52 protein-coding genes and 3 pseudogenes (1 of these 55 only partly in view) are annotated in these 56,673 nt (G+C 70.4%); 33 read left to right on the top strand and 22 right to left on the bottom strand.

Annotated elements, in window-relative coordinates:
• Window positions 1-169: 169 nt before the first annotated feature.
• From ACZ562_RS28230 to ACZ562_RS28255, 6 genes are all read left to right on the top strand, one after another.
• A complete protein-coding gene (locus tag ACZ562_RS28230; RefSeq protein WP_471184816.1) occupies window positions 170-1,555 on the top strand; it encodes a sensor histidine kinase in 1,386 nt (461 codons plus the stop codon).
• A 32-nt stretch (window positions 1,556-1,587) separates the two neighbouring features.
• Complete coding sequence (locus ACZ562_RS28235; protein WP_471184612.1) at window positions 1,588-2,514, top strand: response regulator; 927 nt, start codon at window positions 1,588-1,590, stop codon at window positions 2,512-2,514.
• A 108-nt stretch (window positions 2,515-2,622) separates the two neighbouring features.
• On the top strand, window positions 2,623-2,820 hold the full coding sequence (locus ACZ562_RS28240) for a Flp family type IVb pilin (RefSeq protein ID WP_471184615.1): 198 nt from the start codon (window positions 2,623-2,625) through the stop codon (window positions 2,818-2,820).
• Window positions 2,820-3,416 carry a pilus assembly protein TadG-related protein gene (locus ACZ562_RS28245; RefSeq protein ID WP_471184617.1) on the top strand — a complete coding sequence of 199 codons (597 nt, stop codon included), beginning with the start codon at window positions 2,820-2,822 and terminating at the stop codon, window positions 3,414-3,416. Before ACZ562_RS28240 ends, ACZ562_RS28245 begins: the two co-directional genes overlap by 1 nt.
• Before the next feature lie 34 nt (window positions 3,417-3,450).
• On the top strand, window positions 3,451-4,032 hold the full coding sequence (locus ACZ562_RS28250; protein ID WP_471184620.1) for a hypothetical protein: 582 nt from the start codon (window positions 3,451-3,453) through the stop codon (window positions 4,030-4,032).
• Between the two features lie 8 nt (window positions 4,033-4,040).
• On the top strand, window positions 4,041-4,655 hold the full coding sequence (locus ACZ562_RS28255; protein ID WP_471184622.1) for an OmpA family protein: 615 nt from the start codon (window positions 4,041-4,043) through the stop codon (window positions 4,653-4,655).
• A gap of 45 nt (window positions 4,656-4,700) precedes the next feature.
• On the opposite strand, the gene ACZ562_RS28260 is transcribed toward ACZ562_RS28255, so the two are convergent.
• Window positions 4,701-5,066 (bottom strand): DUF192 domain-containing protein, encoded by a 366-nt coding sequence (locus tag ACZ562_RS28260; RefSeq protein ID WP_471184625.1) that lies wholly within the window; start codon window positions 5,064-5,066, stop codon window positions 4,701-4,703.
• Window positions 5,067-5,339: 273 nt separating this feature from the next.
• On the opposite strand from ACZ562_RS28260, the gene ACZ562_RS28265 reads away from it, so the two are divergent.
• The 3 genes from ACZ562_RS28265 to ACZ562_RS28275 all read left to right on the top strand — a co-directional run bounded on the left by ACZ562_RS28265 (window position 5,340) and on the right by ACZ562_RS28275 (window position 8,087).
• Complete coding sequence (locus tag ACZ562_RS28265; RefSeq protein WP_471184626.1) at window positions 5,340-5,999, top strand: hypothetical protein; 660 nt, start codon at window positions 5,340-5,342, stop codon at window positions 5,997-5,999.
• The gene (locus tag ACZ562_RS28270) at window positions 5,987-7,021 is read left to right on the top strand and encodes a hypothetical protein (protein ID WP_471184629.1); all 1,035 of its coding nucleotides are present in this window, start codon (window positions 5,987-5,989) and stop codon (window positions 7,019-7,021) included. The genes ACZ562_RS28265 and ACZ562_RS28270 overlap by 13 nt, the downstream gene beginning before the upstream one ends.
• A 190-nt stretch (window positions 7,022-7,211) precedes the next feature.
• Window positions 7,212-8,087, top strand: coding sequence for an LLM class flavin-dependent oxidoreductase (locus ACZ562_RS28275; RefSeq protein ID WP_471184631.1), 876 nt, complete (start codon window positions 7,212-7,214; stop codon window positions 8,085-8,087).
• Between the two features lie 163 nt (window positions 8,088-8,250).
• Here ACZ562_RS28275 and ACZ562_RS28280 read toward each other — a convergent pair whose 3' ends face one another.
• On the bottom strand, window positions 8,251-9,402 hold the full coding sequence (locus tag ACZ562_RS28280) for a winged helix DNA-binding domain-containing protein (protein WP_471184634.1): 1,152 nt from the start codon (window positions 9,400-9,402) through the stop codon (window positions 8,251-8,253).
• 726 nt (window positions 9,403-10,128) lie between these two features.
• Here ACZ562_RS28280 and ACZ562_RS28285 point away from each other — a divergent pair.
• The 9 genes and pseudogenes from ACZ562_RS28285 to ACZ562_RS28325 all read left to right on the top strand — a co-directional run bounded on the left by ACZ562_RS28285 (window position 10,129) and on the right by ACZ562_RS28325 (window position 17,604).
• The gene (locus ACZ562_RS28285; RefSeq protein ID WP_471184636.1) at window positions 10,129-10,269 is read left to right on the top strand and encodes a hypothetical protein; all 141 of its coding nucleotides are present in this window, start codon (window positions 10,129-10,131) and stop codon (window positions 10,267-10,269) included.
• A 150-nt stretch (window positions 10,270-10,419) separates the two neighbouring features.
• On the top strand, window positions 10,420-11,193 hold the full coding sequence (locus ACZ562_RS28290; protein ID WP_471184639.1) for an isoprenyl transferase: 774 nt from the start codon (window positions 10,420-10,422) through the stop codon (window positions 11,191-11,193).
• Between the two features lie 318 nt (window positions 11,194-11,511).
• Window positions 11,512-12,837: a PhoH family protein gene (locus ACZ562_RS28295; protein ID WP_471184641.1), complete on the top strand. Its 1,326-nt coding sequence runs from the start codon at window positions 11,512-11,514 to the stop codon at window positions 12,835-12,837.
• Window positions 12,838-13,236: 399 nt separating this feature from the next.
• Window positions 13,237-13,953, top strand: a complete 717-nt coding sequence (locus ACZ562_RS28300) for an aggregation-promoting factor C-terminal-like domain-containing protein (protein WP_471184643.1) — start codon at window positions 13,237-13,239, stop codon at window positions 13,951-13,953.
• A 136-nt stretch (window positions 13,954-14,089) separates the two neighbouring features.
• Window positions 14,090-15,409 carry an AI-2E family transporter gene (locus tag ACZ562_RS28305; protein WP_471184646.1) on the top strand — a complete coding sequence of 440 codons (1,320 nt, stop codon included), beginning with the start codon at window positions 14,090-14,092 and terminating at the stop codon, window positions 15,407-15,409.
• A gap of 5 nt (window positions 15,410-15,414) precedes the next feature.
• Window positions 15,415-15,661, top strand: a pseudogene (locus tag ACZ562_RS28310) (hydrogen peroxide-inducible genes activator); the annotation flags it as partial.
• A gap of 182 nt (window positions 15,662-15,843) precedes the next feature.
• Window positions 15,844-16,728 carry a MarR family transcriptional regulator gene (locus tag ACZ562_RS28315; protein ID WP_471184648.1) on the top strand — a complete coding sequence of 295 codons (885 nt, stop codon included), beginning with the start codon at window positions 15,844-15,846 and terminating at the stop codon, window positions 16,726-16,728.
• Window positions 16,729-16,784: 56 nt separating this feature from the next.
• Window positions 16,785-17,171 carry a roadblock/LC7 domain-containing protein gene (locus ACZ562_RS28320; RefSeq protein WP_471184649.1) on the top strand — a complete coding sequence of 129 codons (387 nt, stop codon included), beginning with the start codon at window positions 16,785-16,787 and terminating at the stop codon, window positions 17,169-17,171.
• A gap of 4 nt (window positions 17,172-17,175) precedes the next feature.
• Window positions 17,176-17,604, top strand: coding sequence for a hypothetical protein (locus ACZ562_RS28325; protein ID WP_471184652.1), 429 nt, complete (start codon window positions 17,176-17,178; stop codon window positions 17,602-17,604).
• Between the two features lie 46 nt (window positions 17,605-17,650).
• Here the strand turns inward: ACZ562_RS28325 and ACZ562_RS28330 are convergent, their stop codons facing one another.
• The 5 genes from ACZ562_RS28330 to ACZ562_RS28350 all read right to left on the bottom strand — a co-directional run bounded on the left by ACZ562_RS28330 (window position 17,651) and on the right by ACZ562_RS28350 (window position 22,524).
• A complete protein-coding gene (locus ACZ562_RS28330; protein ID WP_471184654.1) occupies window positions 17,651-19,951 on the bottom strand; it encodes an ABC transporter permease in 2,301 nt (766 codons plus the stop codon).
• 65 nt (window positions 19,952-20,016) lie between these two features.
• Window positions 20,017-20,709, bottom strand: a complete 693-nt coding sequence (locus ACZ562_RS28335) for an ABC transporter ATP-binding protein (RefSeq protein ID WP_471184657.1) — start codon at window positions 20,707-20,709, stop codon at window positions 20,017-20,019.
• Window positions 20,706-21,230: a PadR family transcriptional regulator gene (locus tag ACZ562_RS28340; RefSeq protein WP_471184659.1), complete on the bottom strand. Its 525-nt coding sequence runs from the start codon at window positions 21,228-21,230 to the stop codon at window positions 20,706-20,708. The genes ACZ562_RS28335 and ACZ562_RS28340 overlap by 4 nt, the downstream gene beginning before the upstream one ends.
• A 116-nt stretch (window positions 21,231-21,346) precedes the next feature.
• On the bottom strand, window positions 21,347-21,631 hold the full coding sequence (locus ACZ562_RS28345; RefSeq protein ID WP_471184661.1) for a type II toxin-antitoxin system antitoxin: 285 nt from the start codon (window positions 21,629-21,631) through the stop codon (window positions 21,347-21,349).
• A complete protein-coding gene (locus tag ACZ562_RS28350; RefSeq protein WP_471184664.1) occupies window positions 21,577-22,524 on the bottom strand; it encodes an SPFH domain-containing protein in 948 nt (315 codons plus the stop codon). Before ACZ562_RS28350 ends, ACZ562_RS28345 begins: the two co-directional genes overlap by 55 nt.
• 246 nt (window positions 22,525-22,770) lie before the next feature.
• Between ACZ562_RS28350 and ACZ562_RS28355 the strand changes: the two genes are divergently transcribed.
• Window positions 22,771-25,146: a transglycosylase domain-containing protein gene (locus ACZ562_RS28355; RefSeq protein WP_471184666.1), complete on the top strand. Its 2,376-nt coding sequence runs from the start codon at window positions 22,771-22,773 to the stop codon at window positions 25,144-25,146.
• 143 nt (window positions 25,147-25,289) lie between these two features.
• Here the strand turns inward: ACZ562_RS28355 and ACZ562_RS28360 are convergent, their stop codons facing one another.
• From ACZ562_RS28360 to ACZ562_RS28375, 4 genes are all read right to left on the bottom strand, one after another.
• Window positions 25,290-27,410, bottom strand: a complete 2,121-nt coding sequence (locus tag ACZ562_RS28360) for a SpoIIE family protein phosphatase (RefSeq protein ID WP_471184668.1) — start codon at window positions 27,408-27,410, stop codon at window positions 25,290-25,292.
• A gap of 293 nt (window positions 27,411-27,703) precedes the next feature.
• Complete coding sequence (fomD, locus tag ACZ562_RS28365; RefSeq protein ID WP_471184671.1) at window positions 27,704-28,396, bottom strand: cytidylyl-2-hydroxypropylphosphonate hydrolase; 693 nt, start codon at window positions 28,394-28,396, stop codon at window positions 27,704-27,706.
• A 94-nt stretch (window positions 28,397-28,490) separates the two neighbouring features.
• The gene (locus tag ACZ562_RS28370; RefSeq protein WP_471184673.1) at window positions 28,491-29,876 is read right to left on the bottom strand and encodes a class II fumarate hydratase; all 1,386 of its coding nucleotides are present in this window, start codon (window positions 29,874-29,876) and stop codon (window positions 28,491-28,493) included.
• 208 nt (window positions 29,877-30,084) lie between these two features.
• The gene (locus tag ACZ562_RS28375; RefSeq protein WP_471184676.1) at window positions 30,085-31,749 is read right to left on the bottom strand and encodes a fumarate hydratase; all 1,665 of its coding nucleotides are present in this window, start codon (window positions 31,747-31,749) and stop codon (window positions 30,085-30,087) included.
• A gap of 167 nt (window positions 31,750-31,916) precedes the next feature.
• Between ACZ562_RS28375 and ACZ562_RS28380 the strand changes: the two genes are divergently transcribed.
• Window positions 31,917-32,597, top strand: a complete 681-nt coding sequence (locus tag ACZ562_RS28380) for a DUF1707 SHOCT-like domain-containing protein (RefSeq protein WP_471184678.1) — start codon at window positions 31,917-31,919, stop codon at window positions 32,595-32,597.
• Window positions 32,598-32,780: 183 nt separating this feature from the next.
• Window positions 32,781-33,158, top strand: coding sequence for a WhiB family transcriptional regulator (locus ACZ562_RS28385; protein WP_471184681.1), 378 nt, complete (start codon window positions 32,781-32,783; stop codon window positions 33,156-33,158).
• Between the two features lie 208 nt (window positions 33,159-33,366).
• Here the strand turns inward: ACZ562_RS28385 and glpX are convergent, their stop codons facing one another.
• Window positions 33,367-34,401: a class II fructose-bisphosphatase gene (gene glpX / locus ACZ562_RS28390; protein WP_471184683.1), complete on the bottom strand. Its 1,035-nt coding sequence runs from the start codon at window positions 34,399-34,401 to the stop codon at window positions 33,367-33,369.
• Window positions 34,402-34,527: 126 nt separating this feature from the next.
• On the opposite strand from glpX, the gene ACZ562_RS28395 reads away from it, so the two are divergent.
• On the top strand, window positions 34,528-35,049 hold the full coding sequence (locus ACZ562_RS28395; protein WP_471184686.1) for a DUF4245 domain-containing protein: 522 nt from the start codon (window positions 34,528-34,530) through the stop codon (window positions 35,047-35,049).
• A gap of 70 nt (window positions 35,050-35,119) precedes the next feature.
• On the opposite strand, the gene ACZ562_RS28400 is transcribed toward ACZ562_RS28395, so the two are convergent.
• From ACZ562_RS28400 to xseA, 3 genes are all read right to left on the bottom strand, one after another.
• Window positions 35,120-35,710, bottom strand: a complete 591-nt coding sequence (locus tag ACZ562_RS28400) for a malonic semialdehyde reductase (protein ID WP_471184819.1) — start codon at window positions 35,708-35,710, stop codon at window positions 35,120-35,122.
• Window positions 35,711-35,880: 170 nt separating this feature from the next.
• Window positions 35,881-36,117: an exodeoxyribonuclease VII small subunit gene (locus ACZ562_RS28405; protein ID WP_471184689.1), complete on the bottom strand. Its 237-nt coding sequence runs from the start codon at window positions 36,115-36,117 to the stop codon at window positions 35,881-35,883.
• A 9-nt stretch (window positions 36,118-36,126) separates the two neighbouring features.
• Window positions 36,127-37,335 (bottom strand): exodeoxyribonuclease VII large subunit, encoded by a 1,209-nt coding sequence (gene xseA, locus ACZ562_RS28410; RefSeq protein WP_471184692.1) that lies wholly within the window; start codon window positions 37,333-37,335, stop codon window positions 36,127-36,129.
• A gap of 110 nt (window positions 37,336-37,445) precedes the next feature.
• On the opposite strand from xseA, the gene ACZ562_RS28415 reads away from it, so the two are divergent.
• Window positions 37,446-38,462, top strand: coding sequence for a 4-hydroxy-3-methylbut-2-enyl diphosphate reductase (locus tag ACZ562_RS28415; RefSeq protein ID WP_471184694.1), 1,017 nt, complete (start codon window positions 37,446-37,448; stop codon window positions 38,460-38,462).
• Window positions 38,463-38,510: 48 nt separating this feature from the next.
• Window positions 38,511-39,257, top strand: a complete 747-nt coding sequence (ppgK, locus tag ACZ562_RS28420) for a polyphosphate--glucose phosphotransferase (protein WP_471184697.1) — start codon at window positions 38,511-38,513, stop codon at window positions 39,255-39,257.
• 229 nt (window positions 39,258-39,486) lie between these two features.
• Here the strand turns inward: ppgK and ACZ562_RS28425 are convergent, their stop codons facing one another.
• On the bottom strand, window positions 39,487-40,023 hold the full coding sequence (locus tag ACZ562_RS28425; protein ID WP_471184699.1) for a DUF6542 domain-containing protein: 537 nt from the start codon (window positions 40,021-40,023) through the stop codon (window positions 39,487-39,489).
• 191 nt (window positions 40,024-40,214) lie between these two features.
• Between ACZ562_RS28425 and ychF the strand changes: the two genes are divergently transcribed.
• Window positions 40,215-41,303: a redox-regulated ATPase YchF gene (ychF, locus tag ACZ562_RS28430; RefSeq protein ID WP_471184702.1), complete on the top strand. Its 1,089-nt coding sequence runs from the start codon at window positions 40,215-40,217 to the stop codon at window positions 41,301-41,303.
• Between the two features lie 58 nt (window positions 41,304-41,361).
• Here the strand turns inward: ychF and ACZ562_RS28435 are convergent.
• Window positions 41,362-41,656, bottom strand: a pseudogene (locus ACZ562_RS28435) (LysR substrate-binding domain-containing protein); the annotation flags it as partial.
• A 1-nt stretch (window position 41,657) separates the two neighbouring features.
• On the opposite strand from ACZ562_RS28435, the pseudogene ACZ562_RS28440 reads away from it, so the two are divergent.
• Window positions 41,658-41,874, top strand: a pseudogene (locus ACZ562_RS28440) (proprotein convertase P-domain-containing protein); the annotation flags it as partial.
• A gap of 3 nt (window positions 41,875-41,877) precedes the next feature.
• Here the strand turns inward: ACZ562_RS28440 and ACZ562_RS28445 are convergent.
• Entirely contained in the window at window positions 41,878-43,107 is a 1,230-nt protein-coding gene (locus tag ACZ562_RS28445; RefSeq protein ID WP_471184705.1) for a serpin family protein, read from the bottom strand.
• Window positions 43,108-43,229: 122 nt separating this feature from the next.
• Here ACZ562_RS28445 and ACZ562_RS28450 point away from each other — a divergent pair, with 122 nt between their 5' ends.
• The 6 genes from ACZ562_RS28450 to ACZ562_RS28475 all read left to right on the top strand — a co-directional run bounded on the left by ACZ562_RS28450 (window position 43,230) and on the right by ACZ562_RS28475 (window position 49,808).
• Window positions 43,230-44,429: a DUF4190 domain-containing protein gene (locus tag ACZ562_RS28450; RefSeq protein ID WP_471184708.1), complete on the top strand. Its 1,200-nt coding sequence runs from the start codon at window positions 43,230-43,232 to the stop codon at window positions 44,427-44,429.
• A 147-nt stretch (window positions 44,430-44,576) separates the two neighbouring features.
• Window positions 44,577-45,329 carry a GntR family transcriptional regulator gene (locus ACZ562_RS28455; RefSeq protein WP_471184711.1) on the top strand — a complete coding sequence of 251 codons (753 nt, stop codon included), beginning with the start codon at window positions 44,577-44,579 and terminating at the stop codon, window positions 45,327-45,329.
• A gap of 347 nt (window positions 45,330-45,676) precedes the next feature.
• Entirely contained in the window at window positions 45,677-45,868 is a 192-nt protein-coding gene (locus ACZ562_RS28460; protein ID WP_471184714.1) for an SPOR domain-containing protein, read from the top strand.
• A gap of 75 nt (window positions 45,869-45,943) precedes the next feature.
• Window positions 45,944-46,369, top strand: a complete 426-nt coding sequence (locus ACZ562_RS28465) for a (deoxy)nucleoside triphosphate pyrophosphohydrolase (RefSeq protein WP_471184716.1) — start codon at window positions 45,944-45,946, stop codon at window positions 46,367-46,369.
• A 113-nt stretch (window positions 46,370-46,482) separates the two neighbouring features.
• Window positions 46,483-46,911, top strand: coding sequence for an ATP-binding protein (locus tag ACZ562_RS28470; protein ID WP_471184719.1), 429 nt, complete (start codon window positions 46,483-46,485; stop codon window positions 46,909-46,911).
• 272 nt (window positions 46,912-47,183) lie between these two features.
• Entirely contained in the window at window positions 47,184-49,808 is a 2,625-nt protein-coding gene (locus ACZ562_RS28475; RefSeq protein WP_471184722.1) for a SpoIIE family protein phosphatase, read from the top strand.
• 106 nt (window positions 49,809-49,914) lie between these two features.
• Here the strand turns inward: ACZ562_RS28475 and ACZ562_RS28480 are convergent, their stop codons facing one another.
• Window positions 49,915-51,645, bottom strand: coding sequence for a hypothetical protein (locus ACZ562_RS28480; protein ID WP_471184822.1), 1,731 nt, complete (start codon window positions 51,643-51,645; stop codon window positions 49,915-49,917).
• Window positions 51,646-51,850: 205 nt separating this feature from the next.
• Between ACZ562_RS28480 and ACZ562_RS28485 the strand changes: the two genes are divergently transcribed.
• Window positions 51,851-53,125, top strand: a complete 1,275-nt coding sequence (locus ACZ562_RS28485; RefSeq protein WP_471184724.1) for a glycoside hydrolase family 18 protein — start codon at window positions 51,851-51,853, stop codon at window positions 53,123-53,125.
• 30 nt (window positions 53,126-53,155) lie between these two features.
• Here ACZ562_RS28485 and ACZ562_RS28490 read toward each other — a convergent pair whose 3' ends face one another.
• The 3 genes in view from ACZ562_RS28490 to ACZ562_RS28500 are tightly spaced (at most 17 nt apart) and all read right to left on the bottom strand, a layout consistent with a single transcriptional unit that may run on beyond the window.
• On the bottom strand, window positions 53,156-53,926 hold the full coding sequence (locus ACZ562_RS28490) for a succinate dehydrogenase/fumarate reductase iron-sulfur subunit (RefSeq protein WP_471184727.1): 771 nt from the start codon (window positions 53,924-53,926) through the stop codon (window positions 53,156-53,158).
• The gene (locus ACZ562_RS28495; RefSeq protein ID WP_471184730.1) at window positions 53,923-55,866 is read right to left on the bottom strand and encodes a fumarate reductase/succinate dehydrogenase flavoprotein subunit; all 1,944 of its coding nucleotides are present in this window, start codon (window positions 55,864-55,866) and stop codon (window positions 53,923-53,925) included. Before ACZ562_RS28495 ends, ACZ562_RS28490 begins: the two co-directional genes overlap by 4 nt.
• A 17-nt stretch (window positions 55,867-55,883) precedes the next feature.
• Window positions 55,884-56,673 carry the 3' portion of a hypothetical protein gene (locus ACZ562_RS28500; RefSeq protein ID WP_471184733.1) on the bottom strand. Its footprint extends 47 nt past the window's final position, so 790 of the gene's 837 nt are visible here — the last part of the coding sequence; its start codon lies off the right edge, out of view; its stop codon occupies window positions 55,884-55,886.

Genomic DNA, 56,673 nt, shown 5'->3' on the forward strand with positions numbered 1-56,673 from the left:
GAAGGCGGACGGGCTGAAGGCGGACGGGCTGAAGGCGGACGGGCTGAAGGCGGACGGGCTGAAGGCGGACGGGCTGAAGGCGGACGGGCTGAAGGCGGACGGGCTGAAGGCGCCGGGGGAGCGGACGGCGAAGGCCGCCCCGCCGCCGGCGCGGCCGGCCGGCCGCTGGATGGCCGTGGACGGGCTGACAGCCGCCGACGGTGCTCAACCCCCACCGGGGCCACCCGCACCCGACGACGATTGCCGCACACGTGCTGCGGGTGGAGACGCAAACCCGGCCGCCGAAGGCCGGGTCCCCCTGAGCCCACCCGCACCCGCCCGCGCTCCCGGACGCACCCCCATCCCCCTCCAGATCAATGCCCTACAGGCAATGTGCCGCCAGGTCTTCGGCTTCCGTCTCGCCATGATCGCCGTAGCCGCCCCCGCCGCCCTCCTCAACGCCGCCCCCGGCCTCGGCACCCGCCTGGTCAGCGCAGCCGTAATCGTCACCTTCATGGCCTCGTACGCCCTCTTCAGGGACTGGGAACGCTTCGGCCCCCTGCTCCTCCGCCACCCCACCCTCCTCGCCGTGGACACCCTCTTCGGCTCCCTGCTCCTGATCTCCGCAGGCCCGGACACGACCCTCGCGTACGTCAGCGTCTGCACGCCCCTGCTCGCGGGCATCGTCTACAGCTGGCGAGGCGCCGCCGTCTTCGCCTCGCTCCAGTCGCTGATCCTCCTCCTCGTCCACGCGACCTTGGAGGACCAGAACTCCGGCCTCGCCGAGTCCCTCCTCCTCCCGGGCCTGTGTGTCATCACCGGTGCCGTCGGCTCGACCCTGCGCAACCTCATGCTCCGCTTCGGCGAAGCCACGCAGGCCTTGACCGCCGTGCAGGCCCGGCTCGCCGTCACGGAGGCGGTCAGCGCCGAACGCGCCCGCCTGGCACGCGAGATGCACGACTCCGTCGCCAAGACACTGCATGGCGTGGCGCTGGCCGCGGCCGGCCTGGCCGCCTCGGCGGGCGCCGACCGGATCGACCCGACCGTGGTGAGGGAACAGGCCGAACTGGTGGCCCGCTCGGCCCGGCGAGCCGCCGCGGAGTCCCGCGAACTCCTGACCGACCTGCGCCGCGAGTCGGACCCGGCTCACACCACCGACGTACTGAAGGAACTGGCAGCCCGCACCCGGGACTTCGCCACCCGAACCGGGCTCCCGGCCACGTACACCCCCACTGGCCAGCGGACGGCAGGCCCCCCGGTCCCGCCCGCAGTGGCCCGCAACCTCCTCACCATCACCACCGAGGCGATGGAGAACGCCCACCGCCACGCGCACGCCACCCGAGTCGACGTCAGCGCGGGCGTCCACGGCGACCTGCTCCGCATCAGCGTGTACGACGACGGACGCGGCCTGCCCCCGGACACAACGCTCGAACAGCTGCGCAGGACAGGTCACTTCGGCCTCGTCGGGATGGTCGAACGGGCAGCGTCGGCAGGAGCCCACATCCGGATGGGCCGCGGAGACCACCCCCGGGGTACGGAGATCCGCCTGGACCTCCCGCTGGCGGCCCTGAAATGAGCACACCCCACGACCCGAGAGGAGGCCGCCAGATGCACCAGGTGACGCACCACCCCACTCCGCCCCCCGCCCTGCCGTCGGCCGCACCCCCCACCCCCCTACGGGTCGTGGTGGCCGACGACAACCCGGTCGTCCGGGCGGGTCTCACGGCCCTCCTCTCCAGCCGCCCGGACATCACGGTCGTTGCGGAGGCAGCGGACGGACGCGAGGCCTGTGAGGCGGCCCACCAGCACGCCCCTGACGTAATCCTCCTGGACGTGCGCATGCCGGGCGTGGACGGCATCTCGGCGCTCCCGCACCTGGTGCGCATAGCCCCGGTCGTGATGCTCACGTACAGCGGCGAGCCGGAGACGGTCGAGGAGGCCCTGCGCAGAGGGGCCGGCGGCTACCTGGTCCACGGAGAGTTCACCGTGGACCAACTGGTCACGGCCGTACGGGACGTCAAGCAGGGCCGCGCCCACTTCACCCCCACGGCGGCGGACGCCCTGCTGACTCGACTCCGCCGGACCCCGAGCGGCCCCCCGCTACCCGATGACCTGGGAGCACCAGATGCGACTGCATACGAACAACCAGCCGAACGCCCTTCTCGCTCCTCCCCCCAACAGCCACCCTCACCAGCGCAATTAAGCCGTCCACCCGTCCTCGCCTCACCCGTTCCTCCGCAAAACCTTTCGCAAATGCAACCAGATGTGGGACAGTCGTCGTCTGGGTGGACAAGTGGCCGTCCGGCCACTCCCGACACGTCGTTGTTCCAACTGAGCGCGAGGGAGGCGGAGATCATGGACCACATCGCATCGGGCATGAACAACCAGCAGATCGCCGCCACCTGCTTCATCAGCGAGAAGACGGTCAAGAACCACATCAACCGCATCTTCGCCAAACTCCACAGCGCCAGCCGCGCGGAAGCCGCCGCCAAGTGGCTCGGCACGGCCCCGACGCCACGCCGAGGCCGGGCATGACCCCCGATTGGGCCCGGAATTGGGCCCTGGGACCCTCTGCCGAACCGGAGGATCCGGCGTACGTTTCCCAGGCTGCAGAGACTTGCCGGCCCCCCGGAGGGAAACACGATGAGCAACTGGATCAACGCCACGGTCACTTACCTCCAGTCCCGCACCGCCCGCAACGACAAGGGCCAGACCGCGGTGGAGTACCTGGGCATCATCGCGGTGGTGGTGGCGATCGTGCTGGCGATCACGGGGACGGACATCGGGCAGACGATCTTCGACGCGATCACGACCAAGATCGCCGAGGTCACTGGCGGCTGATGCGGCGCCGCAGGTGCGGCGACGCAGGGCAGGCCTTCCCCATCTACATCACGGTGGTGGCGGGTCTGCTCTTTCTCGCGTTCGCATACCTTGCGGTCGGCCAGGCCGCCGCGAATCGCAACGGGGCTCAGACGGCGGCCGATGCGGGCGCGCTCGCGGCCGCGCAGGAAACTCGTGAGCAGCTTGCAGACGAATGGGTGAAGAACGTACTCCATCCGGCAAAGTGGCAGGATCTCCTCGACGGTGACGGGGCCATACTCGACGGGTGCTGGCGTGCAACCCAGTTGGCGGCGCAGAACGAAGCCCGAGTTGAAGGCTGTACGGGGCAGCCGCGGCCTCTGGGCTACACGGTCGACGTCGAGACCGAGGAGGCCGTCGGCGAGTCCATCGTCCCCGGCACGGAGGACACGCACTCGGCCGCCTCCGCCACAGCCGTGATCGAATCGCTCTGCACGTTCGAGCTCCCAGGAGAGGATTCCGGGGACGACGTACTGCCGGAGCTCACCTGCAAGGACCGGGACTGGGAACTGGATCCCGACGACCTCACCGATCTCCCGGAGCCCGAGGACCTCTTCGACGTCCATCTGGCCGACTGACAAGCGAACGACGAGGGATGAAGGAAGCAGAGTGATGAGCATTCGGTTCACTGCGAAGGCCCGCAGGGCGATGGTCACGTTGACGGTCGCGGTCGGGCTGGCCCTCGGTGTGGCCGGCTGCGGTGGTGGGGGAGACGACGACAAGAAGCCGGAGAGTTCGGCGTCCGCGTCCAAGGGGAGCGGATCTCGGCCGAGTGTTCAGGAGGGCCAGTCGGAAGCGCCTCTGGCCGAGTTGAAGGGTCCCGACGGACTCGTCCTCCAGATCACCTCCGCCGAGCGGGATTCCGGCGGATTCGTCACAGTGAACGGAAGCCTGAAGAACGACGGCGCCAAGGGCGTCGCGATTCCCGCTGCGTTGAGTGGCAACGAGACCGAGATCATCAGGAACGGCAGGTCACTCGGCGGCGCCACGCTCGTGGATTCGAAGGGCAAAAAGCGGTACTACGTGCTGCGCGACACGGATGGCCGCCCCCTGACAACCACAGGGTTCTCGACGGTGAAGGCTGGTGAGACCGTTGCCGTCTTCATGCAGTTCCCCGCGCCCCCTGCCGACATCGCAGAGGTCACCTTCCAACTGCCGTCATTCGCCGCCGCCCCCATCCGGATCTCAGGATGAGGCCACCAATGACCCACACGCGCCTCACCCTGATCCTCACCACAACCTCGTTTCTCCTCGCCGGCGCAACCCTTGCCCACGCCGACGACACCCCCAGCGTCCCCCCGGGCACCGAAGCGACCGCCTCGGCCCCCGTCGAGGTTGACGGCAACGACCCCGACCTGAAGCTCCCCGAAGGCGCAACCCTCGCCGAGCCCAAGGTCCTCGACATCAAGCAGGTCGTGGAAGAGCAGAGCGGCGACGAACGCAGGGAGGACACCAACGCGGACGTGAAGTTCGCCCTTCAGGCCGAGGTGCTGTTCAGCAAGGACAGCGCCAGACTCAGCGCCGAGTCGAAGGCACGCATCGCCGCGATCGCAGAGGAGATCAACGCCCAGAACGCGACGAGGATCCGTGTCTTCGGCTTCACGGACAACCTCGGCTCCTCCGCCCACGGGGACGTTCTGTCCAAGCAGCGCGCCAACGCCGTACAGGACGTCCTGGACCGGGAACTGAACAACCCAGACCTCACCTTCGAGGTACGCGGCTACGGCGAGCAGTACCCGATCTCCTCCAACGCCACGGAGGCCGGCCGCAAGAAGAACCGAAGGGTGGAGGTGTCCTTTCCCCGTACGGCGACATGACCGGACCGAACCGGCCGCCAGGACTGGCGGTCGGACCTCCCTTCGCTACTCCGCGACGACCTCCACACGCACCCCGACCCGCACTCCCCAGCTCGCCATCACCCCGGCCTCCGCTTCCAGCACATGCCGAGAACGAAGACGGGGCAGGCCCAGGCGGCCCGGTTTCATGGTGTGCACCGCGATGACCTTGAGGTTGCGGTCGAGGTAGGCGACGTCGATGGGCATACGCATGCGGAAGGTGTGCACGCTGCCGGCGGGGGAGAGCAGGATCGCCCCTTCGACGGAGTCACGCCCCAACAACCCCTTGGTGCGGGCCCGGTACGAGGCGGCGATCTCCAACGGAACGGAAACACCCACCCGCTCCCCCTGAACGACCAACTTGCCGCTACCGTCACGCCAGCGCCGGCCCATGGTCAGGCCACCTCCTAGTCGGCCATGTTGCACCCCCATCCGTGTGACTGGCGGTGGCTCCTTTGCTTGTTCATAAGTGGAACGACCTGCTCAGCGCGGAGCGTGGGCGGCAGACCGCCGAGTTACTCAACCGTTACGGTCCAACCGGCCCGTCGAACGGCCCATTTGGCCTCATACGCCCCGCCGGTCGACAGGCTCGACCCTGGTGTGACTCCATGCCGGTGGATAGCGTTGGTTCGCTCAAGAGAACCCTCGCCTCACCAGGAGCCGACCGTGAACCCCCGCCCCACCGTACTCGCAGCGATCGCGCTGACCGCCGCTGCGGCCTTGTCGCTGTCCGCGTGCGGAAGCGATGACAGCTCCAAGGACAAGGACAACGACAAGATCGCGGGAGCCGATACGGGAAGCGGCGAGTCGACGTCGCCGACCGCGTCGGCCTCGGCAACAGCCGACCGGCCGAAGATCGAGCTGCCGTCAGACGTCACGTACAAGTTCGAATGGACGAAGAGCGGCGACGCGGACAAGGACGCCGTGCTCAGCGATGCCGAACAGCGCATCAAGGCCGTGGACATGGCCATCGCCGAGCAGGACCCGCTTCATGCGGCCTACCGCTTCTACTCCGAGGGCACGGCCGCCGCCGGCAGCCAGAAGTACATCCAGGAGTATGTCGACCACAAGGCACGCACGACTGGTCTGACCCGCTACTACAACGAGAGCGTGACCGTCAACGGTGACGGCACCGCTGCCCTCGTGTACTGCGAGGACCAGAGCAAGGCGTTCAACAAGTTCCTGAAGACCGGCAAGACGGACGTCACGCCGGTGACGAAGGACAGCTACGTCATCTACGCCGGCACCCTACGCAAGAACAAGTACGGCGTCTGGGTCACCGAGCGTCTGGAATCGCAGAGGGGGAGCGCAAAGTGCCAGCCTTGAGCCGGCCAAACCACCTGGTCCTCGCCTCAGGACTCGCAGCCCTGATCCTGGCTGCTGCCGGGCCCGCATATGCCGAGAAGGGATTCGACGGCGGCACGGACGGTCAGACGGAACAGCGGGCCGACGCCGACGGAGCCGGCAACGTCTCGGTGACCGTCGGAGGCGTCGTCTTCGACCGTTCGAAGAACGGCAGCGGCAACTCCGCGGGCGCGCTCACGTCGAGCACGTCGTGGACGCCGCCTCCCTGTTGGTATGCCCCGAAGTACACCCCCGAACAGCTGCAGAAGTACCTGGAGCCGATCTGGGAGGCCGACTCGACGGGCTACCAGTGGGATGCCGAGCAGCGGAAGAAGTACCTCAACAAGGAAGACCCCAAGAAGGACTTCAACAAAAACAAGACCGGCAAGGGCTTCTGGTGGGGCTCGTACGCCGACAAGAGCTACCCCCCGGGCTGGGACTCCTGTGACGAGGACTACTTCTGGGTGGACACGGGCGACGCCCCGCCCGCCGACATCGAGAACGCCGTCACCCCGGAGGTCCTCGCCGAACTCGCGTACGCCGAGATCCGCGTCCCGGGCACCGAGGTCACCCTGGCTCCAGCGGAAACGACCAAGGTCAACCTCCCGACCTGGGCGTGGCTCGACGGTGCCGAGTTCAAGCCGGTCTCGGTCACCGCATCGGTACCCGAGATAGGTATCGAGGCCACCGCAACGGCGGAGCCAGTCTCTCTGAAGATCGAGCCGGGTACCGCGGACGCCGAGACCTACCCGGCCTCCGGAGTCTGCCAAATCGACAACGGCCGCATCGGCGAGCCGTACGCCAAGGGCAAGGCCGACAAAACCCCGCCCTGCGGCGTGAGGTACCTGCGTTCCTCCGGCGACGGCTCGTATCCGCTCAAGGCCACGGTCACCTGGAAGATCCAGTGGACCGGCACCGGCGGCGCCGGCGGCGACCTTCCCGACGGCAACTTCGGTGCCACGCAGGACGTCGTCGTACAGGAGATCCAGGCCGTCAACCGCTGACCGCTCGCGAGGGCTGCCGACAAGTGCCCGCTCCACTGGAGGGGCGGGCACTTGTCGCAGCAGCAGAGCCAGAACGGCTGGAGTCGCTCACTCGTAGACGGCGATGAGCCGGCGCGCTTCATGAAGCTGCTGAACAAGTGCGACGAGTAAGGCTGTTGGCTGTGGCGATCGGCACGGGTAGGAAGTCCCCATGACCGGACTCGGCGCTGTGTTCCGCCCACAACTTCCCCCCGAGCGGCTGCGGGACGTCGCCCGCCTCGCCGACGAGACCGGGCTTGGAGAGCTCTGGCTGTGGGAGGACTGTTTCCGTGAAGGCGGGGTCTCCGCCGCTGCCGCCGCCCTCGCCTGGACCGAGCGCACGACGATCGGAGTCGGGCTGTTGCCCGTGCCGTTGCGGAACGTCGCCATCACCGCGATGGAGGCGGCCACGCTCCACCGGATGTTCCCGGGGCGTGCCGTCCTCGGCGTCGGGCACGGGGTGCAGGACTGGATGGGGCAGGTCGGGGCGCGGGCGGAGTCGCCGGTGACGTTGCTGCGGGAGCATCTCGTCGCGCTGCGTGCCCTGTTGCGCGGGGAGCGGGTCACGACGGCCGGACGGTACGTGAAGCTGGACGACGTCGCTCTCGACTGGCCGCCGCAGGGGCCTGTCGAGGTGCTGGCCGGTGCCACCGGGCCGCGCTCGCTGCGGCTGGCCGGTGAGGCCGCAGACGGGACCGTGCTCACGGCATCCACCTCGCCCGACGGCGTACGCCGGGCCCGTCGGCTCATCGACGCGGGGCGGGAGGCGGGCGGCCGTACCGGCGATCCCCACAGGGTGGTCGTCTATCTCCTCGCCGCCACCGGGCCCCACGCCGCCGCCCGGCTGCGCGCCGAGCTGGTCGCCGAGGGCCTGGGCCAGGTCCCCGGCCTCGGGGTCGCCGGTGACGCAGGCGCCGTCGCGAAGGCGGTCCAGCGGCTGGCGGACGCCGGTGCCGACACCGTGATCCTCCAGCCCACCGGCGACGAGCCCGACCCTGAGGGCTTTGTGCGCTTCACGGCCGAGGAAGTCCGGCCCCTGGTGCCGTGACATGACCGGCGACGCAGGAGGGGACGCGAGGCGTGCGGGCCGTGTCTTTCCGATCACCCAAGGGCCGCGGGGCCTGCCACGCACCTACGCGGCGCACCAGGCCCCGCTCACCGGCACTGTCAGACGACGTGTCCCGGAGTCGGGCTGATCCAGATGATTCGCCTCACGCGTGCGGCCCGGCCGTGACCTTCCCGATCACTAACTCCGGTCTCGCCTCCAGTACTTCGCCCAACCGTTCGACCTGCTCACCCAACTCCCGCTCCTGCCGCGCCGTCAGGCGGCTCAGCGGCTCCACCGTGACGGTCGTACGGCGTCCTTGGCGGCGCTGGTGCCAGACCCCGGCCACCACGCCGTCGACCAGCAGCACCGGGTGGTTGCCGGCCTGTCCGCCGGCCAGGGCCCGTTGCCATGCGTCGCCGGGGAACAGCAGTTCGCGAGGTTGCGCGGCGATGGCGTACGCGTCGAAGTAGGGCAGCAGTCGCACACCGCGGAAAGGAACGTCCGGGAAGCCGGTGTCGTCTGCCGTCACCCAGGCAGGCCCGTCCGCGAAGCCGACCTTCTCGATCTCGCCTGCGGCGGCGAGCGTCCCGAACAGCTCTGCGGCCCAACCCGCGGGAGCGGCCAGCCACTTGGCGAAGTGCTGCGGCGTCGCCGGTCCGTAGGCGCCCAGATAGCGGCGTACGAACGTGCGCAGCGCCTCGGCCGGTGGCAGCGGTTCGAAGTGCGGCGGGCGGGTGTACGTCACCTTGCGGCCCCGGTTCGGGCCGAAGCACAGCGCGCCCGCCTGGCCGGCCCGGTGCATCACCTGCCGCCACCGCGGCCACAGGTCCTGGAAGGCCGGCATCACCCGGTCGCCGGCCCAGTCGCCGGTGCGGGCGACGATCTCCTCGCCCAGCTCGTCGACGGTCAGACACACACCGTCGAGCGCGTCGCCGATCGCCGCCACGATCTGCTCGGCCTGCTTCTCGGTGAGGCGGGCGTCGGGCGGGAAGGGGCTCGCGCCGGCTGGGACCGCGGTCAGCACGGCGCACCACAGCGACAGCTCGTGGGCGGCGAGAAGATGCACGGTCCCGCGCGGGCCGTGTGTCTTCACCAGTGAGCGCTCGTCCCACAGTGCGGTGCGTACGTCCGCCCGCGTCACCCCGGCGGTCCGCACCCCCACCGACATCTCGGCCGCGGACATCACCTGTGCATGTGCGCCGAGTATCGCGGCCGTCACCTCGGCGACCGGTGTACCGGCCGGGGACGGTGTGGTCAGGAACTGCCGCTGGAGCCGCCGTGCGCTCGCCTCTTCCCAAGTGATCCTCACGGTCATGGGGCGACGCTAGGCCGGAATGAGGTCATCTGATGTCCTCTTTCCCGGCCTCTTCCCCATCGCACATGTAGCAAATGGGTGTTTTTCGCCCATGAGGGGTGGATCGCCTTCTGTTCCCTGGTGAGACGTCTGTGTTTTCCACATTGTTATCCCGGTAGGTCGCGTCAGGCCTCATGTGTCACGTAAGTTCAGACCAAGGCAATTCGCGTGAGCAAAGCTGCGCGGGCGGTACCGCGCAGTGGAGGGGGCTGCGCGGTGCCATGTCCTGCTGCGGGGCGTGTCGGGGCGTCAAGCGGGCGTTCGCGGCCCTGGTCACCCGAGGGAAGTAGGCCGGGAACGAGTCGCCGAGCGGGCCCCAGAGGGGGATCAAGGCCTCCAGGTCACTCCTCATTCCGCCCGATCCCACTGGGATCCGCCGCGATTCGGCCATGAAATCACCCGGAATGGGGCCTCGTGTGGGCACCGGCGCGTCGCCGTCCGACTTCGGAGAGTAGTTGTGACGCGCCGATGCGCGCAGCATCCCTTACAAAGGGTTATGGTGGAAACCCCCCCTCGGGCCGGTCCGTATCCCCCCCACGGACCGGCCCGTTTTTTCTTGTGCCGGGCCCGGACCCGGGCTCTCTCCGGTAGATCAGGCCCTGGAGCCCGGTGGATCAGGTCCTGGAGTCCGGCCCATGCCGAACGAGCATTCGACTCAGTCCGCCCCGTCCGGTTCCTGCGGCCCTCGTGGTCTTCGTGGTGGCGGGCCTCGGGCTGCTGCTCGCCTGCATCGTGGCCGCCGCGGCCGTCCTGCTCAGCCAGGGCACGGCGGGACTCTGGTTCAAGCGGCCGCGCGTTCCCGGCGCACCCCACCGGCCGTCCTCCTGACATCCGTTGGCGGTGAGTCCGCGTCACAGGGGTAGGCTTCGCCTCCGGGGACAGCCATACGGAGCCCCCGGACCGCCATACGGACAGGGACCGCTCCCGGCCGCACCGGGGCCGCGCCTGTCCGATCCGTACGGAGGGGCTGACAATCACGTGAACCTGCGCGACAAGCTGCGCGGCCTGCTGGTCAGGCTGTACGCACGCCGGGTGGAAGGCCACCTGGACCACGCTCAGGTGCCCAAGCACATCGGCGTCATCATGGACGGCAACAGGCGCTGGGCGAAGGCCGCGGGCTCCACCACCGTGCACGGTCACCGGGCCGGGGCGGAGAAGATCGAGGAGTTCCTCGGCTGGTGCTCCGAGACGGACGTCGAGGTCGTGACCCTCTGGCTGCTGTCGACGGACAACTTCGACCGGCCCCAGGACGAGCTCGGCCCGCTCCTCGGGATCATCGAGGACGTCGTACGGACCCTCGCCGCGGACGGCCGTTGGCGTGTGCACCACGTCGGCACCCCCGACCTGCTGCCCCCTCCGATGCAGACCGCGCTCAAGGAGGCGGAGGAGGCCACCGCCCACGTCGACGGGATAGTGGTCAACGTCGCCATCGGCTACGGCGGCCGCCAGGAGATCGCCGACGCGGTGCGTTCCATGATCCTGGACGCCGCCGACAAGGGCGCCTCGATGGAGGACCTCGCCGAGGCCGTCGACGTCGACATGATCGGCCGCCACCTCTACACCGGCGCCCAGCCCGACCCCGACCTCGTGATCCGCACCAGCGGCGAACAGCGTCTGTCCGGATTCATGCTGTGGCAGACGGCCCACTCGGAGTACTACTTCTGCGAGGTCTTCTGGCCGGCCTTCCGCAAGGTCGACTTCCTGCGCGCCCTGCGCGACTACGCGGCTCGCCACCGCCGTTACGGCGGCTGAGGCTCGAGGAGCCTCGTGATTACCCCGTTTGGGGCGGAAGTAACAAGGAGTTCACCGGGGCGCCGTCATATGCCCTGGCATGGCCGAGCGTGTTCGAGGGCATAAGCCAAGCAGGTCGACGCCCGAACCACGGGTGTCGGATCTCAGCGGACGGCACGGGGCCGTCCGCCCGGGAGGCCCTTTGCACCAGCCCTACCGTGCGGTCCCAGCACGGACGAAGAAGCGGAGGGCCGGTTTTCGGCCCGTGCAGGGCGGCCGACGACCGGTCCAGCTCCACTCCGTCGCTCCCCGACCTCATCCGAGGGGGTACGTCCTTCCGTGGTGACCAGCACAAAGCGCCACAAGCCAGACCGGCGCACCTATGTTCTCGACACCAGCGTCCTGCTGGCCGACCCGAACGCCCTGAACCGCTTCGACGAGCACGAGGTCGTGCTCCCCATCGTCGTGGTGACGGAACTGGAGGCCAAGCGGCACCATCCCGAGCTCGGCTACTTCGCCCGGCAGGCGTTGCGTCTGCTCGACGAGTTCCGGGTCCGGCACGGCCGTCTCGACGCCCCCATTCCGATCGGGGACCTCGGCGGAACCGTACGTGTCGAGCTCAACCACTCGGACCCCAGCGTGCTGCCCACCGGCTACCGCCTGGGGGACAACGACTCCCGCATCCTCGCGGTCGCCCGCAACCTGCAGGCCGAGGGGTTCGACGTCACCGTCGTGTCGAAGGACCTGCCGCTCAGGATCAAGGCGTCCTCCGTGGGGCTCCTCGCCGAGGAGTACCGCGCCGAGCTCGCCATCACGGACTCCTCCGGCTGGACCGGAATGTCCGAACTGACACTGGGCGGCGAACAGGTGGACATCCTCTTCGAGGAGGGGCACGCCCATGTGCCCGAGGTCGCCGACCTCCCGGTGCACACGGGTCTGACGATCCAGTCCGAGCGGGGCAAGGCGCTGGGGCGGGTCACGCCCGAGGGCAACGTCCGTCTGGTGCGCGGCGACCGTGAGGCGTTCGGCATCAAGGGCAGGAGCGCGGAGCAGCGCATCGCGCTGGACCTCCTCCTCGACCCGGACGTCGGCATCGTGTCGATGGGCGGCCGGGCCGGCACCGGCAAGTCGGCGCTCGCGCTCTGCGCCGGTCTGGAGGCGGTCCTGGAGCGCCGTCAGCACCAGAAGGTGATGGTCTTCCGGCCGCTGTACGCAGTGGGCGGGCAGGAGCTCGGCTATCTGCCGGGCTCCGAGGCCGAGAAGATGAGCCCCTGGGCGCAGGCGGTGTTCGACACGCTGTCGGCGGTCACCAGCCGTGAGGTCATCGAGGAGGTCACCGCGCGGGGCATGCTGGAGGTCCTGCCGCTCACCCATATCCGCGGCCGCTCGCTCCATGACGCGTTCGTGATCGTGGACGAGGCCCAGTCGCTGGAACGGAACGTACTTCTGACCGTACTGTCCCGAATCGGTGCGAATTCGCGGGTCGTTCTGACCCATGATGTAGCGCAAAGGGATAATCTGCGGGTCGGCCGGTACGACGGTGTCGTCGCCGTGGTCGAGAAGCTGAAGGGTCATCCGCTCTTCGCACACGTCACACTGACGCGGTCCGAGAGGTCACAGATTGCAGCCCTTGTGACCGAAATGCTGGAAGACGGGCAGGTCTGAGAGCCACGGCCCATTTAGGGTCGGTTACGTGGTAGTTGGCGCCGTCCGGCAAAGGCCAAAAGCCTAGCCGGGCGGCGTCCGCGTGCGCGGCGGTTTCTTGAAATCCCCTGGGCCAAACGGCATGTGAGCTTTCACACTCAACGCAGAATTGCCTTGCGCGTCCGGTTGCGGCAGAGTCTCACTCCTGTCAGGCCCCGCATACGACACACCTGTACCCCCAGCGGTACGGCACCACAGAAACACCACAGCCAACTCCATAGCGTCGTCGTATGCCGCCCGAGCACCACGCGGCGCCTCCCTCGGGGAGTTGCCCACCGGGCCCGTGCCTCCCGTGACCGCGCAGTGGGGAGGCCAGCGTCAGGGGCACGATTGCGTCCGCCAGGGTCACCGAAGCGGGCGATGCTGGAAGGAAACCGTGTGAGCCGGATTTCGGTCCGGGGATTCGCAGTGGCTTCGGCCACGGCGGTCACCGCTGTCGGTAGCGTCGTCGGAGTTGCCTCGGGCAGCACCGCGCAGCCCAACGACGCCGAGGCGACGGCAGCCGACGCGACGCTCCTCGCGGACATACCCGCGGGCCAGCAGGTCCAGGTGCAGACCGCGTCCCTGACGCAGCAGGCCAATGTCCAGGCCATCGCTGCGGACGCGAGCGCCAAGAAGGACGCTGAGGAGGCGGCCCGCAAGGCGGCCGCCCAGAGCGCGATCGAGAAGAAGGAAGCCGCCGACAAGGCTGCCGAGAAGGCGGCCGAGGAAGCCAAGGAGCGCGCCGAGGCGAAGACCGAGGCGGCCAGCCGCAGCTCCGCCGACTTCCCCGTCCAGACCTCCTACACCGTCGCGCAGATCCAGGCGATGGCGCGGCAGATGGTGGCGAGCGACCAGTTCCAGTGCTTCAGCAACATCGTGGACCACGAGTCCAGCTGGAACTACCAGGCGGTCAACGCCTCCTCCGGTGCCTACGGTCTCTTCCAGGCTCTGCCCGCCTCCAAGATGGAGTCCGCCGGCTCCGACTGGCGGACCAACCCGGCCACCCAGATCAAGTGGGGCCTCAACTACATGGACAGCCGTTACGGCAGCCCCTGTGACGCGTGGGCGTTCTGGCAGGCCCACAACTGGTACTGAGACTCCCGGCTCCGGCCTCGCTCTCAACCTCGCGCAGCCCCTCCCCGTCCTAGGGGGAGGGGCTTTCGCCCTGTACGGTCGGACGCGACGACTCCAGGGGGGAGTGGTGGGGATCGAAGGGGGAAGAGGACGGATCATGTCGCGAGTGCCAGTGTGGCTCGGTCGGCTCGGCGCCGGACTGACCGAGATGGGTGAGCGGTTGGACGAGCGTCGCGCCGAGGTGGCGCGGGAGGACGCCGACGCCGAACCGGCGGCGCCCGCTGAACACGTCCAAACACTGCCCGATCCCCCGCCCGTGGTGGCAGCGCGCCCGGACCCCGCTCAGGCCGTGCCGTGGGGGGTGCGGGTCGCGGCCGAGGCCGGCTGGCGGCTGCTCGTGCTGGCGGGCACGGTCTGGGTGCTGATGCGCGTCATCAGCGCCGTACAACTGGTGGTCCTCGCTTTCGTGAGCGCGCTGCTGATCACGGCGCTGCTCCAGCCGGCGGTGGCGCGGCTCAGACGGCTCGGCTTCCCGCGCGGCCTGGCCACGGCGTTGACAGCGGTCCTCGGCTTCGTCGTCATGGGGCTGATCGGGTGGTTCGTGACCTGGCAGGTCATGGAGAACATCGACAACCTCTCCGACCAAATCCAGGACGGCATCGACGAGTTGCGCAAGTGGCTGCTGAACAGCCCCTTCCACGTCACGGACAAACAGATCAACGAGATCGCCAAGAACCTGCGCGAGGCGATCGGCTCGAACACGGACGCGATCACATCGGCGGGCCTGGAAGGCGTCACGGTCGTGGTCGAGGCCCTGACGGGCATCCTCCTGACGATGTTCTCGACCCTCTTCCTCCTCTACGACGGCCGGCGCATCTGGGAGTGGACGCTGAAGCTGGTGCCCGCGGCGGCTCGGCCGGGCGTCGCGGGCGCGGGCCCGCGCGCGTGGCGCACCCTGACGGCGTACGTCCGCGGCACGGTGATAGTGGCGCTGATCGACGCGATCTTCATCGGCCTGGGCATCTACTTCCTCGACGTCCCGATGGCCGTCCCCCTGGCGGTGTTCATCTTCCTGTTCGCCTTCATCCCGCTCGTGGGTGCCGTTGTCTCCGGCGCGCTGGCGGTGGTCGTGGCCCTGGTCACCCAGGGTGTCTTCACGGCGGTGATGACGCTGGCGGTCGTCCTGGCGGTCCAGCAGATCGAGGGCCACATCCTCCAGCCGTTCATCCTCGGCCGGGCCGTCCGCGTTCATCCGCTGGCGGTGGTCCTTTCGGTTGCGGCGGGCGGCCTGGTCGCCGGGATCGGCGGCGCGATCGTCGCCGTGCCGCTGGTCGCCGTGACCAACACGGTCGTGGGCTATCTGCGGGCGTACTCCCAGGAACCGGCCCTGAGGCACTCGCCCAAACCCAGGGGTGCCACGGTGGCGGACGCGGCCCCGGTGGCGGCTCCGCCGCCGGCGGACACACCTCCGGCGTAGAACAGCGAACGCTCGTCCAGCTCGTCGCCGGCGGCCGCGGGTGACCTGCTCCCGCGCGCCGCCCTCAAGGTCGGGACGACCCGCAACGACCGGGTCCTCACCGGCTGCTTCACCGACCCCGCCCCCGCCCGGCGCATCGCCCTCGCCGTGCGCACCGGCGCGGCGCGCAGCGCGGAGTACGGGGAACTGGCCGCCGCACCGCGCGAGGCGCCGCGCCCGCTGCCCGTACGGGTGCTCGACGAGGGAACCTGAAAACCATCACTACCAATCGTTCAAATGAGCACCGAACACAGCTCTTTGCACGGCTGGATATTTCAACTTCCGCCAGGTGAAGCCAGGTAGGAAGACGCCGCCCGGAATATGCGCCCGGACTGATACACATTCCTCCCTCAGCGTTACGCGTCAGGCGTATGTGCGACAGGTCAAGGGGAGTGATGTCGGACCTTCAAGATCCCCTCGACCGGTTCGGTCACGACTTGCTCGCGTCGGCTCTGATCGCATGCGCACGCGAGGAGTTCACCGGGGAACTGCGGGTGGCCGGGACGCCCGGCGGCACCTTCCAACTGCGCGGCGGGCTCGTCGTCGCGGTCGAGAGCCCCGGCGCGCCGGGCCCGGAGGCGCTGCTGCTGCGCTCCGGCCGGGTCAGCGGCGAGGAGTGGGCCGGTCTGGTGCGGGAGGCCGGCGGTGCGCGCTGGCCGGCGGCCGGGCTGATCACACACGGGTACGCGGGGGCGGCGCAGCTCAGGGTCGTCTGCGTGATGGCACTGCACGACGCGGTCTTCGCGATCGTCGCGGGCCGGGTGGACAACTGCGAACGCGCCCTCGCGGCCGAGCCGTTCGCGCAGGTAGCCGTGGGCGAACCGCCCGTCAGACTGCTGCAGGACGCGGCCCGCAAGCTGTTGGCGATCACCAGACTGCCCCGCCCCGTACGCCCGGACCGTGAACGCCCCCGCCCCGTCGCGGTGCCAGCCGGCCCGCTCACCGCGCTCCGACGCGAGCTGCTCGCCCACACCGACGGCCGCCGCACCGCCCGGGACCTCGCCTTCCGCACCGGACGGGGGGTCTACACCGTCACCGTCGAGATCGCCCGGATGCTCGGCGAGGGGCTCCTGGAGTGCGACGGAACACCCCCGCCGATCCCGGTGCGGCCCATCCCCGACGGTGAGGGCGTGCGCCACCGCAAGCCGGACCCTCCCGAACACCCCCCACCGCCGCCACCCCCGATACCGGCCGCCCTGCCCCGCCGGAAGCCCGGCGGCTTCTTCCGGCTGCGGAACGGATCCCGAAACGAAGAAAGCGACATGAGCAATCCGACATGAGCAATCCGACATGAACGAGCCGAACAGATGTGAACAGAAGAAGGGGAGTTGATTGCATGGACCACAAAGCCCTGGCACTGGAAATGCGCGGCCTGCGTGAACAGGTCACCGGAATCACCGACACCGCGGTGGCGGCCGCAGACGGGCTGCTGATCGCCGCCGACACCGCCGACTCCATCGACCCGGAGGGCCTCGCCGCCCTCGCCGCGGCAGGCCTCGGCCTCGCCCGCCGTACCGCCGACGCGACCTCGCGCGGCACCCTGCGCCGGGCGGTGACGTACGGCAGCCACGGCTGTGCCGCCTTCTACTCGGTCGGCGACACCGCCCTGATGGTCGTGCTCGGCGACGAGGGAATGGACGTGGACCGCCTGCACACGGCTACCCAGCCGGCCCTGGACCGCATCGGCGCGATCCTCACCGAGAAGGCCACGGAAGGAGTGTGAAGGGATGGCGACGAAGCGAATGTCCCCCGGTTTCTCCGATCAGGTGATGGGCCTGGTCAAGTCCCTGCGTACCGACGCCCCCGATTGTGTCGCCTCGGGCGCGGTCGACATGTCCACCGGCATGCTGCTGTCGTACGAGACGGTCGACAACCATCCGCCCGAGGTCCTGGACCTGCTGGCGGGAGCGACCCTCGACCTGTTCCAGGGCCGTACGGTCGTGATGATCGAGGACGTCTTCAAGGAGCGCCGCGGGATCAGCAGTGACAACCACTTCTTCCAGGAGATCCTGGTCAACAGCGAGAACCTCACCCACTTGTTCGTGCGCATGAACGAGCAGCAGGACGTGGTCGCCGTGGTCGTCTGCCGCAAGTCGGTGAACGTGGGCATGCTGTTCGCCCAGGTACGGCGGGTGGTGCGGGAGTACAGCCTCTGAGCGTGCGGCGGCCCCTCCCCGTGACGGGGGAGGGGCCGGCGGCTCACTACTCGGTGCGCAGACCGTCCGGCCGCATCAGCCTGAGCAGGGGCGGCATGCTGAGCAGGGTCACCACCAGTACGACCGTGGCGCCGATGCCGGTCATCGTCAGCACGCTCCACCAGTCGACGGTCACCGCGGTGTCCGTCATCTTCAGCAGCACCGTGCCCAGCGTCAGGCCGACCGCCGAGGCCAGCGCCAGGCCGAGCGTGATCGGCACCGCCGTCTGCCACAGCACCGACAGGCTCAGCGTGCGGCGCCGGGTGCCGAAGGCCACCAGGGACGACAGCAGCTTCTTGCGCTCGCGCAGCTGTTCCAGCTGGGAGACGAGCAGGCTCGCCCCGATGAGGACCAGTACACAGGTGGCGCCGACGAACAGCCCGGTGCGGATGGACCGGAACTGCTGGGACTGCTCACTGGCCGCCATGTTGAACACCTGCGACAGCGGGTCGACCCGGGCGGCGGTGTTGCGCGCGTTGTCGCGGGCGTCCGGCACCGACGGGTCGAGCGAGACGAACACCTTCTGCTCCAGGCCGGCCGTCGCGGAAGTGGGCAGTGCGCCGGGGGTGATGAGGAGTCCCTCCCGGATGTTGCCGACGGGGTCCTCGCGGGGCGCCGCGGACCTCAGTCCCCCGGGTACCCTCCAGGCCGCCCCGGAGTGCCCCTGGTCGTCGTACGACGGGTGGAAGTACAGCGTGCGGCCGGCCTGGGCCGCCTTCCTGGTGTCGCCGTCGTACGCACTGCCGAGGACGCGGTAGATCTCGCCGTCCCGGCAGGACTTCAGGGTCGCCACCTCGCGCAGTTGCGCGCAGCTGCCGACGGTCACTTCGAGCATGATCTCCGGGTTCTTCGCCCGGTCCCCGACCATGGTCGTCGCGACGGCCTTCGCACTGCGCACGCCCTTGGTCCGTGCGAACTTCCGGCCGACGTCCTCCAGGGGCAGCTCCCCGCGCAGGTCGACCATCATCTGGGCCCGGCTGAGGTCGTTCTCCGTGTCCTTGGTGTAAGCGCTCTCGACCCCCGCGAACAGCATCTGCAGGGCGATCGCTCCCGCCACCGCGACGGCGATGCCGTTGACCATGCGGGCGGCTGCGCCGCTGCTCAGCTGCAGCCTGCGGATGGCCAGTTGCCAGGACACCGAGCCGGAGTTCAGCCGGGCCACCACGGCCTCGACGATCCACGGCAGCAGAGCGGTGACGCCGAAGAGCAGCAGCACGGTGCCGCCGATCACCATCCACTGGTTGAAGTCGCCATCGGCGTTGCCCTGTCCGACCATCGGATACAGCAGTCCCAGGCCGGCCACCGGCAGCAGCAGCCGCCACCACAGCCGGCGCCGCGGGGGCCTGGCCGTGCGGACCACGCCGAGCGGTTCGATGACGACTCCGCGCAACGCGAGCAGCGTCACGAGGACGGCCGCGGCCGGCACGGCGACGGCGACGAGCAGGGCGAGCGCGGGCGACGGATTGAGGTCGCCGGGCCAGACGCTGGTCTGGCGCACTTCGAGCAGGCCCGCCAGCTGACGCCCCGCCAGGAAGAACCCGGTGCCGAAGACCAACCCGAGCAGCGCCCCGGAGAGCGCCTCGCCCGCGGCGATGCGCCGGGTCATCCGTCCGTCCGCGCCGACCAGGCGCAGCGCCGCGAGCCGGCGGTCCCGGCGCTCGCCGCCGAAGCGCACGGCGGCCGCGATGAACACGCCGACCGGCATCAGCAGCACGATGAAGACGATGAAGACGAGCAGGAGCAGGACGGGGTCCAGTGACTCGTCGGGTCTGCCGGTGGAGGGCCCGAAGTAGTCGATGCGCTCGACCCAGCCTCCGGCGAGCTGCGTCTCCAGGCCGTCGGCGCCGGCGTAGTAGGCGAGTTCGGAGGGGCCGATCAGCCCGGACGGTGCGATGGTGCCGGTGACGTGGTAGGGCAGGCGCTCGCGCAGCAGCCTGCCGGAGTCCGACTTCAGCAGCTTGTCCAGCGCGGGCGAGACGACCATGTCGCCCGGCGCGGGGAACGTGGCGACCCCCGGCGGCAGCGGCGCCTTCGCTCCCTCGGGCTCCAGCAGCCGGCCGCGTACGTCGTCACTGCGGTACGTCGAGTCGGTGCGGGCGATGATGAGCGTGTCGGCGGCCTTCGGTATGGCCTCGCCCGAGTACGTGAAGTCGTCACGGGCCTCTCCGCGGTGGTTGCGCGCGGTGAGCGCGCTCGGCAGTGCGGTGGTGAGCAACAGCAGTGCCACCCCGAGCCCGACCCCGACGGCCGTCAACAGGACCCGGACCCAGCCCTCGCGGCCGCCGGTGAACGCGAACTTGGCGCCCATGCCCAGGTCCTGGAACCTCCCCCACGCTCGGCTTCGCCCGCCCGGGAGGTGCCCCCCGCGGACACTCATACGATCCGCTCCATGTCCCGGGACTTCCCGTCCCGTACGACGATCTCGCGGTCGGAGTACGCCGCCACCCGCGCCTCGTGCGTGACCAGCACGACGGCGGCGTTGGTGGACCGGGCGGCCTCCGTGAGCAGCTCCATGACCCGCTCGCCGTTGAGGGAGTCGAGCGCGCCGGTCGGCTCGTCGGCGAACAGCACCCGCGGGCTGGTGACCAGCGCTCGGGCGACGGCCACCCGCTGCCCCTGACCGCCGGAAACCTCGCCGGGCCGCTTGGCCTTGAGGTCGTCGACCTCGAGCCGCTCCATCCAGGTCAGCGCGGTGCGCTCGGCCTCCCTGCGACCCGTGCCGTTCAGCCGCAGCGGAAGGGCCACGTTCTCGACGCAGGTCAGCTCGGGAACGAGCTGCCCGAACTGGAACACGAAGCCGAACTCGGACCGCCGCAGCGCGCTGCGCCGTGCGTCGCTCATCCCGGCCATCTCCTGGCCGTTGTACGTGATCGAGCCCGAGTCGGGCGGCACGATCCCGGCCAGGCAGTGCAGCAGGGTCGACTTGCCGGAGCCGGAGGGGCCCATCACGGCGACGACCTCGCCGGGGTGTATGGAGAACTCGGCGCCGTCCAGCGCGGTCGTCGGACCGTACGCCTTGCGCAGCTCGGACGCTGCGAGCAGGGACCCGGCCGGATGAGTCGTCATCGGGTCACCGCCTCGGCGAGTTTGTCGAGACGCGCCGCGGTCAGCTCCAGCCAGCGCAGGTCGGCCTCGAGATGGAAGAGCGCGTGGTCGCAGATCAGCTGGTCGGCGAGGTCGCCCTTGCGCTTGCGGTCGGTGAGGATCCGCATCATCCGCAGGTGCTCGGAGCGCTGCGTGTCGAGGATGTCGGCCGCGTCGCGGTGTGTGAGGAGCGCGAGGACGACCTTGGTGTAGAGCGTCGACTGCAGATACGGCTCGGGTTTCTCCGGCGTGGCGAGCCACTGCTCCACGTCGGTGACACCGGCGTCGGTGATCGCGTATCGCTTGCGCTCGGGCCCGCCGCCCGCCTCGATCCCGTCGACTTCGACGAGCCCGTGCTTCAGGAGGCGCGACATCGTCGAGTAGACCTGGCCGTAGTGCAGCGGCCGGTCCTGACCGAACTTCTCGTCGAAGGCCCGCTTCAGGTCGTAGCCGTGGCGGGGCCCGGACTCCAGGAGTCCCAGAAGGGTGTGACCGATGGACATGAGCAGCACTCTACACAGCATGTATACGCGACATGTATACGCGGAGTGTGTAGATCATGGCGCGGGGTACGGACATGCAGGTGGTGGCCGATTGTCACGGTTCTGCCACACGGCTCTCAGCTGCCCGGTGGCCGTCCACGGCGAGGCAGCGGGCCGGCCTCGCCCGGCAGGCGCCCCGCCTCGGCGAGGGCGCGTCGCAGCAGGAACTCGATCTGCGCGTTCGCGGACCGCAGCTCGTCCCCGGCCCACCGGGCCAGCGCCTCGTACACGGCGGGATCCAGCCGCAGCAGCACCTGCTTGCGCTGCTGCGGCCGACGCTGAGGGGCCTGCCCCTCGGAGGGATCCGTCACTGGTAGAGGGACCCGGTGTTGAGGACCGGCTGCGGGCTCCGGTCGCCGCACAGCACCACCATCAGGTTCGACACCATCGCCGCCTTCCGTTCGGGGTCCAGCTCCACGATGTCCCGCTCGGTGAGCCGGGCGAGTGCCGCCTCGACCATCCCCACCGCTCCGTCCACGATCTCCCGCCGGGCCGCGACGACCGCTCCGGCCTGCTGCCGCTGGAGCATCGCCGAGGCGATCTCGGGAGCGTACGCGAGATGCGTGAACCGTGACTCGATGATCCGCACTCCGGCCGCCTCCACGCGCGCGTGCAGCTCGGCGGCGAGCTTCTCGGTGATCTCCTCGGCGTTCCCGCGCAGCGACAGCCCGTCTTCGTCGTGGGCGTCGTAGGGGTACTCGATGGCGATGTGGCGGACGGCCGCCTCGGTCTGTGTGGCGACGAACTCGAGGAAGTCGTCCACCTCGAAGGTGGCCTGCGCGGTGTCCTGGACCTTCCACACCACGACCGCGGCGAGTTCGATCGGGTTGCCGTAGGCGTCGTTGACCTTGAGGACGGCGGTCTCGTGGTTGCGTACGCGGGTCGAGATCTTCGAGCGCGAGGTGAACGGGTTCACCCAGCGCAGCCCGTCCTCGCGGATCGTGCCCCGGTACCGGCCGAAGAGCTGGACGACCCGCGCCTCGCCCGGCGACACCGTGTTCAGCCCGCACATCGCGAGGAAGGCGGCGACGGCGACCAGGATGCCGGTGACGATCAGCGCGGCCTTGGTGCCCTCCTCGGTGAGGGTCGAGCCGCCCGCGATCGTCCCGGCGCCGAGCAGCAGCCCGAACAGCCCGAGCAGCAGCGCGAGCCCGCCGCCGATGCTGTGCGCGGTGAACTCCCGTACGCGGGGCGCGGGCATCTCGGGTATGTCGGCGGTGTCCGCGGAGCCGTGCGCCGAGTCGTGCGTGGACATGGGTGTCCCCCGTTCTGTCATAGCTCTTGTCTAGCTAAGTGATAGCACTTTAAGGGCAACCGGTGTCTCCCGGGCAACCCTCGGCCTCCGTTGTTCGTCGGTTCCGTTGGAACGGGTGCTGATTCTCACGCCCGTAAAAGACCGGATCGAAGGCCGTTTGTCATAGAGGGCGGTGTTAGCTTTCTGAGGCTGATCCGAGCCACCAACCTGTGTGACGGCCGAGTAGGAAGCGGAGCGAAGCGACTCATGGGACGAGCGGAAGACAGACGAGCGCGACAGCGTGGTGGCCGCCGCGCGGCGCCCAGGAACCGCTCGGCACAGGCGGCCATGGACTCGGCGCCGACGGCTCCCGGCCAGGGCCGGGCAGCCGCCAGGAGGAGTACCAAGGGCGGCAAGGGCGGCAAGGCTGACAGGAGCCTCATACGCAGGCTGTTCACCTGGAAGAAGATCCTCGGCACGTTCTTCGGCATGTGTCTGCTCGGCATCGGCGCCTTCGTCACGCTGTACCTGATGATCGATATACCCGCCATCGGGAACGACGAAGCCAGGCTGCAGAGCAACGTCTACGAGTACAGCGACGGCACGCTCCTGACCCGCCACGGCGCACGCAACCGTGAGGTCGTGACTCTCGCGCAGGTCCCGAAGCCCGTGCAGAAGGCCTTCGTCGCCGCCGAGAACAAGACCTTCTACAAGGACGCCGGCGTCGACATCAAGGGCACCGCCCGCGGCGTGTTCAACACTGTCTCCGGCAAGGGCACGCAGGGCGGCTCGACGATCACCCAGCAGTACGTCAAGAACTACTACCTGACCCAGGACCGGACCGTCACGCGCAAGCTGAAGGAAATGGTCATCTCGCTGAAGCTGGACCGCCAGAAGGACAAGGACTACATCCTCGCCGGCTACCTCAACACCAGCTACTACGGCCGCGGCTGCTACGGCATCCAGGCCGCCGCCCAGTACTACTACGGCGTCGACTCCGACAGGCTCACCGTCGAGCAGGGCGCCTACCTCGCCGCGCTGATGCAGGCTCCGGAGGACTACTCCTGGGCCGTCGCCAGCGACACAGGCAGGAGGCTGGCCAAGAACCGCTGGAACTACGTCCTCGACAACATGGTCGAGCAGGGCTGGCTGGACAAGGCCGAGCGCGAGGCCATGAAGTTCCCGGTGCCCAAGGAGCCCAAGCCCGTGGCCGGTATGCGCGGCCAGGTCGGCTACCTGGTGGACGCCGCCAACGACGCGCTGGAGAAGCAACTCGTCGCCCAGGGCAGCGCCGATGACGCCAAGCAGGCCGAGGCGATGGTCGAGGCCGGCGGCTGGACCATCACCCTCAACATCGACAAGAAGAAGCAGGCGGCGCTGGAGGAGTCGGTCAAGGGCCAGCTGACCGGCAAGCTGGACGAGAAGAAGCGCAAGGTCGACGGGAACGTGCAGGCCGGTGCCGTGTCGGTCAGCCCGAAGACGGGCGCGGTCGTCGCGATGTACGGCGGCGTGGACTATCTGAAGCACTACATCAACAACGCGACCCGCCGGGACTACCAGCCCGCCTCCACCTTCAAGCCGGTCATCCTCGCGGCGGCCCTCGACCACTCCGCCGAGACGCAGGACGGCACCGAGATCACCGCGAACACGATCTACGACGGCACGAGCAAGCGGCCCGTCGAGGGCAGTGACATCGCCTTCGCCCCGGAGAACGAGGACGACCAGAACTACGGGGACGTCACCGTCCAGACGGCGATGAACAAGTCCGTCAACTCCGTCTTCGCGCAGATGGGCGTCGATGTCGGCATGGACAAGGTGCTCGACGTCGCGGGCGACCTCGGCATGGACACCGAGGGGCTGAAGGCGGTGCCGGCGCAGACCCTGGGCACCATGGGCGCGAGCCCCCTGGAGATGGCCGGCGTCTACGCGACCCTCGACAACCACGGCACGAAGGTCACGCCGACGATCATCAAGAAGGTCGAGCACAGCACCCGCAGCATCGATCTCCCGGATCCCATCGGGGACCAGGTCATCAGCCGTGAGGCCGCCGACTCCGTCACCTCGGTGCTCACCGGCGTGGTGGACGACGGTACGGCCAGGACCTCGGTGCGGGACAACCCGAAGCGCAACGGCCAGAAGGTCGCGGGCAAGACGGGTACGTCCGACGACAACAAGTCGGCCTGGTTCACCGGCTACACCCCGACCCTGGTCACCTCGGTCGGCCTGTTCGGCGAGTCCGCCAAGCCGCCGCACCCGCAGGTCACCCTGACCGGCGCCACCGGCCTCCTCCCGGCACCCGGCCGTATCAACGGCGGCGGCTACCCGGCACAGATCTGGGCGGCGTACACCTTCGGGGTCTCGAGCAAGGTCACCGGCTTCGACCTGCAGACCGACCAGGGCGCCGCGGTCCAGCCGGCCCAGACGGCGACGGTCTCGCAGAAGCCGTCGTCGACGCCTTCGGACAAGCCGACGACCAAGGAGCCGACGCCCTCGGACAAGCCGACGACCAAGGAGCCGACGTCCGCGCCGCCGACCTCCGAGGAGCCGACGGATCCGGCGACGACCACCGAGCCGACGGATCCGGAGACGACCCCGACGGACGATGTGCCGGAGGACCCCGAGGAACCGAACAGCGGACAGTAGGAACAGCGAAGGGCGCCCGGCAGACACCGGGCGCCCTTGTCGTCCCAAGGGGCGCGGGGGGCGTGACACTTTGCGGCTTCGCCGCACGGACGCGACCACCACGACGGACCCGCCGTGTGCGAACGGCCCCCAGAGCGGAGTGCTCAGCCCTGGTTCAGCTCGAACCAGACCACCTTCCCCGTACTCAGCCGGGTCGCGCCCCACCGCCTGGCCAGCTTGTTCACCAGGTAGAGGCCGCGCCCGCCCTCGTCCGTGGCGCGCGCCTGCCTGAGGCGCGGCAGCTGCGGCACGTCGTCGCCGACCTCGCAGCGCAGCACGTCGGTGCGCAGCAGCCGCAGCGTGACCGGCCGCGAGGCATAGCGCACGGCGTTGGTCACCACCTCGCTGACCAGGAGCTCGACCGAGTCGCTGAGCTCCTCCAGACCCCAGCGGGACAGCGCGCGCCGGGCCAGGCGCCGGGCCCGGCCGGGGGCAGCGTCCTCCGGCTCCAGGAACCAGTACGCCACGTCGCTCGGCGCGATTCCGTCGAAGCGGGCGGCGAGCAGCGCGATGTCGTCGTCCCGGTCGCCCGGCCCGAGCATGTCGAGCACCTCGTCGCACAGGGCTTCCAGGGGCGGCGGATGGTCCGGCCCCGTCAGCTGCGCGGTCGCCGCGAGCTTCTCGCGCAGCTGCTCTATACCGGTCCATACGTCCCTGAGGCGGGATTCGACGAGCCCGTCGGTGTAGAGGAGCAGTGTCGCCCCGGCCGGCGCGTCCAGCTCCACGGCCTCGAAGTCGACGCCGCCCACGCCGATCGGCGCGCCCGGCGGCACCCGCAGCACCTCGGCCCGGCCGCCCAGGTGCAGCAGGACCGGCGGGGGATGGCCGGCGTTGGCGATGGTGATGCGGTGCGACACCGGGTCGTACACGGCGTACAGGCAGGTAGCCATGCGGTCGGTGCCCAGCCGCTGGGCCTGTTCGTCGAGGTGGTGCAGAACCTCCTGCGGCGGCAGGTCGAGCCCGGCGAGGGTCTGGGCCGTCGTCCGCAGCTGTCCCATGATCGCGGCGGACGTCATGGAGTGGCCCATGACGTCCCCGACGACGAGGGCGACCCGGCTGCCGGGCAGCGGAATGGCGTCGTACCAGTCTCCGCCGACCCGCGCGGTCTCGGCGGCGGGGAGGTAGCGGGACGCCAGCCGTACTCCGGTGGGCCGGGGGAGGGTCTCGGGCAGCATGGTGCGCTGCAGCTCGTCGGCGATGTACGCCTCACGCCCGTACAGCACGGCCTTGTCGATGCCGAGCGCGCTGTGCGTGGCGAGCTGGGCGGCCACCAGCAGGTCGTCGGCCTCGAAGGGGATGCGCTCCGGGCGGCGCAGGAACAGCGCGGCGCCGATGACACGGCGCCGGCCGCGCAGCGGGGCGAGGATGGCGCGCTGCCCGCCCGGCACCACGAACTCACATCCCTCGCCCAGGAGTTCGGGCAGTGCGGCACGGGCGGCCGGCGTGTCCGTGAACACGGGCCGCACCCCGCGCAGCACCTCGGCGAGCGCACTGCCGGGCCGCACCTCGCACAGTTCGGTGCCGATGGTGTCCAGCTCGGAAGGCTCCGGCTGGAGGGCCGGCGTGAACCCGCCGTCGGTGTCCCGCTCCTCCGGGATCCGGTCGGTACGGCGCAGCCGCAGCACGAGGGGGCCGGTGGGCCGCTCGTCGCCGACGGGCAGCGGGTCGCGCAGATAGACGAGGATCGCGTCCGAGAACGTCGGCACGGTCGCCCGGCACAGCCCCATCACGATCTCGTCGAGGTCGATTCCGCGGGCGATCCGCCGCGTCGCGGCACCCACGAACCGCAGCCGGTCCCCGTCCCGCCGCATCGGCGTGGGCCGCCCGGGCGGCAGTCCCTGCCCGGTACGGCGCTCCTGGCCGGCCTGGGACGCGGCCGGCCGGTCCTGATCGGCGGCGGACTGGACCGGGATGGCCTCGGACTCGGGTACGGGCCGCGGACGGTGGGTGCCGGTCTCGGCGGCGGCGGGCTGGGAGTGTTCGGGCCCGGTGCCGACGGAGCCCGCGGGACCCGAGGAGTCCTTGCCGTTGCCGCACGGCGCGGGGGCGCCCGGCGCGGTCGTGCCGGGCCCTGACGGCGTCTCTCCCGTCCGTGCCTGTGCGGGTAAGGCGTTCACGTCGGCGGGGGACGGGGCGGGCGCAGAGGAACGCAGGAGCGCCCCGCGTGGGTCCGCGGGGTCGGCGCCCGTCTGGGGGCGCTCGAAGGAGGTGGGATACTCCGTCACGCGTGTCGAATCCGTCCGTCCGGGGCTGCGCGCCGCGCGTGCAGTTCGTCCCGCAGGAATGCCGATACCCGGAATACGTGTCCCCGGAACGGAATTCCTGCGTGGTCAGAGGCTGTTCCTGTGTCACCGGCTGACCGTGTACGGCCCCTGCCGGTGTTGCCCTCGTACCCCTCGCTCACGTCCTGCCGCCCCTCGGTGACGATCGGTCAAGCCCAGCGCATGCGCGGGAAGTTACCGCGTGCCCCTTGCGGAGGACGATCCTACGTTTCTTGCCCGGGGGCGCATCAAGGGTCTCATGAGGACATGTGCGCGGGAGTACGGTCCCAGTCCTCCGGAAGGGCCGGAACCGTCCAGGACGGATCCGGGCGCCAGTGCTGCCAGCCGTCCGAGAACGGCGGGCCCCAGGCATCGATCACCTCCACCGCGGACCGCCCCGCCTCCCGCACCAGCGCGGCCAGCCCGGCGTCCATCAGGCCGTCCCGCTGGGCCTGCGCGAACTCGTCCTCGTCCCGCCAGTGCCAACTGCGGTCCGGGTGGACGGAGATGTCCAGGAAGTGGTCCTCGGAGTCGACCCCGCCGTCCCAGCGCGTCAGCGGCTGTTCGAGGTTCACGTACCAGTTCTTGAAGCGCCAGCCCGGATCCCAGAACAGCCATACCGACCACGGCTCACCGGGCCGGGCCAGCTTCAGCACCCCGGTGCCGAACCACCGGTCGCGCTGCACGGTCCGGGGCTTGGTGTAGCGCGACTCCAGCGGCTCCAGGTGCACGGGTGTGCCGTCGGCGAGCGCGGGTTTGACGCATTCGGTGCCGGGCGCCATCCAGACGGCGAGGATCTCGCCGTCGTCCCGTGCGACGGTCACGGGGCGCGCGATGTGGAAGCGTGCGCCGGCGTTTTCCCGGTACCGCCACAGGATCTGACTCCCGGGCTCCCAGTACGCCGAAGACCCGCCCGCTTCCACTCGTCTCATCGCTCCACCGTCCGCCATGCACAGATATTAGGTGCCGTGGGCATACGACGCTGCCGTCCGCGTCACGGTTCACACGCCCGTTATCGGGGCTCGGTTCGCCCGGCGGTGCCGGTCACGGGTGCGTCATGCGCAGGACATCCAGGGCCTCGTCGAGCTGTTCGACCGTCAGATGCCCTTGCTCCACGTACCCGCCCTCCAGGACGGCCTGGCGGATCGTCTTCCGCTCGGCCAGCGCCTTCTTGGCGACCTTGGCTGCCGCCTCGTACCCGATGTACTTGTTGAGCGGAGTGACCACGGAGGGCGACGACTCGGCGTACTCGCGGGCCCGTTCCCGGTGGGCGACGATCCCGTCGACGGTCCGGTCGGCGAGCAGCCGGGAGACGTTGGCGAGCAGCCGTACGGACTCCAGCACGTTCCTGGCGATGACCGGCAGCATGACGTTGAGCTCGAAGTTGCCGGCGGCCCCCGCGGCGGCGACGGTGGCGTCGTTGCCGGTGACCTGCGCGGCGACCATGAGCACGGCCTCCGGAATGACGGGATTGACCTTGCCCGGCATGATCGAGGAGCCCGGCTGGAGGTCGGGCAGGGAGATCTCGGCGAGACCCGTCCGCGGCCCGGACGCCATCCACCGCAGATCATTGGCGATCTTGGTCAGTCCGACGGCGATGGTCCGCAGCTGCCCGCTCGTCTCGACGATCCCGTCCCGGGCGCCCTGCGCCTCGAAATGGTCGCGGGCCTCGGTGAGCGGCAGCCCGGTGGCGCGCGCGACCTCCTCGATGACGGCTGCGGAGAACCCGGGCGGCGTGTTGATGCCGGTGCCGACCGCCGTGCCGCCGAGGGGCAGCTCGGCGAGCCGGGGAAGCGAGGCGTTCAGCCGCTCGACCCCGTACCGCACCTGCGCCGCGTACCCCCCGAACTCCTGCCCCAGGGTCACCGGCGTGGCGTCCATGAGATGCGTCCGTCCCGACTTCACCACATCGGCGAACTCCTCGGCCTTGCGCTCCAGCGAGGTGGCCAGGTGGTCGAGGGCGGGGATGAGGTCCCGGGTGACGGCGGCGGTGGCGGCGATGTGGATGGACGACGGAAACACGTCGTTGGACGACTGCGACGCGTTGACATGATCGTTCGGGTGTACGTCCTTGCCCAGCCGCTCACTCGCGAGAGTGGCGATGACCTCGTTGGTGTTCATGTTGGACGAGGTCCCCGACCCCGTCTGGAACACATCGATGGGAAAGTGCGCGTCCCACGTCCCCTCCGCGACCTCTGCCGCCGCGTCCTGGATCGCCTCGGCGACCTCCTTGTCCACCACCCCGAGCTCGGCGTTCACCTTCGCGGCCGCGCCCTTGATACGCGCGAGCGCCTCGATGTGCGCACGCTCGATGCGCTGCCCTGAGACGGGGAAGTTCTCGACGGCGCGCTGCGTCTGCGCCCGCCACTTGGCCTCGGCGGGGACGCGGACCTCGCCCATGGAGTCGTGCTCGATGCGGTAGTCGCTCATACCGGGTACATCGCGTGCGAGGTCGGGGATGTTCCCGGCAGGATGATCGTCCCGCACCCAGCCCGTCCGGCGTCCGGGGACGAGGCCGTCAGGCCGAAGGGGGCCCGGGGCGGGCCCCGGTGGGGTGCGGGGCGAAGGGGCAGAGCCCCTGGGACGGGACGGGCGGGGGCGGCGGGGGCGAAATCCGTCCCCCGGCGCCCCGGAGGCGCTACGCCGGCCCGGGCCCCCGTACCGGAATCGACGTGAACGTCGGCGTCGGCGCAGGATTTTGGAAGAAGTCGTTGCCCTTGTCGTCGACGACGACGAACGCCGGGAAGTCCTCGACCTCGATCTTCCAGACCGCCTCCATGCCGAGCTCCTCGTACTCGACGACCTCGACCTTCTTGATGCAGTCCTGGGCGAGACGGGCGGCGGGGCCGCCGATGGAGCCGAGGTAGAAGCCGCCGTGGGCGTCGCACGCGTCGGTGACCTGCTTGCTGCGGTTGCCCTTGGCCAGCATCACCTTGGAGCCGCCCGCGGCCTGGAACTGCTCTACGTACGAGTCCATGCGGCCGGCCGTCGTCGGGCCGAACGAACCGGACGCGTAACCCTCGGGCGTCTTCGCCGGACCCGCGTAGTACACCGGGTGGTCCTTGAGGTACTGCGGCATCTCCTCGCCCGCGTCCAGCCGCTCCTTGATCTTGGCGTGCGCGATGTCACGTGCCACGACCAGCGGACCGGAGAGCGAGAGCCGGGTCTTCACCGGGTACTTGGTCAGCTCGGCCAGGATGTCGTCCATCGGCTGGTTGAGGTCGATCTTCACGACGTCGCCCTCGTCCAGGTGCTCGTCCGTCGTCTCCGGCAGGAACCGCGCCGGGTCCGTCTCCAGCTGCTCCAGGAAGACACCCTCCGCCGTGATCTTCGCGACCGCCTGGCGGTCGGCCGAGCAGGACACGGCGATGGCGACCGGGCAGGACGCGCCGTGGCGGGGGAGGCGGACGACCCGTACGTCGTGGCAGAAGTACTTGCCGCCGAACTGCGCGCCGATGCCGATCTTCTGCGTCAGCTCGAAGACCTTCTCCTCCAGCTCCTTGTCCCGGAAGCCGTGGCCCAGCGGCGAGCCCTCGGCCGGGATCTCGTCCAGGTAGTGCGCGGAGGCGTACTTCGCGGTCTTCAGGGCGTATTCGGCCGACGTACCGCCGACGACGACGGCCAGGTGGTACGGCGGGCAGGCGGCCGTACCGAGCGAACGGATCTTCTCCTCCAGGAACTTCATCATGGAGGCCTCGTTCAGGACGGCCTTCGTCTCCTGGTAGAGGAACGACTTGTTGGCGGAGCCGCCGCCCTTGGCCATGAACAGGAACTTGTACGCGCCGCCGTCGGTTGCATACAGCTCGATCTGCGCCGGCAGGTTGGAGCCGGTGTTCTTCTCCTCCCACATGGTGAGCGGAGCCATCTGCGAGTAGCGCAGGTTCAGGTTCTGGTAGGCGTCGTGGATGCCGTGAGAGAGGGCGGCCTCGTCGCCGCCCTCGGTGAGCACGTTCTGTCCGCGCTTGCCCATGACGATCGCCGTGCCGGTGTCCTGGCACATCGGGAGCACGCCCGCGGCCGCGATGTTCGCGTTCTTCAGCAGGTCGAGGGCGACGAACTTGTCGTTGCTCGACGCCTCGGGGTCGTCGATGATGCGGCGCAGCTGGGCCAGGTGGGCCGGGCGCAGGTAGTGCTGGATGTCGTGGACGGCCTCCTCGGCCAGCTTGCGCAGCGCCTCCGGCTCCACCTTGAGGAACGTCCGCCCGTCGGCCTCGAAGGTGGAGACACCCTCGGAGGTCACCAGCCGGTACGGGGTGGTGTCCTCTCCCATGGGGAGCAGATCGGTGTACGCGAACTCAGGCATGTCGCCCATTCCTCACTCGACGGATTGCTGCCCGTCCTCCATTGGCGGGCGCCCACCAGCGTAGAACCTGCCGCTGACGGCGAACCTGTGAGGTAAGGCTCAGTTCGACCCGCGCGGGCCGCCCACACCCCTAGTCGCGATCTATCGCGTTTGGGTACGCTGCTGTCGTGGACCTTCAGAAGCAGACCGCGCCCGCCGTCCCCGAACTCCGTGCCTCGGACGCCGATCGCGACCGCATCGCGGACATCCTCCGGGAGGCCCTCGCCGAGGGCCGCCTCACCGCCGACGAGCACGCCGAGCGCGTCGAGGGGGTGCTGAACGCCAAGACGGTCGGCGAGCTGGAGGTTTTCATACGGGACCTGCCGGCCGCTCACCGGCGGTCCGCCCCGGCGTTCGCCGTGGCCCCCAACCGCCCCGCCGCCGCCCTGCCGGCCGACCCCGACGACAACGTGGTGGCCGTCTTCAGCAGCGCCGTCCGCAAGGGCCGCTGGCGTGCGGGGCGCCGGATCCACGCGTACGCGGTCTTCGGCACTGTCGAGATAGACCTCAGCGAGGCGCTCTTCGAGTACCAGCAGGTCGTGGTCAAGGCGATCTCGGTCTTCGGTAATGTCGAGGTCCGCGTCCCGGAGAACGTGTCACTGCGCGGCACCGGCGGCGGCGTCCTCGGCAACTTCGAGGTGGACACGCTGGATTCGGACGACCCCGAGGCTCCCGTCGTCTACGTGGACGGCTGGGCGGTCCTGGGCAACATCGAGGGCAGGCCCAAGCGGGGCAGGCTCGTGGTGGACATCCTCGACCGGGTGCAGCGCAAGGTCGACAAGGGTTTGCGCAAGCACTTGGATCGTTGACGGTTGTGAACTCGGCCGGGTTCGAAGGGAATTGGTCCACCCGCGGGCCTTGCGCGCCCGCTCGCGGCGTGCCGTAAGACCCCACGAAAACAGCGGTTCGGAACTCAGTGCATAGGCACGCGCACAGCGGGTAGGCCTTGCTGCATCGTCTCTCGCTCGCGAAGCCGTCGTCAGGAGTAGACCGTGCTGCAACCGCCGCATTCGTCCCTGCAGGTAGCTGCCGTTCCGGCCCAGCGGGTGCCAGTGCGCGACAGGGACCAAGACGCACCGTGGCACACCGAGGCGGTGTGCCGGCGCGACGAGGCCGGCCTGTTCTTCGCGCCCTCCAAGGAACCCACTGCCGCCCGGCTCTCCCGCGAGGAGGCGGCCAAGCGTGTCTGTGCGCGCTGCCCGGTGATGGTCGAGTGCCGCGAGCACGCGCTCCTGCAACCCGAGCCGTACGGCGTCTGGGGCGGCCTGACCGCCGCCGAACGCCGCGTGGTCCTGGCCCGCCGGCGCCGCCGCGACCTCGAACTCCAGAAGGCAGCCCGGGCGGCGGGCCGCATAGCGAAGGCCGGTTAGTCCGGCCGCTTCCACAGGGAAAGAGGGCGCCCCCTCCGCACCGGGGACGCCCTCCTTCCCATGACGCACATGACGCCGCACTCCTGAGAAACCGCGGGGTGGTGGACCGGCCCAAGGGGAGCGGGGCTGTGACGCCTGTGGCTCCGCCGCGTGGGCGCGGCCCGCCACGGTCCCGTTGCCCACGATCCGCTCCCCGTTCCCGGCGGAGCTACTTCGCCCGGTCGAAGTCGATCGCGCTGTACGCCCGCAGCTTGCTCAGCCGGTGCTCCGAGTTGATCTTCCGTACCGTCCCGGACTTCGACCTCATCACGATGGAATCGGTCGTGGCGGTCTCCGACCGATACCGCACGCCCCGCAGCAGTTCGCCGTCGGTGATACCCGTGGCGACGAAGAAGACGTTCTCTCCGGAGACCAGGTCGTCCGTGGTCAGCACACGGTCGAGGTCGTGCCCCGCGTCGATCGCCCGCTGCCGCTCTTCGTCGTCCTTGGGCCACAGCTTGCCCTGGATGGTGCCGCCCAGGCACTTCACGGCGCAGGCCGAGATGATGCCCTCGGGTGTGCCGCCGATGCCGAGCAGCAGGTCGACACCCGTGCCCTCGCGCAGCGCGTAGATCGAGCCGGCGACATCGCCGTCGGAGATCAGCTTGATGCGCGCGCCGGCTTCCCGGACCTCCTTGATGAGGCCTTCGTGGCGCGGCCGGTCGAGGATGACGACGGTGACGTCCTCCGGCGCGGACCGCTTGGCCTTGGCGATCCGGCGGATGTTCACCGCCACGGGCGCGTCGATGTCGACGAAGTCCGCGGCCTCGGGCCCGGTGACCAGCTTGTCCATGTAGAACACGGCGGACGGGTCGAACATCGACCCCCGGTCCGCGGCCGCCAGCACGGCGATCGCGTTCGGCATGCCCTTGGCGGTCAGCGTCGTCCCGTCGATCGGGTCGACGGCGATGTCGCACTCGGGCCCGGTCCCGTCGCCGACGCGCTCCCCGTTGAAGAGCATCGGGGCCTCGTCCTTCTCGCCCTCGCCGATGACGACGACGCCGTTCATCGAGACGGTGGAGACGAGGGTCCGCATGGCGCGAACAGCGGCACCGTCGGCGCCGTTCTTGTCGCCGCGCCCGACCCAGCGGCCGGCGGCCATCGCCGCGGCCTCGGTCACCCGGACGAGCTCCAGGGCGAGGTTGCGGTCGGGGGCTTCGGAGGGAACTTCGAGCTCGGACGGCAGATGATGGTTCTCGGTCATCGGAGCGCACCTTTCTGATACGACGACGGCCGGATGAGGGTATGCGCTCGACTCTATCGTTGGACGGACAAAATGAGCAGTGGCCCCCACGGATGAGCGCACCGGGGCACCTGCGACGATAGGGGCGTGGCAGGTTCGAACGGCAAGCAGAAGACGGTCCGGGACATGATCCTCTCCCTGGCCCTGATCGGGATCGCGGCGGCGGTCATCTACGTCTTCGTCCCGCACGACGACTCCGCTCCCGACATCAAGCGGGTCGACTACCGCGTCGAGCTCCTGACGGCGCGCCGCGCCGCGTCCTATCCGGTGGCCGCTCCGGAGGGCCTGTCCAAGGAGTGGAAGGCGACCTCGGTCCGCTTCCGCGGTGACGACTTCGACGCCTGGCATCTGGGCTTCCACGCCCCCGACGGGGAGTACGTGCAGATCGAGCAGTCGACTCAGAAGCGGTCGGCGTTCATCGACGAGGCGAGCCAGGGCGCGGAGGCGACGAAGACCACCCAGCAGATCGACGGCCGGACGTGGACGCGCTACTCCGGCGGCCGCTACGACGCCCTCGTCCTCACGGACAAGGGCGCGACGACCGTCGTGGCCGGCACGGGGTCGTTCGCACAGCTGACGGAGATGGCAGAGGCGCTGAAGACGGCGTGAGCGGCAGCGCCCCGGACACGGGGAAGCCCCCGGCGCCGGGGGCTTCTTGCGTCGAGCGGGCTTCGGCCGCTCAGACCGTGGTGACGACCTGGTCGTACTCCAGGCGCGGGGAGCGTGGGAACCAGGCGTCGTCGCCCGGCCTGCCGATGTTGACGACCATCAGCGGGGTGTGGTCGTCGTCCAGGAACTCCTTGCGGACGCCCTCGAAGTCCAGACCGGTCATCGGGCCGGCGGCGAGGCCGGCCGCACGCACGCCGATGATGAAGTACGCGGCCTGAAGGGCGGCGTTCAGCGCGGCGGCGCTCTCACGGGCCGGGCGCTCGGCGAAGAAGAGGTCCTTGGCCTGCGGGAAGTGCGGGAAGAGGTGCGGCAGCTCCTCGTGGAACTCGTTGTCCGCGGAGAGGATCGCGACCAGCGGGGCGGTGGCGGTCTTGGGCTGGTTGCCCTCGGCCATGTGCTTGACCAGACGCTCGCGGGCCTCGGCGGAGCGGATCAGGGTGATGCGCAGGGGGGTCTGGTTGAAGGCCGTCGGACCGTACTTGACCAGGTCGTAGATGGCCTGCACCTGCTCGTCGGTCACCGGCTCGCCGGTGAAGGTGTTCGCGGTACGGGCCTGGCGGAACAGCAGGTCCTGCGCGGCGGGGTCGAGGACGAGAGACATGAGTAGGACCTTCTCGGGACGAGCGGGGATCCGGGGGACCGGCTTGCTCATCGAAGGTACGGCGTGAAGGTTTAAGCTTCAACGAAAAAGAGAGCGAGGTGATCCGATTCACATGTGCTCCAACTTTCAAGGACTCGCGGGTGGTGCTCCCGGCCCACTCGTGCCCCGCGCTATGCGGAGCCGTCCGGCTCGCCCTCCCCCTCCCTCTCCTCCGCGAGCGCCGCGTCGAGCCGCTTGCGCGCACCCTCGAGCCAGGTCCGGCACACCCTGGCCAGCTCCTCGCCCCGCTCCCACAGCGCGAGGGACTCCTCCAGCGTCGTACCGCCCGCCTCCAGCCGCCGCACGACCTCGATCAACTCGTCCCGCGCCTGCTCGTACCCGAGCGCCTCGTCCACCTTGCTGGTCATACGCCCACTCTATGTATCGACTCGGACAGTGAACTCACCCTCGGCCACCCGCGCGCGCAGCGTCTCGTCCGGCGTCACCTCGGACGGATCGCGGACCACGTGGCCGTCGGCTTTCTGCAGAACCGCGTAGCCCCGCTTCAGCGTCGCCGCGGGGGAGAGCGCCACCACACGCGCGTGCGTGTGCGTCAGCTCCGAGTCGGCGCGGTCCAACAGGTGGCCGAGGGTGCGCCGGCCGCGGTCGAGGAGGGACGCCACATGATCGGCCCGCTCGTCGATCATCCGGTGCGGATCCTCTATCGACGGCCGGGCGAGGGCATGGGCCAGCCCGCGCTCCTCCCGCTCGACGAACGCCACCATGCAGCGCCGAGCGCGATCCCGCAGCTGCCGTACCCGCTCGTACTCCTCGCCGACGTCCGGTACCACCTTCTTCGCGGCGTCCGTGGGCGTCGACGCCCGCAGGTCGGCCACATGATCGAGGAGCGGGTTGTCCGGCTCGTGCCCGATAGCGGACACGACGGGTGTTCGGCAGGCGGCGACGGCCCGGACCAGCTGTTCGTCGGAGAACGGCAGCAGATCCTCCACGCTTCCGCCCCCGCGCGCGACGATGATCACGTCCACGTCGTCGAGCGCGTCGAGCTCCTTGACGGCCTGGACGACCTGCGGCACCGCGTGCACCCCCTGTACGGCGACGTTGCGTACCTCGAAGCGGACGGCGGGCCAGCGGTGCCGGGCGTTCTCCAGCACATCGCGCTCCGCGGCGGAGGCGCGGCCGCAGACCAGCCCGACGAGCTGGGGGAGGAAGGGCAGGGCCTTCTTCCGCTCGGGCGCGAACAGCCCCTCCGCGGCGAGGGACTTCTTCAGCTGTTCCAGCCGTGCCAGAAGTTCCCCGACCCCCACCGGCCTCATCTCGGCGGCCCGCAGGGAGAGCTGCCCGCGCGGGGCGTACCACTCGGGCCTGGCGAGGACGACGACCCGCGCCCCCTCGCTGACCACGTCGGCGACCGCGTCGAAAACCTGCCGGTAGCAGGTGACGCTCACCGAGATGTCGTACGACGGATCGCGCAAGGTCAGGAACACGACGCCCGCACCCGGCCGCCGCGACAGCTGGGTGATCTGCCCCTCGACCCACACCGCGCCGAGCCGGTCGATCCACCCCCCGATCAGCCGCGACACCTCACCGACGGGCAGGGGGGCTTCTGGGGACGTGTTCACAGCCATGCCGCGAGCGTAACGGCCGGCACCGACATCACGGCGTGCCCGTGCCGGTCCTCGGTCATGCGTGACTGTGACACGTGCGCGATCTTCGACGCCCCGGACGCGGCCTTACGATGGTTCGCATGACTGCTTCGCCTGGCCGCCGTGTCCTGCTCGCCGCTCCCCGGGGCTACTGCGCGGGTGTGGACCGCGCCGTGATCGCCGTCGAGAAGGCGCTGGAGCAGTACGGGGCGCCCGTCTACGTCCGGCACGAGATCGTCCACAACAAGTACGTCGTGCAGACCCTGGAGAAGAAGGGCGCCGTCTTCGTCGAGCGGACCGAGGAGGTCCCGCCGGGGAACATCGTCATGTTCTCGGCCCACGGCGTCGCTCCGGTCGTGCACGAGGAGGCCGCGCGGGGCCGGCTCGCCACCATCGACGCGACCTGCCCGCTGGTCACCAAGGTCCACAAGGAAGCCGTCCGCTTCGCCCAGGAGGACTACGACATCCTGCTGATCGGGCACGAGGGCCACGAGGAGGTCATCGGCACCTCCGGCGAGGCCCCCGAGCACATCCAGCTCGTCGACGGGCCCACCGACGTCGCCAAGGTGGAGGTCCGCGACCCGTCCAGGGTCGTCTGGCTGTCCCAGACCACGCTCTCCGTCGACGAGACCATGGAGACCGTCGACGCGCTCAAGGAGAAGTTCCCGCAGCTCATCTCCCCGCCCAGCGACGACATCTGCTATGCGACGCAGAACCGTCAGCTCGCGGTGAAGCAGATGGGCGCCGAGGCCGAGCTCGTGATCGTGGTCGGCTCACGCAACTCCTCCAACTCCAAGCGGCTCGTCGAGGTCGCCAAGCTCGCGGGCTCGCGCGAGGCATACCTCGTCGACTTCGCCGACGAGATCGACGAGGCCTGGCTCGAGGGCGTGTCCACGGTCGGCGTGACGTCCGGTGCCTCGGTCCCGGAGATCCTGGTCGAGCAGGTCCTGGAGTGGCTCGGCCGGCGTGGCTTCGAGGACGTCGAGATCGTCAAGGCGGCCGAGGAGTCCATCACCTTCTCGCTGCCGAAGGAGCTGCGCCGCGACCTGCGCGAGGAGGCCGCGGCGCTGGCCGCGGAGCGCGGCGGGAGCGGAGCCTCCGAGGAGTGACGGGCACCCACCCGAGTGACTGTCAGTCGTCCGTCGTAACGTAGAGCCATGCAGATCTTCGGCGTGGACATCGGTGGATCCGGGATCAAGGGCGCCCCCGTGGACCTGGACAGGGGCGACCTGGCCAAGGAGCGCTTCAAGGTGCTCACTCCGCAGCCGGCCACACCCGACGGCGTGGCCGACGGCGTGAAGCAGGTCGTCGACCACTTCGGGTGGGCGGGACCGGTCGGGCTCACCTTCCCCGGCGTCGTCACCGACGGGTCCACGATCCGCACGGCAGCCAACGTCGACAAGGCCTGGATCGACACCGACGCGCGCGCGTTGTTCGGCGACCGCCTGGGCGGCCTCCCGGTGACGGTCGTCAACGACGCGGACGCGGCCGGCGTCGCCGAGGTGAACTTCGGCGCCGGCCGGGGCCGCCGGGGCATCGTCATCCTGCTCACCTTCGGCACCGGCATCGGCAGCGCCCTTTTCGTCGACGGCGCCCTCGTCCCCAACACCGAACTGGGCCACCTGGAGCTGCACGGCCACGACGCGGAGAAACGCGCCTCCAGCAAGGCCAAGGACGACGAGGAGCTGACGTGGGAGCACTGGGCCCACCGCGTCCAGAGGTACCTCGCCCACGTGGAGATGCTGTTCTCGCCGGAGCTGTTCATCATCGGCGGCGGCGTCAGCCGGAAGTCCCAGAAGTTCCTGCACTTCATCGAGGGCATCAAGGCAGAGGTCGTCCCGGCACAGCTGCAGAACAACGCGGGGATCGTGGGGGCGGCGATGCGGGCGGCGAAGGTGGCCTAGTGCCGCGTCAGCCAAGGTTCGCCCCGTCGCGACGCCCGGCACGCTCCCCCACTGCCTCAAGGGCGTGAGAGGTGCCCCCACTCGCCGCACCGGCCGAAAGCCCGAGTACGTCCAGTACGAGGACTTCCGGCCGGCACGGCGAGAGCACGCACCGGACGCCGCTCCTTGACGGGCAAACCTTGGCTGACGCGGCACTAGGCTCCGGGGACCGGCCCGCCGAAGCGGTGGATCAGGCGCGCGGGCGGTTCCGGACAGCCCGGCGGTTCATCACGCGGATCTTCCGCACCGTCGCGATGACCCCGGCGACCAGCGTCCCGCCGTACAGCCACCCGGCCTGCGTGGCGAGCGCCGTGAAGAGGCCCATCAAGTGGCCGAAGAAGCCCCCGCCCCCGTCGGCCACGGGAAGGAGCCCGACGGCGAAGGCGATCGGCACGACGACGGGCGCGGTCACCAGGTCCCCCGGCCGGATCCAGAGTGCGGTCAGTCCGCACACCGGCAGGAACAGCACGCCGTACACGGTCAGCGACGCTCCGAGCAGCACCTGGTCCAGCCACCCGAGCACGAACATCAGCGCCACGCAGAAGAGCCCGCCGCCCAGCCCGGTCAGCCGCGGGTCCGGCAGCCGCCGTACCGCCGTGCGGGCCGGGGCCGGCGGGGCAGGAGGCCCCCGCCGCACCACCGCCGGACGACGCTGCGCCTGAGCGGGCAGCGGCGGCTTGCCGCGCGGCGGTCGGTACTGCCGGGGTCGCGTCCTGTGTTGCTCCACTGGACCAACCTAGGTCGGTTTATGTGCGGAATCGCCCCTCAGACACGCCGAGGGGCACAGCTTGGCCACGCGTTCGACACGTCGCCGGGGCGGGTCCCTGCACGCCGTAGACTGGTGGATCGGCCCGCGCATCGAAGAAGGACCGGGCCCGCAGCCCAGCCCCAGTCCTCTCACGTACGGGAAGTCGCAACGTGTCGCTCACGATCGGAATCGTCGGTCTGCCGAATGTCGGCAAGTCGACCCTGTTCAACGCCCTGACCAAGAACGACGTGCTGGCGGCCAACTACCCGTTCGCCACGATCGAGCCGAACGTCGGCGTGGTCGGCGTCCCGGACGCGCGCCTCACGAAACTGGCCGAAATCTTCGGTTCCCAGCGCATCCTCCCGGCGACCGTCGACTTCGTCGACATCGCGGGCATCGTGCGCGGCGCCAGCGAGGGCGAGGGCCTGGGCAACAAGTTCCTCGCGAACATCCGTGAGTCCGACGCGATCTGCCAGGTCATCCGTGCCTTCAGGGACGAGAACGTCGTCCACGTCGACGGCAAGGTCTCGCCCAAGGACGACATCGAGACCATCAACACCGAGCTGATCCTCGCCGACCTCCAGACCATCGAGAAGGTCCTTCCGCGCCTCCAGAAGGAGTCCCGGATCAAGAAGGACATCGCCCCGAAGGTCAAGGCCGTCGAGGAGGCCAAGGAGATCCTGGAGAAGGGCGACACGCTCTTCGCCCACGGCATCGTCCAGGGCACCGAGCGCAACGAGCTCCTCCACGACCTGCACCTGCTCACCACCAAGCCCTTCCTCTACGTCTTCAACGTCGACGAGGACGAGCTGACCGACGACTCCTTCAAGGACGAGCAGCGCGCCCTGGTCGCCCCCGCCGAGGCGATCTTCCTCAACGCCAAGCTGGAGGCAGACCTCGCCGAGCTCGACGAGGAGGACGCACTGGAGCTGCTCCAGTCCGTCGGCGTCGAGGAGCCGGGCCTCGCGACCCTCGCCCACGTCGGCTTCCGGACCCTCGGCCTGCAGACCTACCTGACGGCCGGCCCCAAGGAGTCCCGCGCCTGGACCATCAAGAAGGGCGCCACCGCCCCCGAGGCCGCCGGTGTCATCCACACCGACTTCCAGAAGGGCTTCATCAAGGCCGAGGTCATCTCCTTCGACGACCTGGTCGACACGGGCTCGGTCGCCGAGGCCCGCGCCAAGGGCAAGGCCCGCATGGAGGGCAAGGACTACGTGATGCAGGACGGCGACGTCGTGGAGTTCAGGTTCAACGTCTGACCCGCAAGTCGAAAGGGGCCGGTTCCTCCGGGAGCCGGCCCCTTCGTCACGCCTGGAATCACACCTCCGCGACCCGGCGGCACACTTCCGCACGGTCCCGCACCGGTGGGCGGCGGTCGTCCCCCTTGGGTCAGGCCAGGGCGTAGCGGCTGGGGCCGAGACCGTGCACCTGACGGGTGGTCACTGCGGCCCCGTGTGATCAGCGGGGCGTAGCCCGCCGCGACCAGGCACACGCCGAGGCCCACGACGAGGGCTGCGTACGTCTCCTCCGTGCCCGCGATCTCCGCGCCGATGCGCGGCGGGCGGCCGGCGCGTTCGTCCAGGGCGAGCCAGAAGCCGCGCAGGAGACCCGCGCACACGTACATCGGTGACCTCCGGGTCCAGCTGATCGCCCCGACGGCACCGCGTACACGCTCAAGGCCTAGGCACCGGCGGCAGTTCCGACGACATCGACACCGCGTACTCCGTGAACGCCTCCTCCGAGGTCGCGAACGGCATGTGGAGGCTGAGGGTCAGCGACAACGCGGCTCTCGACACCGGGCGGATCGACGCGTGGGCCCCGCAGTTCTGACGCTCACCCGATGACCGGGGCCCCGTCCGGGGCCGTCCGTCCGTACTCGTCCTCGCGGAACGGCCTGGGTTCGGTGACCCAGCCCGCCGCGAGGACGAGGCGTGTCGCGCGGTGCACCGCCAGGAAGCCGAAGGGGCGGTCGAAGGCGGCCGTGATGGTGGTCGTCACATAGCGGAGGTCGGGCACGCCTCCCGCCGCCACGGGCGCGAAGGCCGTCACCGCGGCGGCCCGGAAACCCAGGTCGCCGAAGGCCGCCGTGGTGGCCTGCTCGGCCGACCCGATGGCCAGGGGGAAGGCGCTGATGCCGGGGAAGTGGCCCCGGTCCGTGTCCCTCGCCGTGGTGAGGCCGAACAGCCGGTGCAGCTCCAGCAGATCGTGATGGGCCGTCATGTCGAACGCGACCGTCGTCACCGCGAGCGTCGGCGGCCGCGGGCTCGTGCAGCGCCGCCTCCCGACGCGCAGACCCGGACCCACCTCCCCGTACGGGAGTTGCGGCCCCGGCACGACCGGATGCCTGCGGGCCAGGATGCCGACACCAGCCGCCAGCACCTGACCGGGTGTCATCCGCTCCTCGCCGAGCAGGAGATGGACGTCGGTGCCGGTGTCGCCCAGCACCTTCAGCTCGGTGACGCAGCCGTCTGGTGTGTCCGCCACTCCGACCCGGTCCAGCAGGGCGCTCTCCAGGCGCAGGCCCAGCAGCGTCCGGTGCTGCCAGGGGCCGGCCGGCGGCCGCAGCGGCCAGTCCCGGAAGCGCCTCAGCCACCGTGTCCGCAGGGCGAGCGCGCTCGCCAGCACCATCTCGGTGTCATCCCGCAGGGCGACCGGCATGCGCTCGACCAGCCCGCCCGTACGCTTCTCCGCCCACGCGTCCAGTGCCGCTCCGTCCGCCGAGGTGTCCCCGGTGAGCACCCCGTGCGCCTCGGCGGGCAGTCCGGCCTCCCAGTTCCCGCGCAGTTCCAGCGTGCGCTTCGTCCACAGCCCGAGGGCCGAGTCCAGCCCCCGTATGTCCGCCATCGAGGCCAGCAACTCCCGAGCACGGGCGGCCGACTGCTCCGCCGGCATCCCGAGCGCCTCGGCCAGTTCCTCGCGTGCCGCGCCCCCCGCCCCGTCCGCCAGGAAGGCGAGCAGCGGCCAGACACCGGCCGCGGAGAAGACGGTGTCGCCCTCTGCCGTCCGGGCCCAGCGCTCCGTCAGACCGTTCACCGCCCGAATCGTCGCGTTCGCGATCGCCATTCCACCCCCGCCAGTCCCGCGCTTACCATGCGCGCAGTCGTACGTCAGTCCGCACCGTCACATCAGTCCCGCACCGTCACGTCATCCCCGGCGCCGCCGCCCGAACCAGGAGCACGGTACTCGTGTCCATACCCGCGCCCCCTGGGCCCCACCAGCCCCAGGAGCCGTACGTGCAGGGCCGGTATCCGATGCCGCCGCCGGGTCCGTCGTACCCGCGGGGACTCGTGCAGGGACCCTACGGCCCGCCCTACCAGCTCTGGGGTCAGGGTTACAGCCCGTACAACCGGCCCGTGCCCGTCAACGGCGTGGCCATCGCTTCGCTCGTCCTCGGCGTCCTGTGCTTCGTGCCCGCCGCGGGACTGGTCCTCGGGCTGATCGGGCTGGCGCAGATCAGGAAGCGGGGCGAGCGTGGCCGCGGGCTGGCCGTCGCCGGGTCCGTGCTGTCCTCCGTCGGGCTCGCGCTGTGGGTCGCGTCGCTGTCCACGGGCTTCGTCTCCGACGTCTGGGAGGGAGCCAAGGACGCCGCGAAAGAGAGCGCCTCGATGACCAGGGGCACGTGCTTCGACTCGCCCACCGGCCTGGAGGGGGCGGCCCACGACTTCGACGAGGCGCCCTGCTCCGGCAGGCACGACGGCGAGGTGTTCGCCGTCGTTCGGCTGCCGGGCGGCTCGTACCCCGGCGACGACGAGGTCACGGCCACCGCCGACGACAAGTGCTATGCCCTGCAGGCGAGTTACGCCATGGACGCCTGGGCGGTGCCGGACGACGTGGACGTCTACTACCTTCTGCCCACCAGGCAGAGCTGGCGTCTTGGCGACCGCGAGATCACCTGCGTGTTCGGCAACACGGACGAGGACGCCGGTCTGACGGGGTCGCTGCGCAACGACGCCTCGACGCTCGACGCCGACCAGCTCGCCTACCTGAAGGCGGCCAACACCCAGGACGCGGCCCTGGATTCGGCGCCCGACGCCGCCCCCGACGACGACCTGTCCGCGAACAAGGAGTGGGCCGGCCGGGTGTCGGACGCGCTCGGCGAGCAGGCCGCGATGCTGAGCGGGCGCCAGTGGCCGGCCAACGCCGAGAAGCCGGTCGCCGCCGTCGCCAGGGAACTGGAGGCCCTCCGGAAGGCGTGGGCACAGGCGGCCGTCGCCTCGGACGTGAACAGCTTCTACGAGCACTACGACCGGGCCGTGACGACCGAGGACCCCGACACGTCGGTCACCGCCCGCAAGGCTCTGGGGCTCGCCACGACACCGCCGTCGTACGACGGTGACCACGACGACACGGGCGACGGGGAAGGGGATGGCGAAACAGAGGTGTGACGGCGTCCATAGCGGGGAGAAAGTGCCTGCGTAAAGCCCTCCCCCGGAACAAGTCATCACATCGAGTGATTCTCTGGCCTTTGCTTGCATGCGAGAACCCACGGTTGCCACGCTGTTGCTGTCTGTACAACCTGATGGGAGCGGCCAGTGACATTCGGTGAGCAGCCGGCGTACCTGCGCGTCGCGGGTGATCTCCGACAGAAGATCGTCGACGGTTCGCTGCCACCGCACACGCGCCTCCCGTCCCAGGCCAGAATCCGCGAGGAGTACGGCGTCTCGGACACCGTCGCCCTCGAAGCGCGCAAGGTCCTGATGGCAGAAGGGCTGGTCGAGGGCCGCTCCGGCTCCGGGACCTATGTGCGCGAGCGGCCCGTGCCCCGGCGCATCTCCCGCTCCGGATACCGCCCGGCCACCGGTGCCACACCCTTCCGTCAGGAGCAGGCGGACGGCGAGTCGCGCGGCACCTGGGAGTCCAGCAGCGCACAGGGCGAGGCGAGCGGGGCCATCGCCGAGCGGCTCGCCATCCGGAGCGGCGACCGCGTGATGTGCACGAAGTACGTCTTCCGGGAGGCGGGCGAGGCGATCATGCTCTCCACCTCCTGGGAGCCCCTGGCCGTCACCGGCCGTACGCCCGTGATGCTGCCCGAGGAGGGCCCGCTCGGCGGCATGGGCGTCGTCGAGCGCATGGCCGCGATCGACGTGATCGTTGACAACGTCACCGAGGAGGTCGGCGCCCGCCCCGGCCTCGCCGAGGAGCTCCACGCCCTGGGCGGCGTCCCGGGGCATGTCGTCCTGGTCGTCCAGCGCACGTACTACGCCTCCGGCCGCCCCGTCGAGACGGCCGACGTGGTGATCCCGGCCGATCGCTACCGGGTCGCTTACCACCTCCCCGTGAGGTAGCCCACACCGCGTGCCACCTCCCCGACCTCCGCACACCCGTCTGGCAGTTGCCCCGGGCGTGAACCCCCTTCTGCGCCCCTTTGCGCGGCGGTGGAATTCGGCCGTTTTCGCAGGTCGACCCGTACATGCCTGCCATGCCGCTGACCGGATGCGTCACGATGGGAGGGTGGCGCGTTCGACGCCGTGCGCCCCCTGGGTGGCGGCCGGGCCTGGCTGGTTGCGTATCTCTTTGTGAAAAGCCGTATTCGCTGCGTGAAGGTTGGGCGTAGGCTCGGGCATATGCGGATTGCGGTTTCCTTATCGGGCGGGGCGTGGCGCAGGCCGCGGGCGGGAAGTGGAGGGGCGCGATGAACGACGGCACGATCACTCTTCCCTGGCTCGTCATACGGCAGGACGACAACGGCAATCGCTACCGCGTCGGCAGGTACGCGACGCGGGCCGAGGCCCAGAAGATCGCGGACAGCCTCGACAGCCGCGGACACAAGCAGATGTACTGGGTCGAGCGGATCGGCCACAACGGAACGAGCGTCGACGGCTGATCTCCCCCTGCTCGAACCCTGCTTGCCCCTTGCTCGCCCCCTGTGCCCTCCCGCCGGTCCCGTAGGCTCCGGCACATGACGGAACGGATCGTGGTGGTGGGGGCCGCCCTGTTCGACGGCGGCCGGCTGCTCGCCGCGCGCCGCAGCGCACCCCCTGAACTGGCCGGCCGCTGGGAGCTGCCCGGCGGTAAGACCGAGCCGGGCGAGAGCCCCGAGGCGGCCCTCGTGCGTGAACTGCGCGAGGAACTCGGCGTGGAGGCCGAACCCGTCGAACGCGTCCCGGGGGAGTGGCCCCTGAAACCGCCGTACGTCCTGCGGGTCTGGACCGCCCGGCTGCTTCCCGGCTCCGGCGACCCCAAGCCCCTGGAGGACCACGACGAACTGCGCTGGCTCACCCCCGGCGACATCTGGTCCGTCGACTGGCTGGATCAGGACGTGCCCGCCGTGCGTGAAGTGCTCGCCCGGCTCGAACCGGGGGCACGGGACGCGCGCGGCGCCTGAGCCCCTTCGCCACGGGCCTCGCACGCCGTCCCGTGCCACGGGGCGCCGCCTCGGACGGTACTGGCGGCTTGATATCGGGTATCTGCCCATTAACCCCGTGAAACCGGACATGGGTGAGCTGGCTGGCCTGGGAAGTGATCGGCGTGATCGACACCGAAGGCGACCGCGCGGAGTGGACCTTCCCCGCCGACCCGGGCGCCGTCCGTGACGCCCGCGCCGCCGTCCGCAGCCGACTGCGCGCGTGGGGCCTCGGCAGCCTCGCCGACCTCACGGCCCTGCTCGTCAGCGAGCTGGTGACCAACGCGCTGCGGCACGCCACCGGCCCCATCGGCGTATGCCTGGTGCGCCCGGCGGGCCTCGGCGACGTCCTGCTGGTGGAGGTCTCCGACCCGCTCCCCGACCCGCCCCGCGAGCGCGCGGCCCGGCCCGAGGACGAGAGCGGCCGCGGTCTCCAACTGGTCGCCAACTCCTCGCGGCGCTGGGGTACCCGGCCCGGGGAGGCCGGTAAGACGGTGTGGTTCGAACTCGCGGTTCCGGGCTGAACCGGCGCCGCCACGACGGCCCGCGGGCCGCACGGCCGTGCTCGCACTGTCGAGCGACCGGTTCAGGCCGGTGATGGGTGTCGCGGGGCGTGATTCGACGACGTGTCTGCTGGTTAGAAGACTGGATGTGTTGTCGCAGTCCGGACCGAAAAGCATCGGGACCGTGCTGTGATCGTGAACACCGTGTTGTGCGGCGCCGTAGTGCTGGATACTGCGGGCAGCCGCCGCCGGTGACCGGTGCCGGACGCGGTGAGCTGGAGGGGACGGTTCGCGTGAGCGAGATACCAGCGAAGGCGACGGAGTCCGAGGACCCGTCGGGCGGGGCTGGGGCGGAGGCCGCGGGTGATGCCGCGGCGGGAATCCGCTCCGGCGAGGTGCGACCCGGTGACGCCATGTGGCAGAGCAGTCCGCCCGGCTCGATGTACGACTACATCAAGGTCGCGTCCTTCTCCATCGGTCCCGACGGTCTCGTCGACCAGTGGAGCCTGCGCGCCGAGGAGCTCTTCGGCATCCCGGCCGCGCACGCCGTCGGCATGGACCCCATCGAGGCGTTCATCGACCCGGACCGGCGCGAGCAGGGACAGCGCAAGATGGCCGAGATCCTCGACGGCCGCGAGTGGACCGGCGTGGTCCCCTTCCGGCTGCCGGACACGCCCGACGGCGACCGCGGTGACGCGGGCCTCGCCGAGGTGTACGTCATGCCGACGCGGACGGAAGAGGGCGACAAGGCCGCCGTCTGCATCGTCGTCGACGTCCGCACCCTGCGCAGCATCGAGACGGACCTGGCCGCCTCGCAGGCGATATTCGGTCAATCTCCGTTCGGATTCCTGCTGATCGACCCGGACCTGCGGGTGCGGCGTGCCAACAAGCGGTTCGCCTCCACCTTCGGCGGCACACCCGACGACCACCGCGGCCGCGGCGTCCACGACTACCTGCCGCGTCCCGAGGCCGAGCGGGTCGCCGCGACCATGCGCCGGGTGCTGGAAACCGGCGACGCCATCACCGACATGCACGTCACGGGCTTCCGGCCGGGTTCCGAGGAGCGCCGCCACTGGTCCGTCAACCTCTACCGGGTGCAGAGCGGTTCGGGGCGCCCCATCGGCATCGCCTGGCTCGGAACCGACATCACCGCACGCCGCGCCGCCGCCCGCGAGGCCGCGGCCGCGCGGCGCAATCTCGCCCTCCTGAACGAGGCCGGGGCCCGCATCGGCAACTCCCTCGACCTGGAGACCACCGCCCGCGAACTCCTGGACGTCGTCGTCCCCGGCTTCTGCGACCTCGCCACCGTCGACCTCTACCAGGGCCTGCTGGCCGGCGACGAGACCCCGCCGGGCCTCGCCGACGGGAGCGCCGAACTGCGCCGGGTCGCCTTCGCCAGCGCCGTCTCCGACGCGCCCTTCGCCGGCAGCGGCGCAGCCGTCGCGGTCGGCGCAGTCCACCACTACCCCTTCAACTCGCCCTGCGCGGACGCCCTGCGCACCGCGCGGCCGAAGCTGGTCCCCGCCGAGGAGGGCGGCCTCGTCCAGTCCACGCTCGCCGTGCCGATGGTCGCCCACGACACCGTCGTAGGACTCGCTCAGTTCGCGCGGACGAAGGGCAGCGAGCCGTTCGGTGACCGCGACCGGGATCTGGCGGTGGAGTTGGCGGCCCGTGCCGCCGTCTGCATCGACAACGCCCGACTGTACCGGCGCGAGCACGAACGCGCCCTGATACTGCAGCGGTCGCTGCTTCCGCCCGGCGACCCCGTGGCCTCCGGTCTCGACATCGCCTGCCGCTACCTGCCCGGCAACTCCTCCGCCGACCGGCCGAGCGAGGTCGGCGGCGACTGGTTCGACGTCATCGAACTCCCCGGCCATCGCACGGCGTTGGTGGTCGGGGACGTCATGGGCCGGGGCCTGCGCGCGGCCGTCGCGATGGGCGAACTCAGGTCCGCCGTGAGAACCCTGGCCCTCCTCGACCTCGAACCGGCCGAAGTCCTCTCCGCGTTGGACGAGATCGCGCGCGGCCTCGGCGCCCCCGGCGGCGTCCAGCAGGCCACCCGCGCCGCCCGCCGCCCCCGCGAGGCGGACCTGTCCGAGGTGTACCTCGCGACCTGCGTGTACGCCGTCTACGACTCGGTGACCCGCAGGTGCACCTTCGCCAACGCCGGCCACCTCCCGCCCGTCCTGGTCGAACCCGGCGAGGACGCGATGATGCTCGACGTGCCGCCGGGCATGCCTCTCGGCGTGGGGGGCGAGCCCTTCGAGGAGGTGGAGGTCGAACTACCGGAAGGCGCCCTGCTGGCGCTCTACACGGATGGACTGGTCGAATCGCGCGACCACCCGCTGGACGAGGGCCTCCAGGCCTTCGTGGGAGCTCTCACGGACCCCTCCAGTCCCCTGGAGGACGTCTGCGACCACGTCCTCAACACCCTCGACACGCACCATGGCGAGGACGACATCGCCCTGCTGATGGCACGGGTCCAGAGCCTGCCCACCGGGTCCGTCGGCGACTGGACGCTGCCGCGCGAGCCGAGGAGCGTGGGCCGCGCCCGCGAGTACGCGCGCGGCCAGCTGCTGTCGTGGGACCTGGAACCCCTGGTCGACACGACGGAGCTGCTGGTCAGCGAGCTGGTGACGAACGCCCTGCGGTACGGGGAGGGCGAGATCAGACTGCGCCTGCTCCTGGACCGCACGCTGGTGTGCGAGGTCTGGGACTCGGGCCTGGTCCAGCCGCGCCGCCGCCGTGCGCGCGACACGGACGAGGGCGGCCGGGGGCTGCAACTCGTCGGGCTGCTCAGCGCGGCATGGGGCTCCCGGCGCACACCTCGCGGCAAGACGGTGTGGTTCGAACTCCCGCTGCCGGACGGGGTGCACGGGCTGGCCGACCCGGCGGCGGCGTTGCTGAGCCTGTTCTGACAGCGGCGACCCGCCCTCCGGGCGGATGACCCGGAAGGTGACGACAGGACCTGGTGCCGCGTCAGCCAGGGTTCGCCCCGTCGCGCAAACCTTGGCTGACGCGGCACTAGGCGGGGGCGGGCCCGCGCCTGGCGCGGGTACGTGGTCCGCCGAAGCTCGCGGGCGGGCCGCCGTCCGGGGCAGTGCCCAGGAGGATGCCGCCGAGCACGGCCCCGCCGAGCCCGCTCGCGTGCTCCGCCGCCCCGGCAACCGGGTTGCCGTGCACCCGCACGTCCTGCTCGGCCAGTTCACGGGCCTGGCGGGCCAGGGCGTCGGCCGATTGCCCGGGGGACGGCGACGGCCCGGCGAGCAGCCGTTCCGCCTCCGCCAGCCGGGTACGGGCCGCACCGCCCACCGCACCCCGGTGCGTACCGACGAAGCCGTCCGCGAGCGCGGTCGCACTGCCGGCGGTGAGCCGGGCGGCGGCCGTCAGCACCCCGGCCCGCCCGACACCGAGAGGTCCGACCGCCTCCACAATCCGCCGCAACGCACGGAGCGGGTCGTACGGCCCGGCAGTCAACTCCTCCCGTACGACGCCGAGGGCGGCGTCCGCGTGCAGGATCCGGGCGTGCAGCTCGCCGACAGTGACGGTCGTGGGGGCGGGAGCTGGAGGGCCCGGAGTGCGCGGCTGCGCGGTCGCGGGGGTGCCCGGGGCGGCCGAGTTCCCGTACACGGGCGCTTCAGCGTGCGTCGGCGCCTCGCTCGTGGGTTTCCCTGCGGGGATCGGTCCCTCGTCCCCCGGCTCGTCTGCGCCAGGCGTAGGCCCACCGGCAGGTGTCCCGGCCGCCTCTGCCGCTCCGGGTGCTGCCGTCGGCCCACGTGCTGCCGCCGCTCCGGGCGCAGTCGTCGGCGCGGATGCCCTCGCCAGTCGTTCCCGAGCCCCCGCGATCTCGGCCTCCGCCCCCGTGAGCGTGGCCGGGACCCACCCCGCGGCCGTGGTCAGGTCCGTGGCGAGCCGGTCGATGCCGTCGACGAACACGGCGGCCTGTGCGACGGCGCCCTCGGCGGCGCGCAGATGCCCGGACGCCTTCTCGGGCTCGCCCAAGTCGGCGGCCTGGCGGGACTGGTTGAGGCGGAGGGTGGCGAACACCAGCCGGTCCTTGGCCTGTTCGGCGTGGCCCGTGACATCGGCGGTCGCGCCGGTCCCGTACCGCCTGCGGAGGTCGGCGAGGGTCGCGTCGGCGGCGCCGGTGCGGCCGGTCAGCTCCCGGAAGCGGGCCTCCGCGAACTCCAGTGCCTCGCCGACGCCCCGCCCCGGACCGCGGAGCCGGTCGAAGCCGGCGGCCTCCGTGTCCAGCCGTCGCCCCGCCTCCTGGCACCGCCCGACGATCCCGGTGAGTGCCTGCCGGCGGGAGGACTCGTCCGAGGGGACACCCTCGTCGTACCGCTGCCGCATCCGGAAGGCGGCCGACAGTTCGGCCTCCGCGTCCCGCAGGGCCCGCGCGAAGGGCGCCACGGCCGATGCCCCGAAGCACGCCTCGGCAAAGGCCAGTTCCTCTCGGCTGGTGCGGACGCAGTCGTCGGCCTCTGCGAGCAACGCGAGGGAGTTCCCGTCCAGTTCGATGAGCGGCGGCGTCAGCGGTCCGGCGGCGGCACTGCCAGGGGGCGCGGTACGGCTGCGGGTCCGGCGGAGGTGCCGAACGTACCCGTATCCGGCCAGGGCGCCGGCCGCCGCGACCGCGACGAGCGGCAGGACAAGATCGGTGGTGGTCGTCTCGTCTTCCTCCTCCTGCGCGGCCGCGACCGGGACCGGCCCCGACCCGACAGCCGCAACCGGAGGGTCGGTCCTGATCGTCATCCCCGGCAACACCAGCCACACGGCCCCGATCACACCGCCCAGCACGGCATGCGCCACCCGCACGGATATGTGCGAGGGCGTGCGCCGCGGCCGGCTCCGGATCAAGGATGACGTCACATTCCGGAGCGTATGAGCAGGAATGCGACAGCGCGAGCGGGATGCGCCAGGGGTGGGGGTAGGCGGGTAAGGCCAGGGGAGGGGGAACGTGGGAACGGAACGCGTGGGAGGCAGGGGGGCGGAACCGGCGGGGGCCACGGGGAGGGAGCCGGCCCCGGCGACGAACGAGGAGCCGACCGCGGTCCCGTCGCCCGGCGACGGCGAGGAGGCCGCGCAGGGGTCACCCGTGCCCGGCGATGGCGAGGGCACCGCGCAGGGGTCACCCGTGCCCGGCGATGGCGAGAGCGGCACGTATGGTGCGGTTGGGACCGGCCCGGCCGAAGGCGAAGCCCGGGCCGCGAACCGACGAACCTGGCTCCGCCGGACCCGCCGCACCGCCCTCGCCCTCGTCCTCACGCTCCTCCTCACCGTCCTCACCGCCGAGGCGGCCCTGCGTGTGAACTACACGGGTGACCCCGCCGACGGCACCCGCACCCGGAACCATGACGCGATCTGGCTGGGCCACGCCTGGGTCGACGGCCGCAAGACCGACGCGGACGTGGACGCCCTGGCCCGCCGCCTGGAAAGCTCCGGCATCCGTGACCTCTACGTCCACGCGGGTCCGCTGGAGCACGACGGCACGCTGCCCGAGTCGGCGTATCCCAAGGCACGGTGGTTCATAGCCGCCGTACACCGCGCGGCACCGGGCATCCGCGTCCAGGCCTGGCTCGGCGACGTACTCGCCACCGAGAGCCCGAACGGAATGCGGCTGGAGCGCGCCGAGACAAGGACGGCCGTCGTCACCTCGACTCGGCAGATCCTGGCTGCCGGCTTCGAAGGCGCCCACTTCGACCTGGAGCCGCTGCACTCGGGCGACCGCCACTACCTTGCTCTGCTCGACACCCTGCACGGCGTGACCCGTGCCCGGGGCGCCCAACTGTCGGTCGCCGCCCACCAGATCGACCCCCTGCCGGCTTTCCACTCCTTCTGGGGCACCGTCGCCGGACACCCGAAGTGGTGGTCGCAGGAGTTCTTCGGACAGGTGGCGCGCCGGGTGGACCAGATCGCCGTGATGTCGTACGACACCATGCAGCCCCTCGACACCCTTTACGGCGGCTACGTGGCCCAGCAGACCTCACTCGCCCTGGAGGTCACTCCGCGGTCGACCGACCTGCTGATGGGGCTGCCCTTCTACCACGAGAACCGGTTCGGCCACTGGGCGCACGCGGAGACCGTCCCCGCCGCCGTCCGCGGCGTCCGCCTCGGCCTGTCCCGCACGGACGCCGGCCGCGCCCGCTTCGGTGTGGCACTTTACGTGGACTTCGCGGCCACGGAGGGGGACTGGACTGCGTACCGGGAGGACTGGGTCCGCTCGGAGAACTGACCTGCCGCGGGCCATACCCGTGAACCGCCGTTACGAAGGCCGCCTCCTGATCTTCGACCCCAGCCAGACCAGCGGGTCGTACTTGCGGTCGACGGCCCGTTCCTTCAAGGGGATCAGCGCATTGTCCGTGATCTTGATGCCCTCGGGGCAGACCTCCGTGCAGCACTTGGTGATGTTGCAGTAACCGAGGCCGTGTTCGTCCTGAGCGGTGCTCTTGCGGTCCAGGCCGGACTCGGCGGCCGCGTCAAGCGGGTGCATGTCCAGTTCCGCGACCCGCATCAGGAAGCGGGGGCCGGCGAACGCCTGTTTGTTCTCCTCGTGGTCGCGCACCACATGGCAGGTGTCCTGGCACAGGAAGCACTCGATGCACTTGCGGAACTCCTGCGAGCGGTCCACGTCCTCCTGCGTCATCCGGTACTCGCCGGGGCCGAGGCCCTCGGGCGGCACGAAGGACGGGACCTCCCTGGCCTTCTGGTAGTTGAAGCCGACGTCCGTCACCAGGTCGCGGACCACGGGGAAGGCCCGGAGCGGGGTGACCGTGATCGTCTCCTCCCGGGTGAACACCGACATGCGGGTCATGCACATCAGCCGGGGCCGCCCGTTGATCTCCGCGGAGCACGAGCCGCACTTGCCGGCCTTGCAGTTCCAGCGCACGGCGAGATCGGGCGCCTGGGTGGCCTGGAGGCGGTGGACGATGTCGAGGACGACCTCGCCGTCGTTGACCTCGACCTTGAAGTCCTCCAGGCCGCCGCCCCGCACATCGCCCCGCCACACCTTGAAGCGGGCCTCGTAGCTGCTCACTCGTAGAGCTCCTCTTCGGCGAGGTACTTGACCAGCTCCTCCTTCTCGAAGAGGGCGAGCAGGTCGGGGCGGATGGGGTCGGTGGTCTCACGGGTGAGGCTGATCTGGCCGCGGACGGGATCCGTCGCCGCCAGCCCGCCCGTCGGGTCGGTGAGCCCGCACAGCAGGTTGATCCGGCGCCACGTGCGGTCCATCGTCGGATGGTCCTCACGGGTGTGGCCGCCTCGCGACTCCGTGCGCTCCAGCGCGGCCCGGGCCACGCATTCGCTGACCAGCAGCATGTTCCGCAGGTCCAGGGCCAGGTGCCAGCCGGGATTGAACTGGCGGTGACCCTCGACACCGGCCCGCCGGGCCCGTACCCGCAGCTCCGCGAGCTTCTCCAGGGCGTGCGCCATCTCCCCCTCGCGGCGGATGATGCCGACCAGGTCGTTCATCGTCTGCTGGAGCTCCTGGTGCAGGGTGTACGGGTTCTCGGGCGGCCGCCCGGGCTCCTCGCCCGGCGCCGGACCCTCCGCCGAGAACGGCCGCAGCGCCTCCGCGGCCGCCGTGTCCACCTGGACGTCGTCCACGGGCGGGCGCCCGTCCGGCAGCCCCGATGCGTACTCGGCCGCGTGCCAGCCCGCCCGCCGCCCGAAGACCAGCAGGTCGGAGAGCGAGTTGCCGCCGAGCCGGTTCGAGCCGTGCATGCCGCCGGCCACCTCACCGGCCGCGAACAGGCCCGGCACCCCGCGCGCCGCCGCAGTGTCGGATTCGACCGCGATACCGCCCATCACGTAGTGACAGGTGGGCCCGACCTCCATCGCCTCCGCCGTGATGTCGACGTCGGCCAGCTCCTTGAACTGGTGGTACATGGAGGGCAGCCGGCGCCGGATCACCTCGGCGGGCATACGCGTCGACACGTCCAGGAACACGCCCCCGTGTGGGGAGCCGCGGCCCGCCTTCACCTCGGCGTTGATGGCGCGGGCCACCTCGTCGCGGGGGAGCAGCTCGGGGGGCCGCCGGTTGTTGTCCGGGTCCTCGTACCAGCGGTCGCCCTCCTCCTCGGACTCCGCGTACTTCTCCTTGAAGACGTCCGGGACGTAGTCGAACATGAACCGCTTGCCGTCGGAGTTCCTGAGCACCCCGCCGTCGCCGCGCACCGACTCGGTGACGAGGATGCCCTTCACCGACGGCGGCCAGACCATGCCGGTCGGGTGGAACTGCACGAACTCCATGTTCAGCAGGGGTGCGCCCGCGAGCAGCGCCAGCGCGTGCCCGTCGCCCGTGTACTCCCACGAGTTCGACGTCACCTTGAACGACTTGCCGATGCCGCCGGTCGCGATCACCACGGCAGGGGCTTCGAGGACGAAGAAACGGCCTGTTTCGCGCTCGTAGGAGAAGACGCCGCTGACCCGCGAGCCGTCCTTGAGAATCCGGGTGACCGTGCACTCCTGGAAGACCTTCAGACGGGACTCGTAGTCGCCGGTCTCGCGATGGTCCTCCTGCTGCAACGACACGATCTTCTGCTGGAGGGTGCGGATCAGCTCCAGGCCCGTACGGTCGCCGACGTGCGCGAGACGCGGGTACTCGTGGCCGCCGAAGTTGCGCTGCGAGATCCGCCCGTCCTTGGTGCGGTCGAACAGAGCCCCCCAGGTCTCCAGCTCCCACACCCGGTTCGGTGCCTCCTGGGCGTGCAGCTCGGCCATCCGCCACTGGTTGAGGAACTTCCCGCCGCGCATGGTGTCGCGGAAATGGACCTGCCAGTTGTCGTGCTCGTTGGCGTTGGCCATCGCCGCAGCGATGCCGCCCTCGGCCATCACCGTGTGCGCCTTTCCGAACAGCGACTTGCAGATCACCGCCGTACGGGCGCCCCGCTCGCGCGCCTCGATCGCGGCGCGCAGTCCGGCGCCGCCCGCGCCGACCACGACGACGTCCCACTCCTGGCGGTCGACCACGGACATCAGAAGGCCCCACTCATCTAGAAAAACCTCGGATCGTCGAAGACACCGGACGCGACGAGATAGACGTAGAAGTCGGCGAGCGCCACGCTCACCAGCGACGCCCAGGCCAGCAGCATGTGACGGGCGTTCAGCTTCCCGACGAACTGCCACGCCTTGTAGCGCACCGGATGCCTGGAGAAGTGCTTGAGCTTGCCGCCGACGATGTGCCGGCAGGAGTGGCAGGAGATCGTGTACGCCCAGATCAGCACGATGTTGATCAGGAAGACGAGGGTGCCGAGGCCCATGTGGCCCCACTCGTAGCGCTCGTCCCGGAAGGCGAGCACCGTGTCGTAGCTCAGGACGCCGGCGACCAGGATCGCGGCGTAGAAGAAGTACCGGTGGATGTTCTGCAGGATCAGCGGGAACCGGGTCTCACCGCTGTACTTCTTGTGCGGCTCGGCCACCGCGCAGGCCGGGGGCGAGGCCCAGAAGCCCCGGTAGTAGGCCTTGCGGTAGTAGTAGCAGGTCAGCCGGAAGCCGAGCGGGAAGATCAGGATGATGATCGCGGGGGAGATCGCCCACCAGCTGCCGAAGATCTCCCAGTTGGGCCCGGAGCGCATCGTCTCGCACCGTTCCGCCAGACACGGCGAGTAGAACGGCGAGACGTACGGCGCCGCGTAGTAGTCCGTGTCGGCGAAGGCCCGCCAGGTCGAGTACACGATGAAGGCGAGCAGGCCGGCCGCGGTGGCGGCCGGCGCCAGCCACCACCGGTCGGTCCGCAGGTGCGGTGCGTCGATCGCGGCGCGCGTACCGGCGCGTACGCCGCCG

The sequence above is a fragment of the Streptomyces sp. NPDC040410 genome (assembly GCF_055595715.1).

Coding starts and splice junctions, on each gene's coding strand:
- ACZ562_RS28335 (WP_471184657.1), bottom strand. CDS start 20,709: ATGACGACTCATCCGGCCGGGTCCCTGCTCGCAGCGTCCGAGCTGCGC.
- ACZ562_RS28230 (WP_471184816.1), top strand. CDS start 170: ATGGCCGTGGACGGGCTGACAGCCGCCGACGGTGCTCAACCCCCACCG.
- ACZ562_RS28255 (WP_471184622.1), top strand. CDS start 4,041: ATGACCCACACGCGCCTCACCCTGATCCTCACCACAACCTCGTTTCTC.
- ppgK (WP_471184697.1), top strand. CDS start 38,511: ATGCAGATCTTCGGCGTGGACATCGGTGGATCCGGGATCAAGGGCGCC.
- ACZ562_RS28250 (WP_471184620.1), top strand. CDS start 3,451: ATGAGCATTCGGTTCACTGCGAAGGCCCGCAGGGCGATGGTCACGTTG.
- ACZ562_RS28315 (WP_471184648.1), top strand. CDS start 15,844: ATGTCGGACCTTCAAGATCCCCTCGACCGGTTCGGTCACGACTTGCTC.
- ACZ562_RS28330 (WP_471184654.1), bottom strand. CDS start 19,951: ATGGGCGCCAAGTTCGCGTTCACCGGCGGCCGCGAGGGCTGGGTCCGG.
- ACZ562_RS28245 (WP_471184617.1), top strand. CDS start 2,820: ATGCGGCGCCGCAGGTGCGGCGACGCAGGGCAGGCCTTCCCCATCTAC.
- ACZ562_RS28260 (WP_471184625.1), bottom strand. CDS start 5,066: ATGGGCCGGCGCTGGCGTGACGGTAGCGGCAAGTTGGTCGTTCAGGGG.
- ACZ562_RS28405 (WP_471184689.1), bottom strand. CDS start 36,117: ATGACCAGCAAGGTGGACGAGGCGCTCGGGTACGAGCAGGCGCGGGAC.
- ACZ562_RS28480 (WP_471184822.1), bottom strand. CDS start 51,645: ATGACGATCAGGACCGACCCTCCGGTTGCGGCTGTCGGGTCGGGGCCG.
- ACZ562_RS28495 (WP_471184730.1), bottom strand. CDS start 55,866: ATGTCCGTGGTCGACCGCCAGGAGTGGGACGTCGTCGTGGTCGGCGCG.
- ACZ562_RS28240 (WP_471184615.1), top strand. CDS start 2,623: ATGAGCAACTGGATCAACGCCACGGTCACTTACCTCCAGTCCCGCACC.
- fomD (WP_471184671.1), bottom strand. CDS start 28,396: ATGGCGGACGGTGGAGCGATGAGACGAGTGGAAGCGGGCGGGTCTTCG.
- ACZ562_RS28415 (WP_471184694.1), top strand. CDS start 37,446: ATGGTTCGCATGACTGCTTCGCCTGGCCGCCGTGTCCTGCTCGCCGCT.
- ACZ562_RS28355 (WP_471184666.1), top strand. CDS start 22,771: ATGGGACGAGCGGAAGACAGACGAGCGCGACAGCGTGGTGGCCGCCGC.
- ACZ562_RS28305 (WP_471184646.1), top strand. CDS start 14,090: ATGTCGCGAGTGCCAGTGTGGCTCGGTCGGCTCGGCGCCGGACTGACC.
- ACZ562_RS28235 (WP_471184612.1), top strand. CDS start 1,588: ATGCACCAGGTGACGCACCACCCCACTCCGCCCCCCGCCCTGCCGTCG.
- xseA (WP_471184692.1), bottom strand. CDS start 37,335: ATGGCTGTGAACACGTCCCCAGAAGCCCCCCTGCCCGTCGGTGAGGTG.
- ACZ562_RS28350 (WP_471184664.1), bottom strand. CDS start 22,524: ATGTCCACGCACGACTCGGCGCACGGCTCCGCGGACACCGCCGACATA.
- ACZ562_RS28445 (WP_471184705.1), bottom strand. CDS start 43,107: ATGGCGATCGCGAACGCGACGATTCGGGCGGTGAACGGTCTGACGGAG.
- ACZ562_RS28460 (WP_471184714.1), top strand. CDS start 45,677: ATGAACGACGGCACGATCACTCTTCCCTGGCTCGTCATACGGCAGGAC.
- ACZ562_RS28400 (WP_471184819.1), bottom strand. CDS start 35,710: ATGTCTCTCGTCCTCGACCCCGCCGCGCAGGACCTGCTGTTCCGCCAG.
- ACZ562_RS28275 (WP_471184631.1), top strand. CDS start 7,212: ATGACCGGACTCGGCGCTGTGTTCCGCCCACAACTTCCCCCCGAGCGG.
- ACZ562_RS28300 (WP_471184643.1), top strand. CDS start 13,237: ATGCTGGAAGGAAACCGTGTGAGCCGGATTTCGGTCCGGGGATTCGCA.
- ACZ562_RS28280 (WP_471184634.1), bottom strand. CDS start 9,402: ATGACCGTGAGGATCACTTGGGAAGAGGCGAGCGCACGGCGGCTCCAG.
- ACZ562_RS28370 (WP_471184673.1), bottom strand. CDS start 29,876: ATGAGCGACTACCGCATCGAGCACGACTCCATGGGCGAGGTCCGCGTC.
- ACZ562_RS28320 (WP_471184649.1), top strand. CDS start 16,785: ATGGACCACAAAGCCCTGGCACTGGAAATGCGCGGCCTGCGTGAACAG.
- ACZ562_RS28375 (WP_471184676.1), bottom strand. CDS start 31,749: ATGCCTGAGTTCGCGTACACCGATCTGCTCCCCATGGGAGAGGACACC.
- glpX (WP_471184683.1), bottom strand. CDS start 34,401: ATGACCGAGAACCATCATCTGCCGTCCGAGCTCGAAGTTCCCTCCGAA.
- ACZ562_RS28325 (WP_471184652.1), top strand. CDS start 17,176: ATGGCGACGAAGCGAATGTCCCCCGGTTTCTCCGATCAGGTGATGGGC.
- ACZ562_RS28465 (WP_471184716.1), top strand. CDS start 45,944: ATGACGGAACGGATCGTGGTGGTGGGGGCCGCCCTGTTCGACGGCGGC.
- ACZ562_RS28340 (WP_471184659.1), bottom strand. CDS start 21,230: ATGTCCATCGGTCACACCCTTCTGGGACTCCTGGAGTCCGGGCCCCGC.